Source organism: Pseudomonas sp. (assembly GCF_030683065.1).
Classification (GTDB): Bacteria; Pseudomonadota; Gammaproteobacteria; order Pseudomonadales; family Pseudomonadaceae; genus Aquipseudomonas.
Genome location: NZ_JAUXMX010000060.1, coordinates 1 through 56,970, shown reverse-complemented (window position 1 = coordinate 56,970; position 56,970 = coordinate 1). Strand labels below are relative to the sequence as shown.

Genomic DNA, 56,970 nt, shown 5'->3' with positions numbered 1-56,970 from the left:
TTGAAGGTGAATATGGCGGGGGTTATCCCGGCCATTTTCGCCAGCAGCCTTCTGTTGTTCCCGGCCTCGCTGGGTGCCTGGTTTGGTCAGTCTGAGGGTATGGGCTGGCTGCAGGATATTTCACAGGCTATCGCTCCTGGTCAGCCGTTGAACATTTTGCTGTTTAGTGCGGGGATCGTTTTCTTTTGCTTCTTCTACACAGCATTGATGTTCAATCCGAAAGACGTAGCGGAAAACCTGAAGAAGTCCGGTGCCTTTATTCCGGGTATCCGTCCAGGTGAGCAGTCGGCGCGCTATATCGATGGCGTGTTGACTCGTTTGACCATGTTCGGTGCTCTGTACATGACGGCCGTTTGCCTGTTGCCCCAGTTTCTGGTGGTGGCGGCTAACGTACCGTTCTATCTTGGCGGGACCTCGTTGCTGATCGTCGTAGTGGTTGTGATGGACTTTATGTCGCAAGTACAATCGCACCTCGTTTCGCACCAGTACGAATCCCTGATGAAGAAAGCCAACCTGAAGGGCCACGGCAGCGGCATGATGCGCTGAAGTGCCCATAAGGTTCGAGGAGTTGGTGATGAAAGTTCGTGCATCGGTGAAAAAGCTGTGCCGTAACTGCAAGATTATTCGTCGTGAAGGTGTCGTTCGAGTTATCTGCAGCGCGGAGCCGCGTCACAAACAGCGCCAAGGCTGAGTGTGATTTAAGATACAAGCCCGGCAGCTAGTGCGCTGCCGGGTTGATTATTTGTTTCTACAGCGCTAATATCTCGCGCCTCATTTCTTGGCTTCCGGGGCGTAGGTAGCTGTCAATTGGAGTTCCACTGAATGGCCCGTATTGCAGGCGTAAACATTCCGGATAACAAGCACACTGTTATCTCGTTGACCTACATCTTTGGTGTTGGTCGCACTACCGCGCAGAAAATCTGTGCGGCTGCTGGTGTTAATCCGGCAGTGAAGATCAAGGATCTCTCTGACGAGCAGATCGAGCAGCTGCGTGGCGAAGTCTCCAAGGTGAATACCGAAGGTGACCTGCGTCGTGAAGTGAACATGAAAATCAAGCGCTTGATGGACTTGGGCTGCTACCGCGGCCTGCGTCATCGTCGTGGTCTGCCGGTTCGCGGTCAGCGTACCAAGACCAACGCGCGTACCCGTAAGGGCCCGCGTAAGCCGATCCGCAAGTAATCGCATTCGCGCATCGACAGGAATTTAGTCATGGCAAAACCTGCTGCTCGTACTCGTAAGAAAGTCAAAAAGACAGTGGTTGATGGCATCGCCCACATCCACGCTTCCTTTAACAACACAATCGTGACCATTACTGACCGTCAGGGCAACGCCCTGTCTTGGGCCACTTCTGGTGGTTCAGGCTTCCGCGGCTCGCGTAAAAGCACCCCGTTCGCTGCCCAGGTGGCTGCTGAACGTGCTGGTCAAGCTGCGCTGGAATTCGGTCTGAAGAACCTCGACGTTAACGTCAAGGGTCCAGGTCCGGGTCGTGAGTCCGCTGTTCGTGCATTGAACGGCTGCGGATACAAGATCGCCAGCATTACCGATGTGACACCCATCCCGCACAACGGATGCCGTCCTTCGAAGAAGCGTCGCGTGTAATCAGGAGACAGTGAGAAATGGCTCGTTACATTGGTCCCAAATGCAAACTGTCTCGTCGTGAAGGCACTGATCTTTTCCTGAAAAGTGGCGTACGCGCCCTGGAATCGAAGTGCAACATCGAAGCAGCCCCAGGTATCCACGGTCAGCGCCGTGGCCGTCAGTCCGACTACGGCACCCAGCTGCGTGAAAAGCAAAAAGTTCGTCGTATCTACGGTGTTCTTGAGCGTCAGTTCAGTGGTTATTACAAAGAAGCAGCCGGCAAGAAAGGTGCTACTGGTGAGAACCTGTTGCAACTGCTCGAGTGCCGTCTGGATAACGTGGTTTACCGCATGGGTTACGGTGCTACTCGCGCCGAATCCCGTCAGCTGGTTTCGCACAAAGCGATCAGCGTAAACGGTAAAACTGTAAACGTGCCGTCTTACCAGGTTAAAGCTGGCGACGTCGTTGCAGTTCGCGAGAAGTCGAAGAATCAGCTGCGCATTGTTCAGGCTCTTGAGCTGTGTGCCCAGCGTGGCCGCGTTGAATGGGTAGAAGTAGACATTGAGAAGAAGTCCGGCGTATTTAAAGCCGTGCCTATTCGCAGTGATCTGTCCGCTGACATCAACGAAAGCCTGATTGTCGAGCTCTACTCCAAGTAAGGGCTAGAAAATAGGTGCATCCATGCAGATTTCGGTAAATGAGTTCCTGACCCCCCGCCATATTGATGTGCAGGTGGTCAGTCCGACCCGCGCCAAGATTACGCTCGAGCCTCTCGAGCGTGGCTTTGGCCACACCTTGGGCAACGCGCTGCGCCGCATCCTGTTGTCCTCTATGCCTGGCTGTGCAGTAGTCGAGGCCGAGATTGACGGTGTACTCCATGAGTACAGCGCCATTGAAGGTATTCAGGAAGATGTCATTGAAATCCTGCTTAACCTGAAAGGTCTGGCTATAAAGTTGCACGGTCGCGACGAAGTTACGCTGACTCTGGCGAAGAAGGGCTCGGGTGTAGTTACCGCTGCCGATATTCAGCTGGATCATGATGTCGAAATCGTCAACGGCGACCACGTGATCGCCAACATGGCCTCCACTGGCGTGCTGAACATGAGGCTCACAGTAGCTCGTGGTCGCGGCTATGAGCCGGCTGATGCTCGTCAGAGCGATGAAGATGAAAGCCGCAGCATTGGTCGCTTGCAGCTGGATGCTTCGTTCAGCCCGGTCCGCCGTGTGTCGTACGTGGTAGAGAACGCTCGTGTTGAGCAGCGGACTAACTTGGACAAGTTGGTTATTGACCTGGAGACCAACGGTACTCTGGATCCTGAAGAGGCTATTCGTCGTGCTGCAACCATTCTGCAACAGCAGTTGGCTGCATTCGTCGACCTCAAGGGTGACAGTGAGCCTGTGGTTATCGAGCAGGAAGACGAAATTGATCCAATCTTGCTTCGTCCGGTTGATGACCTGGAATTGACTGTACGTTCGGCGAACTGCCTCAAGGCAGAGAACATCTACTACATCGGCGACCTGATTCAGCGCACCGAAGTAGAACTGTTGAAAACGCCGAACCTGGGCAAGAAATCCCTGACTGAAATCAAGGACGTTCTGGCTTCTCGCGGTCTTTCCCTCGGTATGCGCCTCGACAATTGGCCACCGGCAAGTCTGAAGAAAGACGATAAGGCTACTGCCTGATCGTCATCATCACCGAACTTCAGTTTGGTAAGGAATTGAACCATGCGTCATCGTAAAAGTGGCCGTCACCTCAGCCGCACCAGCGCACACCGTAAGGCTATGTTCCAGAACATGGCGGTGTCGCTGTTCGAGCATGAGCTGATCAAAACTACTCTGCCGAAAGCCAAAGAGCTGCGTCGCGTTGCCGAGCCGCTGATTACTCTGGCTAAAGAAGACAGTGTTGCAAACCGTCGTCTGGCCTTCGACCGTACGCGTTCGAAAGCCATTGTCGGTAAGTTGTTTAACGACCTGGGCAAGCGTTATGCCACCCGTCAGGGCGGTTATCTGCGTATCCTCAAGTGTGGTTTCCGCACTGGCGACAATGCTCCGATGGCCTATGTTGAGCTGGTTGACCGTCAGGTCGCTGGTGCAGCTGTAGACGCCGAGTAAGTTGTAGGTTGTAGAAAAAACCGGGCCTTGGCCCGGTTTTTTTGTTTCTGGGCTGAATGATATTCTGAACGTGTTGTTTGATATTGTGTGCGGAAGCCGGCTCGGGTAAGGTTCAGGGGTCTTTGATCCCGCCGTCCTGCGGCCCCAATAAGAACAATTGCCACCATGTCCGAACCTAGCGCTTTGAGTCTGATCCCTCCCGTTGTCGTATTGATCCTGGCTATCTTCCTGCGACGCCCCATCCTTGCCCTGATTCTGGGCGCTGTATCCGGTTTACTGCTGCTCTCGCCAGGTGAGTCACTAAACAACTTCTCCGAAATTTCTCTCAGGGTGATGCAGGACGAAACCATTGGTTGGTTGATCCTGGTTTGCGGTAGCTTCGGCGCATTGATCGCGCTACTGGTCCGCACTGGTGGTGCCCTGGCTTTCGGTCGTGCGGCATTGAAGCTGGCAAGGGGGCGGCGTTCTTCGCTGCTGATGACCGTTGCCCTAGGGGTGGTTATCTTCGTTGATGACTACCTCAATGCTCTGACTGTGGGCGAAACCATGAAGCGGGTTACCGATCGCTTCAAGATCTCCCGCGAGATGCTCGCCTACGTGGTGGACTCTACTGCGGCACCTATTTGTGTTCTGGTACCGCTGTCGACCTGGGCTGTGTTCTTTGGCGGCCTGCTGGAGAGCAACGATATCGCCGCCACCGGCCAGGGCATCAGCGTGTATATCCAAGCCATTCCCTACATGCTCTACGCCTGGTTCGCGGTGATTCTGGTGGTGCTGGTTGCCGCCGGAGTGGTGCCTGCGATTGGTCCCATGCGCAAGGCCGAGATGCTGGCGAGTCACGGCTCGGTTGGCGCCATGCATGTCGGCGAGGTCAGCCCTGAGCATAACTACTCGATGAAATCCCTGGAGGATGAATTTGAGGGGGCGGACAAGGAGGGCGGCAAGCTCTACAACTTCCTGGTGCCGCTGCTGATGCTGATTGGCTTCACTGTCTATTTTGATATTGATGTATGGATGGGCATGCTGGCCACCCTGGCGATTACCGTGCCTTTCTACATGCTGCAGCGTTTGATGCCCTTGTCCGAAATGCTCGATCAGATGGTGGATGGGGTCAAAACCATGCTGCCGGCAATCGGTATCGTGGTTGCTGCCTTTATCTTCAAGGATGTGTGCGATCAGTTGATGCTGCCGCAATACGTGGTGGAGTCGCTCAAACCGTACATGAGCCCGCAGATGTTACCGGCCATGGTGTTCCTGGCTATGGCCGTGTTGGCCTTCGCTACGGGTTCGTCCTGGGGCATCTTCGCGGTGACTATTCCCATAGTCATGCCTTTGGCTTATGCGCTACAGGCGGATATTCCATTGACCATTGGTGCTTTGCTGTCGGCGTCGGCTTTCGGCAGTCAGGCCTGTTTCTATAGTGATTCCACCGTACTGGCTGCCCAGGGATCGGGTTGCAACCTGATCAGCCATGCCCTGACGCAGTTGCCCTATACCTTGATCGCAGCAGCTCTGGCTTTTGTTGGATTTATCCTGATCGCTTAAGATTCAGGTGCTTGTTCTAGAGGTGCTTGCACGATCGCCAGCAGATGTCTGGTTAGTGACGTGTCGACTCGCGCTGTGGGGCCAGGGAGGTCTGCAAGCACCCTGCGAGCTGTACATGGCATCTGTCTTTACGCTGCGGCCTGCATAGACAGTGGATTTGACCTTCAAAAGCAAACGCCCCGAGCTAGTCGGGGCGTTTGCTTTTGAGGCTTTCCGGCAACGCGAGCTTGCGCGTGGTCTGGAGTGTCGGGATGTGATCTGAGCACGCTAGAGGTGTGTCACTGAACGTGAGCCGCTCAACGTGAGCCGCTCAATCCGAGCGACTCACGTTGAGCGACTCAGCAATCCGAGCGACTCAATCTGAGCGACTCAATAATCCAGATTGCCGCGTAACCGTTGTTCGGCGGCCTTGGCCAGGTCGGGCGGAAGGAAGTCACGATCAGGGTCGTAGTCCGACTTGAGGTATTGCTCCAAGGCTTCCAGATCGGCTGGGCTCAAGGTGCCGGCAGCCTGCTTGAGACGCAGGTTGTTGAGGATGTAGTCGTAGCGGGCAAAGTTATAGGTACGCACCGAGTTGTACAGTTGGCGTTGCGCATCAAGTACGTCGACGATATTGCGGGTGCCGACCTGATAGCCGATTTCCGTGGCTTCCAGGGCGCTTTGGTTGGATATGATCGATTGTTTGCGCGCCTGTACGGTTTCCACGTCGGTATTCACCGCACGGTGCAGGTCACGGGTGTTCTGTACCACCTGGCGGCGCAGGCTTTCGCGCAGTTGTTCGCTCTGGTTGACGCGCTGGTAGGCTTCGCGCACCTGCGAGCTGGTCAGGCCGCCGCTGTACAGAGGGATATTAAGTTGCAGGCCAATCGAACGCTGCTCGACATCGCCGCTGAATGAGTTGCCGCTGCTGGCATTGTTGCTGAAACCAAGGCTGTCGTTGTCACCTTTCTGGTAACTGGCCACTGCGTCCAAGGTCGGGGCATGCCCCGACTTACGCTGGCGCAAGGTTTCTTCGGCAGCGTTCACCGCGTAATTGCTGGCTTGCAAGTTAAGATTCTGCGCGGCGGCAGTATCGACCCAGGCTTTGGCGTCGTTCGGTGTCGGGGGGAGGATCGGCAGGCTGTGCTCGATACCCTCGAGCGCCGGATGCTCACGGTTAGTCAGGGTGATCAGTGCCTGAAATGCATCTTCGACCTGGCGATTGGCGAGGATCCGGTTGGCTCGCGCGGTATCGAAGCCGGCCTGGGCTTCGAGCACATCGGTCTTGTCCGACAGGCCGACATCGAAACGCTCGTTAGCCTGGTCGAGTTGGCGTTTGAAAGCGGCTTCTTCGGCCTTGGTCGAGGCCAGTGTGTCCTGAGCCCTTAGCACCGCGAAATAAGTTTCTGCGCTCTGCAAAATCAGGGTCTGCTCGATGGCAGACAGTTCCAGCGCTGCTTGCTCACTACTGGCTTCGGCAGCCTGCAGCTGGAACCAGCGGTCGGCGCGAAACAACGGCTGACTGAGGTTGGCCTGATACACCGTGCCGCTGCGTGAGACGGTATTGGCGGGTGAGTCGATCTGGGTGCGACTATCGCTCAGATTAGCGCCTGCCGAAAGGTTGGGCAGCAAGCCTGAACGCGCCTGGGGTACGACTTCGCGACGGGCCTGGTAGTCGGCGCGCGCAGCTGCGAGGTCTGCGTTGTTGTCGGCGGCTTCCTGATAGACCGTGACGAGGTCAGTCTTGACGGACGGCGGGAGCTGTTCTGCCCAGGCCAGGCCGGCCGAAGCGGCGGTCACAGCAAGAGTCAGGGAGAGTCTGCGCAACATGGGGGAGGATCCTGAGATTGGCGATTATCGGTAAGGCTAAGCGGCGCTGCCGGGGAGGGTCAAGGCATGCTTTTTGAGCATCGAGTTTAGTTTGCTACAAGCCATGTTGCCTATTCGTAACAATTTGCGCCACAGGACTGCTGTCGTCACTAACCGACGTGCGGGTCATGCTTTTTTGACTCTCTGGTTGGTTTTATCGTGGCGTCTTGATTAGACTGGTCGGGTTCTTGTCGGGGTGCCCCATTTGCGGGGCTGAGATTGGCAGCTGCCGGATCCCGTTGAACCTGATCAGGTTAAGGCCTGCGTAGGGAACAAGATGTCCTCGTCTACTCCCCTGACGAGTCTTCTCGGCACCATTTTCGGTGCACTCCGTACGCGCTCATCCGCTCCAGGTTCGCTCCGACATTTCGTCCCAGGAGAGCACCAGCCGATGAGCACACAACAACAAAACAACAGCCTGAAGAACCTCAGTGAAAGTGCTGAAGTCGACCAGCAGTCGATCCAGCCATTTCCGCGCTCGCAGAAAATCTACGTGCAAGGCTCGCGTCCAGACATCCGCGTACCAATGCGTGAGATCAGTCTCGACATCACCCCGACCGAGTTCGGTGGTGAAATCAATGCGCCGGTGCTGATCTACGACACCTCCGGCCCCTATACCGATCCTGCCGTGACCATCGATGTGCGTCAGGGCTTGGGCGATGTGCGTTCGGCCTGGATCGACGACCGTGGTGACACCGAATTGCTCGACGGCCTGTCGTCGCACTTCGGCCAGGAACGCCTGGTCAATCCCGAGTTGACCAAGATGCGCTTCGCCCATGTGCGCAACCCGCGTCGGGCCAAGGCTGGCAAGAACGTCAGCCAGATGCACTACGCGCGTCAGGGCATCATCACCGCGGAGATGGAATACGTCGCGCTCCGCGAGAATCTCAAGCTGGAGGAGGCTCGTGCTGCCGGCCTGCTCGACCAGCAACACGCTGGCCAGAGCTTCGGCGCCAGTGTGCCCAAGCAGATCACCGCCGAGTTCGTCCGCGATGAAATCGCCCGCGGCCGCGCCATCATCCCTGCCAACATCAACCACACCGAGCTGGAGCCGATGATCATCGGCCGCAACTTTTTGGTGAAGATCAACGGCAACATCGGCAACTCGGCGCTGGGCTCCTCGATCGAGGAAGAAGTGGCCAAGTTGACCTGGGGCATCCGTTGGGGTTCGGACACGGTGATGGACCTGTCCACCGGCAAGCACATTCACGAAACCCGCGAGTGGATCATCCGCAACTCGCCGGTGCCGATCGGTACCGTGCCAATCTACCAGGCGCTGGAGAAGGTCAACGGCGTGGCCGAAGACCTGACCTGGGAGCTGTTCCGCGACACCCTGATCGAGCAGGCTGAGCAGGGCGTCGATTACTTCACCATCCACGCCGGCGTGCTACTGCGTTATGTGCCGCTGACCGCCAAGCGGGTTACCGGTATCGTCAGCCGTGGCGGCTCGATCATGGCCAAGTGGTGCCTGGCCCATCACCAGGAAAACTTCCTCTACACCCACTTCGAAGACATCTGCGAAATCATGAAGGCCTACGACGTCAGCTTCTCGCTGGGTGACGGCCTGCGCCCGGGTTCGATTGCCGACGCCAATGACGCTGCGCAGTTTGGCGAGCTGGAAACCCTCGGCGAGCTGACCAAGATCGCCTGGAAACATGACGTGCAAACCATGATCGAAGGCCCTGGCCATGTGCCGATGCAGCTGATCAAGGAGAACATGGACAAGCAGCTCGAATGCTGCGACGAGGCGCCGTTCTACACCCTCGGCCCGCTGACCACCGACATCGCCCCTGGCTACGACCACATCACCAGCGGTATCGGTGCGGCGATGATTGGCTGGTTCTGCTGCGCCATGCTCTGCTACGTCACGCCCAAGGAACACCTGGGCCTGCCGAACAAGGATGACGTGAAAACCGGGATCATCACCTACAAGATCGCTGCCCACGCCGCTGACTTGGCCAAGGGTCATCCGGGCGCGCAGATCCGCGACAACGCGCTGAGCAAGGCGCGTTTCGAGTTCCGCTGGGAAGACCAGTTCAACCTCGGCCTGGACCCTGACACCGCACGCAGCTACCACGACGAGACCCTGCCCAAGGACTCGGCCAAGGTCGCGCACTTCTGCTCCATGTGCGGGCCGAAGTTTTGCTCGATGAAGATTACCCAGGAAGTACGCGATTACGCCAAGATTCATGGCCTTACCGATGAGCAGAAGGCCATCGAGGCCGGGTTCGCCGAGCAATCCGGGCGCTTCAAGGATGAAGGGTCGGTGATCTACAAGCAGGTCTGACGCGTTACCCGACGCCAGGAGCTTGCTCCTGGCGTTGCCCATTAAGTTCTTTGAGACTTTACTGATTGTGAATATCCCTACTAGCTATTCGCCGCATTTGCCGGTGTCAATCGGGCAGCGTGTGTTTGGCGCGCGTGACATGTTTTCCCTGTGGTTTTCCCTGGGGATCGGCCTGATGGTGCTGCAGCTTGGTGCCTTGCTGGCGCCGGGTTTGGGCATGAGCGGGGCACTGCTGGCGATTGCCTGTGGTACGGCTGTCGGGGTGTTGTTGTTGGGTTCGGTCGCGGTGATTGGCACCGATACCGGACTGTCGTCCATGGCGGCGCTGAGGCTCAGCCTGGGCAGCAAGGGGGTCGTGGTACCGGCCTTGCTCAATCTTTTGCAACTGGTCGGCTGGGGCGCATTCGAGATCATCGTCATGCGCGATGCCGCCAGTGTGTTGGCGGTGCGCGCTTTTGGCGAAGGCAGCATGTGGAACAGTCCAGGCCTGTGGACCCTGTTTTTTGGCGGGCTTGCGACCCTGCTGGCGGTGGCTGGCCCACTGACCTTCGTGCGGCGTATTTTGCGTAAATGGGGGATCTGGCTGCTGCTCGGTGCCTGCCTTTGGTTGACCTGGAACCTGTTCGACAAGGCCGATCTCGCCGCGCTATGGGCGCGCACTGGCGACGGTTCGATGCCGTTTGCCCTGGGCTTTGACATTGCGATTGCCATGCCGCTGTCCTGGCTGCCACTGATAGCCGATTACTCGCGTTTTGGTAAGGCGGCTGGTCGGGTGTTCGGTGGCACCGCAGTGGGATTTTTCGTGGGTAACTTCTGGTTGATGAGCCTGGGCGTGGCTTACACCCTGGCCTTTGCCTCCAACGAAGAAGTCAATGCCCTGTTGTTGGCTTTGGCGGGTGCCGGCTTGGGTATTCCGTTGCTGCTGATCCTGCTCGATGAGTCGGAAAACGCCTTTGCCGACATCCATTCGGCCGCGGTCTCGGTCGGTATTCTGCTGCCGTTCAAGGTCGCGCTGCTGGCGCTGGTCATCGGTGCGCTGTGCACCCTGATCGCCTGGTTTGCGCCGCTAGCCGAGTACCAGAACTTCCTGTTGTTGATCGGCTCGGTGTTCGCTCCACTATTCGGTGTGGTGCTGGTCGATCACTTCATCTTGCGCCGCCGCCGTGCGGAGCTGGCGCCGCGCGTGGCGTTGCGCTGGGATACCCTGCTGGCCTGGGCTTGCGGCGCCATCATCTACCATCTGTTGGCGAATTTCTGGCCCGAGATCGGTGCGACCCTGCCTGCTCTGTTGTTGGCCGGCGTGCTGCAGTTGGTCTTCGGCACCTTCAGTCGTGGGCGGGAACGTATTGCGGTTTGAGGATGCCTTGCAGCTGACTGTAAGGAATCGTTAGTTGCGGATGTCCGCTGGCGTAGGGCGCAATGCTGTAGACGTTGTATTTCAGCAGCACCGCGGCTTTGCCGAACGCAACGTTGTCGGTGCGCTCGAACGGCCAGCTGCTGACGAACTCGGGGTCTTGATCCAGCTGGTTGGCGGTCAGCCAGCCGGCGTGGGCTTGCTCGGCGAGGTTCCAGAATGCGGCTGCCTGGCCGGGTAGCAGCATGTCCTGCAGGCTAAGCGCTTTTTCCAGCGTGCGATCGTAGTTGATGAAGCCGCGACCAGGCATACCGTGTGCCCCGCCGGTGGACAGGTAGCTGGAGAATTCGATGATCACCAGTTGATCATGTTGCTCGCGCACCTTGGCTTGCAGGTAAGTGTGCCAGCCGTGCTTGGCGCTGTGCAGGAAGTCTTTTTCGTAGGACCTCAGCGAGGCAGGCAGCGGTGTGTCCGGCGTGTTGTTGGTCATCTGTAGCAGGCGCCGTTCGATCAACGCACTGAGCTGCGGCTCGTCGGGAAAAATCAGTGTATCGATATTCACCAACGGGCAGGTGTCGCCCGCACAGCCGGGTTGAATACTCTCCCAGGCGACACGTTGTACCGGCAGCGCACTATCGCCTGGGAGCAGGTTCTGACAGGCGCCGAGGAACAGGCTGAGGCTGACTACGACGATTTTTTTACGTGGAGACATTGAGTTCTGTGCCCGGCGGAGAGAGGGTAGGGGTGATTGGGTTGGACTGTCTGTTATCCCAGTGGTTCGCCGGGTCGCCAGTGCAGCAACACGGCATGATCCCAGTCAGCGCCTAATCTGCAAAGAGGCTGCGCAAGGCGGGATGCCGCGGTAGGATGCGCGAAAGCCCAGATTATCGGATTGAGTGAGACGTGTATGACCGACACCCTTAAACCAGGCCCGGATGCAGTGCAGATTCTCGAGCGAGAAGCCTGCTTTCGCGGATTTTATAGCCTCGACCGCTTGCGTCTGCGCCATCTGCAGTTTTCTGGCGAAATGGGTCCAGTGCTCAGTCGTGAGTTGTTTATCCGCCACGATGCGGTGTGCGTGCTGCCCTATGACCCGCAGCGTGATGAAGTGGTATTGATTGAGCAGTTTCGCGTTGGCGCCATGGGCAAATCCGCCAGCCCCTGGCTGCTGGAGCTGGTCGCCGGGCTGATCGATACCGATGAGCAGCCGGAGGAAGTGGCGCTGCGTGAGGCGGTGGAGGAGGCCAACCTGGCTCTCACGTCACTGTGGCCGATTACCGAATATTTTCCTTCGCCCGGTGGTTCGGACGAGCGCGTCTATTTGTACCTCGGTCGTTGCAGCAGTCAGGGTGCCGGGGGCGTGCATGGTTTGGCCGAGGAGGGTGAGGACATCCGGGTACATGTGCTGGCGCTGGAAGATGCCCTGGATGCGGTCAAGGATGGGCGCATCAACAATGCTGCGAGCATTATCGCCCTGCAGTGGCTGGCGTTGAACCGCGCCGAGATTAGGGGGTTATGGTCGTGAACCTGTTGCGTGATCGTTATCGGGTTGACTTGATCGAGCTGCAGGCAGCTTGCGAAGCCAACTATGCACGCTTGATGCGCCTGCTGCCGGATATGCGCGAGGTGTCGTGTGCGCGGCGGGTCGCGCTGAGTCAGGGTGAACGCCTGCTTGGCGTGCTGACTCTCGAAGTGCTGGAAACCTGCCCCTACACCTCCACCGTGCGGGTGCGTCAGGAACACAGCCTGCCCTGGCTGCCGGTACCGCAACTGGAAGTGCGGGTTTACCACGATGCGCGCATGGCCGAGGTGATCGGCGCGCAAAACGCCCGGCGTTTTCGCAGCATCTATCCGTATCCGAACGCAGCCATGTATCAGCCTGATGAGAAATCTCAGCTCAATCTTTTTCTCGGCGAATGGCTGAGTCATTGCCTGGCCTGCGGGCATGAGTTGGAACCGGTATTTTGAGTTCAAGCGCTCAGCCATAAGCGTCACGAAGTATCCTCAGCACGTCATGCCGGCGGCGGACATCTGCTTTTATGTGACACATGTCCACTTCGCGGGTTTACCACCGCCCTGGCTACCCAGCATAATTCATTGATTCTGCTCAAGGAGACGGCCTTGCCGAGCGAGCTCAATTCCGCTGCTGATTCCTCGGTCCTGCTGGTGCAGCTGTCCGACAGTCATTTATTTGCCGAGGCGGCCGGCAAGCTGTTGGGGCTGGATACTCAGGACAGTCTGCAGCAAGTCATCGAGCGGGTGCTGCAAGAGCAGCCGCAGATCGATCTGATGCTCGCCAGCGGCGATCTTTCGCAAGACGGCAGCCTGGCGTCCTACCAGCGTTTTCGGCAGATGACCGAGGTGCTTGCAGCGCCGGCACGCTGGTTCCCTGGCAACCACGACGACGTCCCATCCATGCAGGCTGCCTGTCGAGGCAGCGATTTGCTGGAGCCGGTGATCGACGTCGGTAATTGGCGGGTCATTCTGCTCGACTCTTCGATTCCTGGTGCAGTGCCAGGTTATCTCGATCCGCACCAACTGGCCTTGCTGGAGCGCGCCCTTACCGAAGCGCCAGAGCGGCATCACTTGATCTGCCTGCATCATCACCCCGTGTCTATTGGCTGCCGCTGGATGGAACCCATAGGCTTGCGCAATCCCGATGCGCTATTCGCCGTGCTGGAGTGCTTCAGTCAGGTGCGCGCGGTGCTCTGGGGGCATATCCATCAGGAATTTGATCAAGTACACAACGACGTGCGCCTGCTGGCGTCGCCTTCCACCTGCGTGCAGTTCGCCCCCGGCAGTGAAGAGTTCCAGGTCGACACCACTGCGCCAGGCTACCGCTGGTTGCGCTTGCACGCCGACGGCCGCCTGGAAACCGGGGTGTCGCGGGTGACCGGGATCGAGTTTGAGGTGGATTACACGGTAAAGGGTTATTAGTCGCTACAGGCCTAAAGTGAACAATGCTGCAGCATGCTTACATACTTGCAGCTTGCAGCCGGATGCTTGGCACTAGTAGCCTCCCGCTCTATGACTGCATCTATTCTCTATCTCCACGGCCTCAACAGCTCGCCCGCTTCGCTCAAGGCGAGCCAGTTGTCGCGCGCCATGACACGCCTTGGTCTGGATGCGCGCCTGCGGGTGCCTGCTCTGGATCATCATCCGCGCCAGGCTATCGCCCAGATCGAGGCGCTGATCGCCGAACTCGGCCGGCCTGTGCTGGTCGGCAGCTCCTTGGGCGGCTACTATGCGACCCACTTGGCTGAGCGCCATGGCCTGCAGGCGCTGTTGATCAATCCGGCGGTGCGTCCGCACCTGCGTTTCGATGGCTACCTGGGTGCGCAACACAACTATTACAGCGGTGAAACCTGGGAACTGACTGCCGATCATGTGCAGGCCCTGGCCGAGCTGGACGTGCCTGCGCCGCAAGCCTGCGCGCGTTACCAGGTGTGGTTGCAGACCGCTGACGAAACCCTCGATTACCGTGATGCCCAAGCCTATTACCGCGCTTGCGCGTTGCGTATTCAGGCCGGTGGTGATCATGGTTTTCAGGGGTTTGCCGCGCGCTTGCCAATGCTCTTTGCCTTCGCCGGTATACCCGTCCAGTTGTGGCGCGATACCGACTTTTCCGACCTTTAATAACCACCAGAGACCCCATGGCCAGTTACAACGCAGACGCCATCGAAGTCCTTTCCGGTCTGGATCCGGTGCGCAAGCGCCCGGGCATGTACACCGATACCAGTCGCCCCAACCACCTGGCCCAGGAAGTCATCGACAACAGTGTCGATGAAGCCTTGGCTGGGCACGCCCGCTCGATTCAGGTGATTCTCCACGAGGACAGTTCCCTGGAAGTTACCGACGACGGTCGTGGCATGCCGGTGGATATTCATCCCGAGGAGGGGGTCTCGGGGGTTGAGCTGATCCTCACCAAGCTGCACGCCGGTGGCAAGTTCTCCAATAAAAACTACCAGTTCTCCGGTGGCTTGCACGGCGTCGGGATCTCCGTGGTCAACGCCCTGTCGACTCGCGTCGAGGTGCGGGTCAAGCGCGATGGCAGCGAATACCGCATGACTTTTGCCGACGGCTTCAAAGCCAGCGATCTGGAAGTGATCGGTACGGTCGGCAAGCGCAACACCGGTACCAGCGTGCATTTTTGGGCCGATACCAAGTATTTCGACTCGCCCAAGTATTCGGTCAGCCGCCTCAAGCATGTGCTCAAGGCCAAGGCCGTGCTCTGTCCGGGGTTGCACGTCAGCTTCGAGGACAAGGCCAGTGGCGAGCGGGTCGAGTGGCTCTACGAGCAGGGGTTGCGCTCCTATCTGGTGGATGCGGTCAGCGAGTTCGAGCGCCTGCCGCTTGAGCCGTTCTGCGGCAGCCTGAGTGGCAATAAGGAAGCGGTCGACTGGGCGCTGTTGTGGCTGCCTGAGGGCGGCGATACGGTACAGGAAAGCTACGTAAACCTGATCCCCACAGCTCAGGGCGGCACCCATGTCAACGGTCTTCGTCAGGGCTTGCTGGACGCCATGCGCGAGTTCTGCGAGTTCCGCAGTCTGCTGCCGCGTGGGGTCAAGCTGGCGCCGGACGATATCTGGGAGCGCATCGCCTTCGTACTCTCGACCAAGATGCAGGATGCACAATTCTCCGGCCAGACCAAGGAGCGCCTGTCCTCGCGTGAGGCTGCTGCCTTCGTCTCCGGAGTGGTCAAGGACGCCTTCAGCCTGTGGCTCAACGCCAATCCTGAGCTCGGCCAGCAGCTTGCCGAGCTGGCGATCAGCAACGCCAATCGTCGCCTCAAGGCCGGCAAGAAAGTCGAGCGCAAGCGCATCACTCAGGGCCCGGCATTGCCCGGCAAGCTGGCTGATTGCGCGGGTCAGGATCCAATGCGTTCGGAGCTGTTCTTGGTAGAAGGCGACTCCGCCGGCGGCAGCGCCAAGCAGGCGCGCGACAAGGAGTTTCAGGCGATCCTGCCGTTGCGCGGCAAGATCCTCAATACCTGGGAAGTGGATGTTGGCGAAGTGCTGGCGTCCCAAGAAGTACACAACATCGCCGTGGCCATTGGCATCGACCCCGGCTCCAATGACCTCACTCAGTTACGCTACGGCAAGATCTGCATCCTCGCCGACGCCGATTCCGATGGTCTGCACATCGCCACGTTGCTGTGTGCACTGTTTGTCCAGCATTTTCGTCCGCTGGTGGATGCCGGGCATATTTACGTGGCCATGCCGCCGCTGTACCGCATTGACCTGGGCAAGGAGATTTTCTATGCCCTGGATGACGCCGAGCGCGACGGCATACTTGATCGCTTGGTCGCCGAGAAGCGCCGCGGCAAGCCGCAGGTCACCCGCTTCAAGGGCCTTGGCGAGATGAACCCGCCACAGTTGCGCGAAACCACCATGGATCCCAATACCCGGCGTCTGGTGCAACTGACCCTAGAGGATTATCCCGGCACCCAGGAGCTTATGGACATGTTGTTGGCCAAGAAACGCGCGAGTGACCGCAAGTCCTGGCTGGAGTCCAAGGGCAACCTGGCTGAGGTGCTGCTTTGATGCGGCGCTTGGCGGTTGCCCTGTTGCTGGTCGCCACGCCAGTGCTGGCGGAGCCTCAGGTACTCGAAGAGCTGAAACTGCTCAGCGAGCACCCGGTTGATGGGATCGCCGCGGGCAACCTGTCAGGGCTCGCCTGGTGTGGCGATGCGCTCTGGGCCGTCTCGGATCGTGAGGATGACCGCCTGTATCGTTTGGTTGCCGGTGCCTCCGCTTGGCAGGCCGAAGCCGAACATTTTGTCGCGCCGCCCTCACCCTCGACACCGTTGCCTTGGGGCTTGCGCATGCGTACCTGGGTATCAGGCCTGGTGCGTGGCGGTAATCTGGATTTCGAAGGCTTGTCCTGCGATGCCGTCGGCAACCGCTACCTGGTCAGCGAGGCACGCGCCGCCGTATTGCAGGTACCTCCTACAGGGGCGCCGCAATGGTTGCTGCTGCCAGACTCTATGGTGCGCCAGGCACGTGCCAGCGGCATGCTCTGGCACTTCAACGCGCTGCTCGAAGGCGTAGCGGTCGATCCTGCTGGCGAGCGCCTGTGGTTGGCGGCCGAGCGCCAGCGCCGTGGTTTGCTGGTGTTGCACAAGCGCGGTTCGAACTGGCGCTGCGCCGGTGGTTGTGTGCTGATGAGCGAAGGCGGTACCGAGCCATCGCCGCCGCAACGGGGCAGTGAGCTGCGCGCGCGAGACTTTTCCGGGCTGGCCTTTCACAATGAAAAACTCTTCACTCTAGAGCGTCAGGCCCATCGCATCTGCCGGCGCAAGCTGAGTGATGGTGAGGTCGAGCGCTGCTGGTCGTTCGCCGCTGAAGCCTTGACCGATGACCGGCGTTATCCGTCATCGTCTTATGGCTTGGCTGAAGCGCTGTGGGTCGATGAGCAGGGCGCCTGGGTTGGTAGCGACAATGGCCCGCACATCCGTGCAGACGGCGAGCAGCGGCCGGTAGTCTGGCGTTTCGCTGCTCCCAAGGGCGGCTGGGGACGCACCCGGTGAGTACGCAGGCGCCGGGTCGCCGGGTCGGACGGGTAATGCTGGTGATGACCTGGGCTGCCGCGCTGCTGCTGGCTACGCACTTCTTTGGCAAATGGGAGGCGCGGCGCGACAACCCGAATCAGGCGCCACAGTCGGTGCAGGGTGAGGACTACATCGAGGTGCGCTTGCTCAGCAGTCGCGGCGGGCATTACCTGTTGGATGGCCAGATCAACGGCAGCACCGTGACCTTGCTGCTCGATACAGGTGCTACCGCAGTCGCCGTACCTGCAGCCCTGGCCGAACGCCTCGGCCTGCAGCGCGGTGCGCCGGTGCAGGTCCGTACTGCCAATGGCACCGCGGTCGGCTACCGTACCCAGCTGGCCAGCCTACGCCTTGGCGAGATAGTGCTGCGTGACGTTGCCGCGCTGATCACGCCGGGCATGGAAGGCGCTGAGGTGCTGCTCGGCATGAGCGCCCTGAAACAACTCGAATTTACTCAGCGCGACGGCACCCTGGTGCTGCGCCAGACGACTTCGCTTCACTAATTTTTTACCATGAGGCACGCATGAGCGAACCCCTCGATTTGAGCCTGGATGGTGTTGAGCGCCGTTCCCTTGCCGACTTCACCGAGCAGGCTTATCTCAACTATTCGATGTACGTGATCATGGATCGCGCGCTGCCGCATATCGGTGACGGTCTCAAACCAGTGCAGCGGCGGATCATTTACGCCATGAGCGAACTGGGCCTGGACGCTGACTCCAAGCACAAGAAGTCGGCGCGTACCGTCGGCGACGTGCTGGGCAAGTTCCACCCGCACGGCGACTCGGCCTGTTACGAAGCCATGGTGTTGATGGCGCAACCGTTCAGCTACCGCTACACCCTGGTCGATGGCCAGGGCAACTGGGGTGCGCCTGACGATCCCAAATCGTTCGCCGCCATGCGCTATACCGAGGCGCGCCTGTCGCGTTACGCCGAGGTGCTGCTGAGCGAGTTGGGGCAGGGGACTGTGGACTGGGTGCCGAACTTCGACGGCACCCTCGACGAACCAGCGACCTTGCCCGCGCGCTTGCCCAATATTCTGTTGAATGGCACCACCGGCATCGCCGTGGGCATGGCCACCGACGTGCCGCCGCATAACCTGCGCGAAGTGGCGTCGGCCTGTATCCGTCTGCTCGATCAGCCTGACGCGACGGTCGAACAGTTGTGTGAACACGTGCTCGGCCCGGATTACCCGACCGAGGCGGAAATCATCACGCCACGCGCCGATTTGCTGAAGATCTACGAAACCGGCAAGGGCTCGGTGCGCATGCGCGCCGTGTACCGCATCGAGGATGGTGACATTGTGGTCACCGCGCTGCCGCATCAGGTTTCAGGGGCCAAGGTACTGGAGCAGATCGCTGCGCAGATGCAGGCGAAGAAGCTGCCGATGGTCGCCGACCTACGTGACGAGTCCGACCACGAACACCCGTGCCGCATCGTCATCATTCCGCGTTCCAACCGAGTCGATGCCGACGAACTGATGACCCATCTGTTCGCCACCACCGAGCTGGAATCCAGCTACCGGGTCAATACCAACGTCATCGGCCTGGACGGTAAACCCTCGGTCAAGAACCTGCGCCAGTTGTTGCGCGAATGGCTGGAATATCGGGTGGGCACCGTGCGCCGGCGTCTGCAGTTCCGCCTGGATAAGGTCGAGCATCGCCTGCACCTGTTGGAAGGTCGTTTGATCGCGTTCCTCAACCTGGATGAAGTGATTCATATCATCCGTACCGAGGAGCAGCCCAAGCCGGTGCTGATGGCGCGTTTCGGCCTCACGGATATTCAGGCTGAATACATTCTGGAAACCCGTCTGCGCCAACTGGCGCGGCTGGAAGAGATGCAGATTCGCGGCGAGCAGGACGCCCTGGCCAAGGAACGCGCCAAGTTGCTGACCCTGCTCGGCAGCGAAGCCAAGCTGAAGAAGCTGGTGCGCCAGGAAATCCTCGACGATGCCGAGAAATACGGCGACGACCGTCGCTCGCCGATCGTCTCCCGCGCTGAGGCCAAGGCGCTCTCGGAAACCGAGTTGCTGCCTACCGAACCGGTCACCGTGGTGATCTCTGAGAAAGGCTGGGTGCGTTGCGGCAAGGGGCATGACATCGACGCTACCGGTCTGTCATACAAGGCCGGCGACGGCTTCAAGACTGCCGCGCCGGGGCGTTCGAATCAGTACGCGGTATTTATCGACTCGACCGGGCGCAGCTACTCGCTGGCGGCGCACTCGTTACCATCGGCGCGTGGCCAGGGTGAGCCGCTGACCGGACGTCTGACCCCGCCGCCAGGGGCGACATTTGAGTGCGTGCTGTTGCCGGACGACAGTGCACTTTTTGTGATTGCCTCGGATGCCGGCTACGGCTTCGTGGTCAAGGGCGAGGATCTGCAAACCAAAAACAAGGCCGGCAAGGCGTTGCTCAGCTTGCCGCCAGGCGCCAAGGTGCTGGCGCCCAAGCCGTTGTCCAGTCGTGAGCAGGACTGGTTGGCTGCCGTGACCACCGAAGGGCGGTTGCTGCTGTTCCCGGTTCGCGACCTGCCGCAACTGGGCAAGGGCAAGGGCAACAAAATCATCGGCATTCCCGGTGAGCGGGTCGCTAGTCGTGAGGAATACCTCACCGATCTGGTGGTGCTACCCAGCGGCGCGACCTTGGTGTTGCAGGCGGGCAAGCGTACCTTGTCGCTCAAGGCGGATGACCTGGAGCACTACAAGGGTGAGCGGGGGCGGCGTGGCAACAAGCTGCCGCGTGGTTTTCAACGGGTCGATGCGCTGCTGGTGGAGTAGCAGGGCTAACGGATGGAGATCGGGATGGATAAGGGCGAGCAGGACGCAGGGTTGCAATGGTCACTAGAGGATGGCCGGCCGGCGCGTCTGTGCGTGGGCGGCGCCTGGTTGCTACACGTGGCCAAGCCCGATCTTGAAGCCGTCTGGTACAGCCAGCGGCAACTGCCCGCGCAGGTTCAGGTGGATGTCGCCGTAGCGGCCTGGGACAGTAGCCTGCTAGCACTGCTGCGCCGCTTGCAGCGCCTGGCCGTGGCGCAGGACGTGGAGCTGCGCTGGCAAGGTTTGCCGGATGGTGTCGAGCGGCTGTTACAGATGGCTGCCAAGCCGTCTACCCAGGCCCAGCAGAAGCCTCCACCTGTTTATGGTCCAGTGGGTCGCCTGGGGCTGCTGGTGCTCGGGGTGCTGGCCAGTATCAGCCAGGCTTGTCGTTTCGTCGGGGAAGTGGTGCTGGCCCTAGGGCGCCAGCTGCGGGGGCGCGGGCGCATGCGCCGCAGTGATTTCTGGCTGGCCCTGCAGCAGTGCGGGCCGGGCGCGCTGCCGATCGTGGCATTGATTGCCATTCTGGTCGGCCTGATTCTGGCGTTCGTCGGCGCCGCCCAGCTGGAAGCCTTCGGCGCCCAACTGTACATCGCCAACATGGTGGCTATCGGCATGACCCGCGAGATGGGCGCGCTGATGACCGCAGTCATCATGGCTGGACGCACCGGCGCGGCCTACGCGGCGGAGTTGGGCAGCATGCAGGCCAACGAGGAAATCGATGCGCTGAAGACCTTCGGTTTTCCACCGCTGGAGTTTCTTGTTCTGCCGCGACTGCTGGCGTTGTTGGTAAGCATGCCAATTCTCTGTGTGTTCGCCGATGCCCTCGGTATTCTCGGCGGCTTCATCATCGGCTCCGGTCTGTTCGATATTTCCGCGCAGCTCTACCTCAAGCAGAGCCTGGAGATGCTCAGCCTCAGCGATTTTCTGGTGGGGATCGGCAAGAGCCTGGTGTTTGCCGTGCTGATCGGCCTGATCGGTTGTCACTACGGTCTGGCTTGCGGACGCAACGCCCAGGCAGTTGGTCAGGCAACCACTCGCGCGGTAGTCAGTATCATCGTGGCGCTGGTGGTCAGTGATGCCCTGATCACCCTGATTTGCACCCGGCTGGGGGTCTGATATGAGCGATGCGCTATTGGTCGCCGAAGATCTCAGTGCCGGGTACGGCAGCCTGGTGATCCAGCATGACCTGAATTTCTCCATCCGCCCGGGCGAGGTGTTTGTCATCATGGGTGGCAGCGGCTGTGGCAAAAGCACCCTGTTGCGCCATCTGATCGGTCTGCAGGCGCCACTGGCCGGGCGTGTGCTGTTCAAGGGGGAGGACTTCTGGGCGGGCGACGAGGACCGTCGTGCCGCCTTGCAGCAGCAGTTCGGCGTGCTCTATCAGAATGGCGCCCTGTGGGGGTCGATGACCCTGCGCGAGAATATCTGCCTGCCGCTGGCCGCCTATCGCCAGCACTTGCAGCCGGCCGAGCTGGTCGAACTGGCGGCGTTGAAGCTGGCGCTGGTTGGGCTGGCGGGTTGCGATGAGCTGTATCCGGCGCAACTGTCCGGTGGTATGCGCAAGCGCGCCGCTTTGGCCCGTGCGTTGGCACTTGATCCGCAGGTATTGTTCTTTGACGAGCCTTCGGCCGGCCTCGATCCGATCAGCTCGCAGTCCCTCGACGAGTTGATCCTGCAGTTGCGTGATAGCCTGGGCTCAAGCATCGTGCTGGTTACCCATGAGCTACCGAGTATTCAGGCAGTGGCCGACACCTGCCTGTTCCTCGACAATCAGACCCATACCCAGATTGCCCTGGGCACCCTGCAGGAATTGCTGGCCGATGGGCCTGAGCAGGTGCAGCGCTTTTTGCGGCGGGGCGAAACAGCTCACCCAATGGAGGCGTCATGAGCGAAGCGCGCAAACCCTTTATGATCGGCGCGTTCCTGCTCGGCGGCCTGGCTCTGTTGGCCGCCGCCCTGTTGCTGCTGTCGCGTGATAGCTGGTTCAGCCAGCCCAGCGAGTATGTGGTGTATTTCACCGGAGCGTTGGATGGCCTGGATGTCGGTGCCGATGTCACCTATCGCGGGGTCAAGGTGGGCATGGTGCGCGAGATTCGCCTGTCCTACGACCGCGAATTAATGGATGTGGTGATGCCGGTTGTCCTGCGCATCAATACACCAGATCAGCAGCAAGAAGGCTCCCGTGGCTTCGACCAGTTTATCGGTCAACTGGTCGAGCGTGGTTTACGTGCTCAGTTGCAGACGCCCAGCCTGTTGACGGGCAAGGCGATAGTCGCGCTGGATATGTTTCCAGAGCAGGCCGGCTATGTGCGCACGGCGCATGAACTGGAGTTGCCGACGATCCCTAGTGTGCCATCGCGTATCGACGAGGTTGCCGATGTGCTGCGTGAGTTAGCTGGCAGCCTGCGCGAATTGCCGTTGCAGGATATGGTCGCCTCGGCCACGCAAACCCTGCAATCGCTGGAGAAACTTACCAGTTCCCCGGAGCTGCAGCAGGGCCTGGTAAGCATGAGTCAGCTGATGGTCAAACTCGATCGCCTGAGTGGACGCCTTGAGCAGCAACTGCCGCCGATCATGGACAATGTTCAGCAAAGCAGTGTTGATCTGCGCGATGCCGTTGGCGAAATACGCCGCACGGCACAGAGTGCGGCGCAGGCATTAGAGCAGGTCAACCAGTTGGCGGTTGAAGGTCGTCGCAGCCTCGGTCCGGAATCCGAGGTACAGTACGAAATGTTGCGCGCCCTGCAGGAACTCAGTCAGGCTGGGAAGGCACTGCAGCGCACGATGGAAGGGCTCGACCAGCAGCCTCAGTCGCTCATATTTGGTAAATCAAGGTAATGTTTTCATGAAATCGTTGCATTTCTCGCCGCCGCTTTTGTTGTTGCTCGCGGTTTTGACCTTGCAAGGCTGCGCAGTGCTGCAGCCACCGGCACAGTTTTATCAGCTTGAGCAGGGCGCTCCCGAGCTGCCGCAGAATGATAAAGGCCCGGCGCTGCTGTTAGGCCCGTTGAAACTGGCGGATTACCTGTTGCGCGAGAACCTGGTGCAGCGCGAACGTGACGACAGTCTCTCGTTCAGTCAGCAGGCCCGCTGGGCGGGCAGCCTGCAAGATGATGTCGGCCAGCTGTTGCTGCGCCAACTGGCCGGTCAACTCGATACCAGTCGCGTCGCGCTGTACCCGGATCGCGTTGGTTTCGCCAGTGAAGTACAGGTCGTACTGAATATCAGTCGGTTGGATTCAGGGGTGCAGCAGCCTGCAGTACTTGAAGCGCAATGGCGCTTGCTCGACTCTGCCGGCGTATCTCGCGGCAGTCGAGTTGTGCGTCTGCAGGCCGAGCACGGCGGTACGGTGGTCGAGCAAGTGCGTGCGCAAAGTCAGCTGCTGCAGCAACTGGCGGGCGAGTTGGCTGATGCAATCAAGGCCATGCCAGCCGCCGAGGTGACGCCTGCGCGCAAGCCGGTTGCCAGTGCGCCGGTCAAGCGTCCAGAGAGCAAGCCGCCAGTGCTGCGGATCGAGCCTGCCACGCAAATGGAAGTGTTTCGCTTCTAAGACTGCGTGCCTGGCACCGTGTGCGGCATGCCTGCGCTGATCTGCCGGGCGACTCGGTGCCGTCGTTGTTCGCGGTTATGCGAGGCGATTGCCACAGCGGCTGTCCCTGAGGCGCAAGGCAACCAAGTCCTGGAAACATGCCTGCGCCTCGCCGCGCTGAACCACCACCTGACCATTGCCTGCAGCGGCTAACGGCTACGTGACCTTTTTCACGGCGTCTGATGCGGGTGGTGTTCGTGCATTTGCGCCAGCTGGCGCTCCAATAGCGACGGGTAGGGTTCCAGCAGGCGTTCTACGCAGCAGGCGCCTTCCGGGCTGGCGATGGTGCGGATGCGTGCGCGCTGACGTACCAATGCATCATCGCCTACGCGCCGTTCGAGGAGCAGTAGGTTGCGGCTGTGCTGGGACAGAGCCAATGCATCCTGAGCGGTCTCACTGAGCAACAAGTCGCCTTGGCTCAAGCCCAGCAGAGCTTCGCCCTGGGTTAGACCCAGCTGCAGCTGGAGCGTGATACCGCTGTCAGCCACCTCGATTTGCAGGGCGTGGCCAAGCGCGCGCATCAGCTCGCCGCAGCAGATGGCATGGGTCAGGTAATCCTCGCCGCTGTCTTGGCGATGGAACAGCATTAGGCTGCTGCCGTCGTTGAGCGTGTGCAGTTCGCCTTGATAAAGCGCTGAGGCTTGGTTCAGGCAATCGCGATAGCGCTTTAGCAGATCCATCAGGCGCGCTCGTGGCAGGCGCCGCAGTTGTTCCTGTGCGCCAAGCTGAATGGCCAGTACGGCACTGTGCTGAGCGGTCAGCGGAGCAATCGCTGCGGGCTCATCATCCTGGTTACGCAGGTCGGCGAATGGGTCGTCATCGTGCGCCTGGCCGCGCGGGCTGTCGTTGTCGGCCTGATCGTCAAAGCGCTCATCGTGCAGGTCGCGTACCTCGAAGGTCGGCTCGTCATCGTCGAAGTCGTGCTCGTCGGCCTCTTCGTCGTAGCTATCGTCGAGTTCTGGTTCAGGCTCTGGCTCCGGTTTTGCCGGCACCAGGCGCATTTGCAGTTGGCGCGCCAGGTCGCCGATTTCATCCTGGCGCCCAGCGCCAGGCGCGGGGTCGTCCGGGTCGCGTAACCAGACGCGCAGTTGCAGCAACGGGGTGGAGATATGCCGGCCCAGACGCATGCTCAGAGATAAGGCCAGCGCCAGCAGAATCAGGCTGAGGATGCCCATGCTCTGCAGGCTGATGGTCATTGGTTGCTGAAACTGGCGCATATCCAGGCTGATGCGCAATTGGCCGGCGATTACCTCCTGGAAGGTAATCGGGGTCGAGTACAGGCCTTCGGTCTCGCCCAGCATGGTCTTGCCTGGGCGCGAACCCGCTTCGGCCAGCACGCGGTTATCCACGCTGTAAATCGCCGCATGAGCCACCAGCGGGTTCTTCACCAGGTTATTCAGTAACACGCTAAGGCTGAGGATGTCGTTGGACACCAGCAGTTCGGTGGCCGAGGAGGCAGTCTGGGTGATCAGGCTGGTGCCCAGGGCTTCAGCCTGTTGCTCCATCGCATGCTTGAACTGCATACCAATTACCCACGCATAGATCACCAGCGCCAGGGCCACGAGTAGCAGGCTGTGGCTGGCGATGCGCAAGGCCAGGGGGACGCGGCGTTGACGCAGGGCCTGGAACAGCAGCAGGAAGAAATTATCGGGTTTTACGGGGGCGGGCCGGTTCACAGAGCTCCGCTCTTATCGACTGTATGTGGCGCGCAGTATAGCGACCGCTCCGCATAGGGCAAAGCACCGCGCGTGTCCGTATGGCAGTGAAAATGGGTAGAATGTGCGGCTTTTCAACAAGCGTGCTCTGTCAGCAGCCTGTTGACCCTTAACCAAGCCCCGGAGGGTGCGCCTTGCGCGAAATCGTCCTGATCAATATTACTGGCGAAGACCGTCCCGGTCTGACTGCCGCAATTACCGGTGTGCTGGCCCAAGGCGGGGTTAATATCCTCGATATCGGCCAGGCGGTGATCCACGACACCCTGTCGTTTGGCATCCTGGTGGACATTCCGCCAACCGAGCAGGGCTCCTCGGTACTCAAGGATCTGCTGTTTGCCGCCTACAAGCTCGACCAGCAGGTGCGCTTCACGCCGGTGTCCGAGGAGGACTATCAGCAGTGGGTCGGCGGTCAGGGCAAGGCGCGGCATATTGTGACCTTGCTGACCCGCAAGGTTACCGCCGAGCAATTGCAGCGGGTCAGTGCCATTACCGCCAAGTACGATTTGAATATCGACCATATCGATCGCTTATCCGGGCGCATGCCGCTGGATATGCCGGCCGAACAGGGCAAGGGCTGCATCGAGTTTTCCGTGCGTGGCGAACCTGCCGATCCGGCGGCCTTGCGTGCCGAGTTTCTCAGCGTGGCGCAGGAGCTCAATGTCGATATTGCCTTCCAGCGCGACTCGTTGTTCCGCCGTAACCGCCGCCTGGCGGTGTTCGACATGGATTCGACGCTGATCGAGGCTGAGGTGATCGACGAATTGGCCAAGGCTGCCGGGGTCGGCGAGCAGGTCTCGGCGATTACCGAGCGGGCCATGCGCGGCGAACTGGACTTTGCCGCCAGCTTCCGTGAACGTCTGGCCCTGCTCAAAGGCTTGCCGGAGGACGTGCTGGCCGATATAGGTGCTTCCTTACGCCTGACCGAGGGCGCCGAGACGCTGTTCAGCGAGTTGCGTCGGCTCGGCTACAAGACTGCAATTCTGTCCGGTGGTTTCAGCTATTTCGCCAAGCAGCTCCAGGTCAAACTGGGCATCGACTATGTCTTCGCCAATGAACTGCAGATCGTCGATGGCCTGGTTACCGGTGTGGCGGTCGAGCCGATTGTTGATGCTCAGCGCAAGGCCGACCTGTTGCGTCAGCTGGCGCAACAGGAAGGGCTGCGCCTGGAGCAGACCATCGCGGTCGGCGATGGCGCCAACGATCTGCCGATGCTGGCCATTGCCGGTCTGGGCGTGGCGTTTCGGGCCAAGCCGCTGGTCAAGCAATCAGCCAAGCAGGCCATCTCGACTCTGGGCCTGGATGGCATTCTGTACCTGCTTGGCTTCCGTGATCGCGATGGCCTGGAATAGCATCTACGGTTTGATCGCCACCTTGAGTACCCCGTCGCGCTGGTTGGCGAATAGGTCGTAGGCCGCGCCTATGTCGTTGAGTGCGTAGCTGTGGGTGACCAGAGGCGCCAGGTCGATACGCTGCGACTCGACAATGTTCATCAGTCGGCGCATGCGTTCCTTGCCGCCTGGACACAATGAGGAGACGATCCGCTTGTCGCCCAAGCCTGCGTTGAAGGCGTCTAGCGGGATGCGCAGGTCGCTGGAGTAAACGCCCAGGCTGGATAGAGTGCCGCCGGGTTTGAGAACCCGCAGGGCGCTCTCGAAGGTGGACTGCAGGCCCAGCGCCTCGATTGAGGCGTCCACACCGCGGCCGCCGGTCAGGCGCATGATTTCTTCCACCACATCCACCTGTTCGAAGTTGAGGGTGACGTCGGCGCCCAGTTGGCGGGCAATTTTCAGGCGTGCATCGACGCGATCTACCGCAATGATGGTGCTGGCGCCGCGCAACTTGGCGCCCGCAGTGGCGCAAAGACCGATCGGACCTTGGGCAAACACCACCACGATATCGCCGATCTTGATGTTTGCTGCTTCGGCACCGGCGAAGCCAGTGGACATGATGTCCGGGCACATCAGCACCTGTTCATCGCTGAGGCCGTCCGGCACTGGCGCCAGGTTGGCTTGGGCGTCGGGCACCATCACGTACTCGGCCTGGGTGCCATCGATGGTGTTGCCGAAGCGCCAGCCGCCGAGGGCTTTGTAGCCATGGCAGGCGCAACCGCCTCCCTGCGCTGCGTGCCCATCCTGGCTGGCATAGGAGCTGAAGTCCGGACAGATTGCCCCGGCAATCACTCGCTGGCCTTCGCGATAACCCTGCACGTTGCGTCCGAGCTTCTCGATGATGCCCACCGGCTCGTGGCCAATGGTCAGGCCTGCGGCTACCGGGTATTCACCCTTGAGAATATGCACGTCGGTGCCACAAATCGTGGTGGTGGTGATGCGCAGCAACGCATCGTTTGGGCCGATTTCGGGGATGGGCTTGTCTTGCAGCTCGATACGGCCGGGCTCGACAAATACGGCGGCTTTCATCATGGTCATGGTGCTTCTCCTCGGCAGCTAAGGGCGCTAGAACACTCTAGCGCACGGGCTGGCCGGGAGCGTGACATGGGTCAAATGAGTGCTGGGCAGGTGTCGGGGCGACAGCCGGTTGCCTGGCGGGCTGGCTTACTCGTCGCCGTCCGCGAAGTCATAGTCCATTGATTGACTCGGGCCTTGCAGGTAGTAACCCTGGATGTAATTGACCCCGGCCTGCCAGAGGGTTGACAGTACGCTGGCGCTTTCGATGAAGGGCACGATGGTCATCTTGGCCTGGGCGTGCAGGCTGGCCAGCAGGACTTTCAATGCTTCCTGGCTTTCCGGGGTCGACAGGTCCTGGGAGAAGGAACCGTCGACTTTGACGAAATCGATATGCATGTGCTTGAGGGTGTTGAAGGGATTGATGGCGCAGCCAAATTGACTCAGCGCCACCTTGCAGTGCAGTTCGTTCAATCCCTGGGTCAGTGCCTTGGCCTGCTTGAGGTAGGCAATGGCATCCGGCTCGCTGAACTGGAAAGCCAGTGCGTCCGACGGCAGTCGCGCTGCCTTCAAGGCCACGCTAAGCCACTGCAGCAGGGTTTGATCCTGCAAGCTGGAGCTTGAAAGGTGTACAAACAAGTGGGTGTTGTGGCCCTTGTTACGGTGGTTGGCGAGCAATTTGATCGAATTAAGGATGACCCATCGGTCGATCTTTTCGCCTAGGCCCGCTTCTTTGGCTGCGTTAAGAAATTCGTGCGGCGGAACCTCTTCGCCCTGCGGGCTGAGCAGGCGCAGCAAGACTTCATAGTATTCGTGGCTATCGCCGCGCAGGCTGATGATTGGCTGGAACAACAGGCGGAAACTATTGCGCTCCAGTGCTTGCTGAACCATGGCGACGATATTGCCGCGGTTGGCTGCAGCTGCCAGTTCATCGCCAGGGTTGAACAGTTTGAGGGCATTGCCCTGGTCCAGTTCGTCGGCGCAGCGTTGGGCGCGGTCGACCACTTCCTGGGCCTTCGAGGTTTTTTCATTTAGCCCCGCGACGCCAATCGACAGGGTGCTTTGTGCGGTACGCCCGTTGATATCGAAGAGGTTGCCCTCGACCTTTTTCAATAGGCTCGTCAGGCTTGCTTCTACTTGCTCCGGGGTTTTGCCGGGCAGTAGGACGGTGAACACGTCATCACCAAAGCGCGCCAGCTGTGCGTCTTGCGTAAAGTGCTCGCGCAGCAGGCTGGCCAGGTCGGTGAGCAGTAAGTCGATACCCGCCAGGCCAACGTCTGCCAGCAGGCTGGCATAGCGGTCGATGCGGATATAGGCCAGGCTGGCCGGCTGGCCGGCAATTACTGCGCGCTCGGCTGCGGCATCCATCAGGCCGAGGAAATAACTGCGGTTGTACAGTCCTGTGACCAGGTCCTGGCTGCTGATCTCGCGCAGCTTTTCTTCGAGTTCGGCGTTGCCGCTTTCGGCGTGTATCACTACCTGGATGCAGGGTTCGCCATCGTAGGTGGCAGGCGAAAAGCTCATGCGCACCGGAACGGTTTGGCCGCTTGCCTGGACGCCAGAGCAGGCCAGTTCGGCGTTACCCTCGGCGTTCTGGTAATTTTTCAGAAAGTCTTTGAAGCTGCCTTGGTCGGCGCTGGCGATCAAGTCGATCATGGGCATGCCTTCCAGCTCTTCGCCATCCTTGTAAGCGAAGAGCTCAAGGTAGGCGCGGTTGGCATAGATGTGCATGCCGTCATGTACATAGGTAATGGCATCAACCGAGCTGTCGAGCAGCAGCTGGCAGCGTTTCTCGGCTTCACGCAGCGCCACTTCGGCGGCGCGGCGCGCGCGGCGTTCTTCGAGGTTGGCCAGTTCGCGCTTGGCCACCAGCACTAGGCGCTCGTCTTCGCCTTGCGGCAGCGCATCCTGGGCGCCGAGAGCCAGGGCTTCGGTGATGCTGTCGGAATCATTGTCGGCGAGCAATTGAATGACGGGGATATCTTTGGCCTGGCGGCGGATAGCGTTGATCGCCTCGCCTGGATCGAGGTGCTCGCTGCTTGGCGCGCAGATCAACAGATCCCAGCTTTGCTGCAAGGTTTCGCTCAGGTCATCGCTGGAAGTCAGGCGGTGCACACGCGTGGCGCGGCCAGCGTTTCGGAACAGGCTGACGAGACGCTCGGCCTCATTCTGCGAGTCTTCGAGAATCAGCAGTCGAATGGTTTTTTTTTCGATGGCCATGGCGGGAGTCAAATCTGCGCGAACGGATATGCCACAACAGGCAGTCCGAATAATGAAAGCCTTTGCGGCATACCCGTTCTCCTCACCCGGCGCTAAAGGCTGCTTTGTGCCTTGGTGCGACGTGGGTGAGGATCGCGTTGCTGCAGGACTTTCGCGTTAATGGGCGCGAAAATGCGACAAAAATCGATCTGTCGGCAATCTACAGCGACTTCCATAACGAGTCAAAGTCTTCCGCCCCACCCGTGCGTTGGCTGTCATGGGCCGTGACGGGTTTATCAGTATCACGGGGGGTTTCTTCGACGCTGCGGTACTCGAACTGATTGAAACTGCCGGTGCTGGTTTTACGCTGGCTGAGTACGGCGCGACGTTCTGTGCCGTTGATGTTGATCATCACCTTATTGCCTTCCTGGAAGGGCAGGCGTGGCGTGATCAGGGTCGCGGGGCGGGAAATTGCGCTGATTTCCGGGAGCAACAGGGCGCGCAGGTATTGGCTGTTATGTTCGGCCTTGCGCAGCAGCTGCAGGCCACAGGCCTGTGCGTGCGGGGCGATCAGTTCGATGCCCATCTGTGTGCCGCCACCGCGCACCTGGCGGATCCAGCGCACTACCGCGACGCTCCAGCCCTGTTGGGGAGAGTCCTGTACGCCGAGCAGTTCGCCAGCTTGCAGTTGGCTCGGCACGTCCTTGGGCCAGGACAGGCAATAGCCTCCCGGGCTGTGGTTGACGATAGGCAGGTCGTAGGTCGGGTAGCCCTCAGCTTCACTGGCGGCTGTCGGCATGTCCTGATTGGCGGGATTGTTGTACTCGATCTCTTCCATGGGCAGCTTGCTGTCCCAGTTTGCGCTCTTCTGTGCATCGAAGGCTTTCGACCATACATCCGCAGTGTTGAGGTCGGTGTTGGCGTTGAATACGGCCGTCGTGGTTTCGCTCGGCTGCTGCAGAATCTCGCTGAATGGGCGCTTATCAGCCAGGAAAAAGTGCAGTGCACTCATGCCGATACACAACGTGAGAGTGCCTTGGCCTTGGGAGCGATTAAAGGTCCGTTCGGAGATATCGCCCCACGCGGCACTCAGGTGCTGCAGCATGTCCATGCTGAACCCTTCCGGTACCAGCAGGCGCGACTGGCTGGCATCCTCTGCTGGCAGCAGCAGGTATTCCTGGATTGCATCAACCAGCGCGTGGGGGTCGATGCCTAGCGCGTTGAGCAGTTCTTTTTCTGGAAAAAGCGAGGTGTAGCGCGGCGGACCGTCGACTTGCGGAGCTGCCGCAAACAGGCTTGAGGGCGCATCGCCGGCTTGCAAGCTGACCAGTGCGCTCCATGGCTCAAGGACTTCGGCAAGGCGCGCGATAGCATTCTGGCGCATCTGGTTGCAGCGCGCGCAACCAAGCAATAACGCAACCACATAGTTTTGCTCGGTACTCAGGCCCTGCGTGTGGCTGGCCAAAGGGTCGCGGATCGCGAGTTTGTGCAGCTTCCGTTCACGGGCTATCTGGTAGATCTGGTGCAGTTCCAGCCACAGGCCTTCAGGAACGGGGCAATACAATTGGCTGGCGCGAATCAATGGCCCGCACAGGCTATGGATGGCGCGCTGCAGCGCGATGCTGAGGAGTGGGCCGCGTTCGCCATTATTTTGCGCAGCCAGGTTGGCAATGATCAGTTTGTAGCCGACGGCTAGATGGTTCTGCAGGGCTTGGCAGAGGTTGGCAACTTTGCGCGGGCGCTCATCGAGAACAATCGCCTGGTTGAGAAAGTGCCGCTCCAGGTGTTTGCAGACGAAATAAACCTCAGGGCGCAGTAGTTCTAGCAGCTGCAGGCGGTTGTCAGGAGCTGTGCGCAACTGGTTGAGTTCGATCAGCGCCTGGTAGAGCTGGCGGGCGGTTTCCCCGAGATTGGCTTTCGGCAGGTTGGCGATCCAGCGCTTGAGGTCGCGCGGGCTGGCATCACAGAAGGACAGGTCCGGCTTCTGCGGTGTAGGGACGCGGAGCAGTAAGTGGGGACTCTGTTTATCCATGTTAGCTAGGATGCTCCATTGCCCGGAGCTCAGCCGAGACATTCACTTGAAAATTAATCTTGCGAACTCTAGCAGTATCCGGCGTGGGCCGCATGCCTTGCATCTGTCTGCTGCTTGAGGCGCGTGCCGCCAGAATTAGTGCTATCCGCGTGGCTGCGGCATTGATCAGATGCGCAGCCGTTCGGAACGTTCCGTGCGTGCAGTGATATTGGGCATGCAAGTTACCCTATCACTCGCGGCGCTTTGTCCAGGTTCAGGCGCCGCTCAGCTTAGTCGGCCTGGCTGTTGCCGATAGCCTGACCCATCTGCACGCTGCTGTTGGCGCCTAGCGTTTCTGCCCAGCGCACCTGGTCCGGGCCAAATAACACAATGGCTGTCGAACCCAGTTTGAAACGGCCCAGTTCAGCGCCTTTGTCCAGGCTGATGGGGGCGCGTGCGGCCTCGTCGTAGCGGACGGTTTTCAGCTGGCGCTTGGGCGGCGTGACCAGGCCGGCCCAGACCGTTTCAATCGAGGCGACGATCATGGCGCCGACCAGTACCACGGACATTGGCCCGCGCTCGGTGTCGAACAGGCATACGACGCGCTCGTTGCGGGCGAACAGTTCCGGGACGTTTTCCGCGGTGGTCTGGTTGACCGAGAACAGCCGGCCAGGCACGTAGACCATTTCTCGCAGGGTGCCGGCTAGCGGCATGTGTACGCGATGGTAGTCTTTGGGCGACAGGTAAATGGTTGCGAATTCGCCGCCCATGAACAGGCTGGCCCGTTCACTGTCACCGCCGAGCAATTCCAGCACGCTGAAGCTGTGGCCCTTGGCCTGGAATACCCGGCCGTGCTCAATTTTCCCGAGTTGGCTGACCGCCCCGTCCGCGGGGCTGAGGATTGCGCCCGGCGTGGTATCAAGTGGTCGTGCGCCCTCTTTAAGCGCACGGGTAAAGAACGCGTTGAAATGCTCGAAGGCTGTCGGCTCTTCGATCTGCGCTTCGCTCATGTCGACCTGATACTGCTTGGCGAACCAGGTGATCAGGCGGTTCTTGAACCAGGCTGCGCGGCATTCGGCTGCGCAGCCGATCAGGCGTGAGAGCAGGTGGTGCGGGAGCAGGTATTGGCTGGCAATGAACAGGCGTTGTTTCATGTGGATCCCTTGAGTATTCGATGGCATGCGGGTAACAGCTATGCGCTGGCTTAGCGTTCGACTGGGGTGTCGGGATGGTTGCCCCACTCGCCCCAGGAGCCGGCGTAGGCTTTAACCCGCGGGTAACCGAGCGCCTTGGCCACCAGGTAGGTGAAGCCGGAGCGGTGGTGGGTTTGGCAGTGGGTGATGATTTCCTTGTCCGGGTTGATGCCCATACTGGCGAGTACTGCGGGCATGTCCTGGCGAATACGCAAGGCGCGGGCTGGATCCATGCCGGCTGTCCACTCGAAGTTGACTGCGCCAGGGATGTGTCCGGCTTTTGCGGCCAACGCCTTGTCGCCGCTGTATTCGGCTGGCGAGCGGGCATCCCAGATCGCCAAATCCTTGGCTCCCAGGCGGCTTTGTAGGTATTCGCGGCTGGCTGTCGGGCTGTCGTCGAGTGTCAGCGTGACTGTGCCAGCGCGCGCGGCGGCCTGCTCGGTGCTCAGCGGGCGATCTTCCGCCAGCCAGGCGTGCAGGCCGCCGTCGAGGTAGTGGTATTGGCTGTGGCCAATCACATCCAGCAGCCAGAGGAAGCGTCCGGCCCAGCCGCCGCCTTCATCGTCGTAGATCACATAGACGGCGTTAGGGTTGTGCCCCAGTTCGGCGAACAGTTGTTCCAGTTGCGCGAGTTCTGGCAGCAAGCCAGGTGCTGGGGGTTGGCCCAGTTGGGTGCGCTTCGGGTCGACGAAGCGCGCACCGGGGATGTGGCCGCAGGCATAGCGTGCCGAGCTGGTCAGGTCGACCAGGATAAGGTCGGGAGCATCCAGGCGCTCCGCCAGCTCCGCCGGCTCGATAACCAATGGCAACGCAGCGAAAACAGTCATGCCGGGCCTCTTCGGGTTCATGAGTTTAGGGAGCAAAGTGTAACGGAAAGCTTAGCGTTCACGTTTGGCAAAACTGCCCAGGGCGCGCTCAATACATTGCGCGGTTTTACCAAAAGCTTGCACGCTGGTGTCGTTGAGCGGCGCTCCAGACTGGTCGGCGACGATGACCATGACGACACGGTCGTTGCTGGCCAGTGAGCGGATCAGCAGGTGCTCGCTGGGAAATAGTGCTTTCAGCGAGCCAGGCAACAGGGCCGAGAACTTCGCGATATTGGCCGGCGCCAGGCGCAACTGTGCCGGTGCCTTGAGCAGGTGTCGCAGGGCTTGACTGTGCTGTGGCTCAATGATCAGCGCATTGGCTGATGGGTCCAGGCCGGCCTGTTGCTGTGCTCGTAAGCGGCGGTGGCTGCGGTCGGCGATGAGCAGCAGCACTCGCGACATGCCGCAGGCCTGCAGCGCTTGAGTGATAGTGCCAGTGAGTTGGTCGAGGTTGTGGAATGCGCTCGGCTGCGCGAGCAATTGTGCGCAGTGTTGGCGCCATCCATTGTCCGCTGCCACGGTTGCCTTGGGCGGTGCAGTGGGCGCGGTGTAGTGCAGGCGTCTAGCGGCCCAAGGCCAGAGCAGGGCTTGGGCGGGGTGCCAGAGTTCTGCGCTGGCATGTTGGCGCGCACTTTGCGCGGCGTGCTGGTGAATCTGCTGCTGCACATTGTCCAGCGGCAGTTGCAGGTAGAGCCCGGTTAGATGCTGCCAGCGCAGGCTGTGTGGGCTGTTCCAGGCATGATGGGCGGACAGTGCCAGGCCGTTGGCCAGCAGGATGCTGTTGGCCGGTTGAGTCAGCCAGCGCCGCAGAGGGGTGTCAGCATCGAGCATTTGCTGCTGATGGAGCGGGTGTTGATTGTCGCGGGCGATGTGCAGCGCCTTGACCAGTTGGCGGCGATCAGCAATCAGCAAGCGGTAGCCCTGGATCACCCAGTCAGGCAGGCGCCAGCGTTCGGCCAATGCCAGGCACAGTGGCAGCAAAGGAACGCCGAGGAGATCCTGTTCGACTTTGCAGGCAGGCTCGGCACGGGCCAGTACGCGTTGCTCCCATTGCTCGAATAGTTCGGGATGGGCGGCGAGCAACGACCAGATGGGCGCGAGAAATAACAGGCTGCCCCAGTGGATCTCTTGCCAGAGCCGCGCCAGACGGCCGCTGAACAAGCCGCTGGCCTGCTGTGAGGCGTGCTGGCTGATCAACTGGATCTGCCGCAGTGCCAAGGGGATCTCATTGAGGGGGTGAGCGGGTTGGCGCTTGACCAGCTCCAGGGTGCGCTGCAATCCCAGGCGGCTGAGCGCGCTTTCCAGGCTTTCCGACGGCGTGCTTAAACTACCTGCCCGTCGATTGGCCTCCCTTAGCACGCACAGCGCCAGTGCAGGGCTTGCCTGCATCAGCTCGGCTATATCGCGTAGCGAGCGGCGGCTATCTGACAGGGCGCGACAGACATTCAGGTGGTTTTCGACGGGCACCGGCAACAATTGCTTGTCCAGCCGGTCGATCCAGGATTCGAGGGTGCGCGGTAGGGGCTTGGAAGTGGGCATCGGTGCCTAGCCATGCTGGCTTTTAGACTTAACTGGCTATAGTCTCGCGCATAAGTTCCGATAAATAGAAGGGTTGTTTTACGTAACCCTCACGAGAGGCTCTTGCAAGATTCCTTTTTATGGCAAAAATTATTGGCATCATCGTTGTAATTGCCAGCGTACTTGGCGGCTTCATGCTGTCAGGCGGCCAGTTCATGGCGCTTGTACACCCCTTTGAGGTGTTGATTATCGGTGGCGCGGCTTTGGGGGGCTTCCTGCAGGCCAATCCCGGCAGCGCTTTTATGTCGGTGTTCAAAAAATCCCTGAGCATGTTCAGCTCGCGCTTTACCCATACCTACTACCTTAGCGTGCTCCAGCTGATATATGAGATTCTTAATAAGAGTCGTCGTGAAGGCATGATGGCAATCGAGGCTGATGTTGAAGACCCCAGTGCCAGTCCGATTTTCAGCAAGTACCCCGGTATCCTCAAAGACCAGCGCATGACCGCTTATATCTGCGACTACCTGCGCATCATGTCCTCCGGCAACATGGCGCCGCACGAGCTGGAAGGTCTGTTCGATATGGAGCTGGCGAGCCTTAAAGAAGATATCGATCACCCTGCCCATGCCGTGGCGAAGGTTGCCGATGGCTTGCCCGCTATGGGCATTGTGGCGGCGGTATTGGGTATTGTAATCACCATGTCCATTCTGGCTGAAGCCGATAATGCCGAAATCGGCCAGAAAGTCGGCACCGCCTTGGTCGGCACCTTTCTAGGTATTCTCGCCTCCTATGGCTTTTTTGGTCCGCTGGCTTCTGCGCTGGAGCACGACGCCAAAGAAGAACTCAATGTGTATGAGGCAATCAAGGCTGCGCTAGTGGCTTCAGCGTCAGGTATGCCGCCATCGCTTGCAGTGGAGTTCGGGCGCAAGGTGCTTTACCCGGCGCATCGGCCAAGCTTTACCGAGCTTGAGCAGGCCATGCGTGGGAGCTGACAGCTGAACCATGGAAAATAATCAGCCGATTATCGTCAAACGAATCAAGAAAGTGGCTGGCGGGCACCATGGCGGCGCCTGGAAGATTGCTTTTGCCGACTTCGCTACGGCGATGATGGCCTTCTTTCTGGTGATGTGGCTGATGACCACGGCCACGCCTGAGCAGAAGAAGCTGATATCGGGTTATTTCCAGGATCCTATCGGTTTTTCCGAAAGCGCCAGTCCCTTTGTCATTGACCTTGGCGGCTCGCCAACGCCTGCGCCGGATCGCACGTTAAATCAGCAGGTCGATGATCAGACCGAGGGCGAGGAGGTCGAGATCGAGCCTGGGCAGGTTGCTCCTTCGCTAGTCGAAGGCATGACTGAGGAGCTGGAGCGCGAACGTCTCGAGTTGTTGTTGCAGGAACTGCAGAACAAGGTTGAGGAGAATCCACAGCTACAGCGTTTCAAGGATCAGATCCTCTTCGAAATTACTCAGGACGGCTTGCGTATCCAGATTATCGATGCCGAGAACCGGCCGATGTTCGACAGCGGCAGTGCGCGCTTGCAACCGTATTTCGAGGACATACTGCTGGCCATGGCCGACACCATCAGGGCGGTGCCGAACAAGATCAGCATCAGCGGCCACACCGATGCCAAACCGTTTGCCGGTGTCGGTGAGTTCGGTAATTGGGAACTCTCGGCAAATCGGGCCAATGCTGCTCGGCGTGCCTTGATAGCGGGCGGTTACGACGAGGATCAGGTGGCTCGAGTGGTTGGCTACGCCTCGTCGGCGTTGTTTGATCGCGACGACCCGCTTAATCCGGTTAATCGGCGTATCGATATCGTCGTGTTAACCAAAAAGGCTCAGCGGGATATCGAAGGCGAGCAGGAAGGTGCCGTCGAAATAGCGCCTGAGGTGCCGGGCAGCAGCGCCGAACCGCCGTCGCCTGCCGCGGATCCGGTGGAGTCGCTTGAGCGCTTGAATCTTTTCGAGGATGGGGTGTTGCAGCTCGACCAGCCGAGCGAATGAGCTGTCAGTGTCCAAGCAGGCCGCGAGTGATCGCGGCCTGTTCGTTTCAGTAATCCGCTTCGGGCAAGCTGGCGAGGATATGCCGGTAGCTGGCCATCCGTTGTGGCTGGACGCGTCCGTCTTCCAGTGCCTTGAGCAGCGCGCAGCCGGGCTCACGATCATGCTTGCAGTCGCGAAAGCGGCACTGGCCGATCAGCTCGTTGAACTCGATAAAGCCCGCTTCGACATCCGCACGGCTGACGTGCACCAGACCGAACTCTCGGATACCGGGTGAGTCGACCAGTTCGCCGCCGCCGGGGAAGTGGAACAGGCGTGCGGTGGTCGTGGTGTGGGTGCCTTTGCCGGTCAGCTCCGACAGCGGCCCGACACGGGTGTCCACGCCAGGCAGCAGGCTGTTGACCAGCGACGACTTGCCGACCCCGGACTGGCCGACGAAAACGCTGACATGGCCGTCGAGTTGTTGTTTGAGCTGTTCCATGCCGTCGCCCTGATGGGCTGAAACTTCCAGTACGGGGTAGCCCAGTTGGCGATAAACCCCGAGCAGGACATTCAGCGCAACAGCGTTCTGCTCATCGATCAGATCGGCCTTGTTCAGCAGCAGCAGAGGGCGAATACCCGCATGTTCGGCGGCGACCAGATAGCGGTCGATCAGGTTGGCGTGAGGCTCGGGTAGCGGGGCGAAGACGATGACAATCAAGTCGACGTTGGCTGCCACTGGCTTCAACTGGCCGCGGGTATCCGGGCGGCACAGTTCAGTTTTGCGCGGCAGTTGCGCAACGATGACGCCGATGCCCTGATTGCCGGCGCGCCAGACTACTCGGTCGCCGGTGACCATGGCGGGCAAGTTGGCGCGCAGGTGGCAGCGGAACACCTGGCCGGCCAGTTCGCCGTCCTGGGCTTCGACCTCGACCTGTACGCCGAAGTGGGCGATCACCAGGCCGATCTGCTCGGGGCCGAGGTCACCGCCTTCCAGGATTTGTACGGCCTGCGTCTCGCGCTTGGCCGCGCGGGCAGCTCGCTCGCCTTGAATTTTGTCGATGCGCCAGCTTTGCCGGCGGTTGAGTTGGCGTTTGGCCATGAAAGTTCCGAGGTTGACTTGCGGTAAAATCCGCCAGCCAGTTTAGCACGCGGGGCATGCAGACTCGCGCTGCCGCGTTACTGATGCTCATGGGTAGTGCCGAAGGCTAGACTGTAGGGCGGCGACAGGTTAATTAGAGGCGATAAATGGGCGCGTGCGTGCAAATAATTGCTCAAACGGCGGGGCGCTATCCGGCGCTCCTGGCCTTGCTGGCGCAGCTTTGTGCCGCGCTGCTAGTGGGCGGGTCGATGGCCTTGGCGGTGCAGCTATTCAGTTGGCGCCCCAGCGGCTTGGCCGCCGGTTTGCTTCTGGGCTTGCTGGCGGCGAGTTTTGGCCGCTGGTTTGGTTTGCCGTCTTGGTGGTGGTGGCTGAACCTGGGGTTTGTCCCGGCGCTGCTCTTATTCAGTGGTGCGGCGCTGCCGTCATGGGTTTTTTTGGTCGGCTTCCTGCTGCTATTGCTGTGTAATTGGAACAGCTTCGGCGAGCGGGTGCCGCTCTATCTGAGCGGGGCGCGCAGCCGTCAGGCGCTGGCCGAGTTGCTTGCCCAGCAGCAGGCTGATTTTCGCTTCGTCGACTTAGGGTGTGGTCCCGCAGGGGCATTGCTCTGGCTGGCGCGGAGATTTCCCCAGGCGCAGTTCGTCGGAGTAGAAACGGCCCCCTTGCCGTTCGCCGTCGCCTGGCTACGCGCACTGTCGCAGCGCAACTGTCGGATTCGCTACGAAAGCCTCTGGCGCACCGATCTGGCGCAATTCGATGTGGTGTATTGCTTTCTCTCTCCCGCGCCGATGGCTGAGTTGTGGGTCAAGGCCTCGACGCAAATGGCTGTTGGTTCGCTGCTGGTCAGCAATAGTTTCGAGGTGCCTGGGGTGCCGGCCGGTCAGCAGGTCGAATTGCATGACTGGCGCCGCTCGCGCCTGCTGATATGGCGGATGCCGGGCGCTAGTTGAGCGTGAGCGGCCGTGCGGAGGGTAAGTCCGTCGCTTCGTCTGCGACTTTATTCGCTAAACTGCTGGCATCAGCCGAGGAGTGCAGCATGCAAAACCCACAGAATCTGATTTGGATCGACCTGGAAATGACCGGGCTTGAGCCAGATACAGACGTGATCATCGAAATGGCCACGATCATTACCGATAGCGACCTCAATATTCTGGCCGAAGGCCCGGTGATTGCGGTGCATCAGAGTGACGAGGCGCTGGCTGGCATGGATGAATGGAACACCCGCACCCATGGCGAAAGTGGCCTGGTCAAGCGGGTGCGTGAGAGTACGATCAGTCAGGCCGAGGCCGAGGCGCAGACCATTGCCTTTCTCGAGCAGTGGGTGCCCAAGGGTAAGTCGCCGATCTGTGGTAACAGCATCGGTCAGGATCGGCGTTTTCTCTATCGCTACATGCCGGCGCTGGAAGCCTATTTCCACTACCGCTACCTGGATGTCTCGACCCTGAAGATCCTTGCCGAACGCTGGGCGCCGCTGCTCAAGGAGGGCTTTGTGAAGAAGGGTAGCCACCAGGCACTGGACGATATTCGCGAGTCGATTGCCGAACTCCAGTACTACCGCGAGCACTTCATCAAGGCTTAGGCGTAGGCCACAGAATGAGTGCCATGGGCTACTGGACTATTCCGCTATTCTCCTGTGGTGCTGCGCCAGTGCCCACTCTACATGCTCGCGCACCAGTGCCGAGGGATGGTCGCTGCGCGCGTGCAGCGCTTCGAGCACCGGGATGCTCGAGGGGGCATTACCCAAGCCCACTGCCAGGTTGCGCAGCCAACGCTCGTAGCCGGCGCGGCGCAACGGTGAACCTTCGGTGCGACTCAAGAACTCTTCTTCGCTCCAACGGAACAGTGCCGCCAGCTCGGCGTTATCCAGCTGATGGCGCGGTTGAAAATCGGCCTGCTCGGTGGGCCGGGCGAAACGGTTCCACGGGCAGACCAACTGGCAGTCGTCGCAGCCGAATACGCGGTTGCCAATCGGTGCGCGCAGCTCCTCGGGGATCGAGCCTTTCAGTTCGATGGTCAGGTAGGAAATGCAGCGTCGGGCATCCAGCACGTAAGGGCCGACAAACGCCCCGGTAGGGCAGATGTCCATGCACGCGGTGCAGCGCCCGCAATGTTCTGTGGCGTGCGGTGCGTCGACCGGCAGCGGCAGGTCGACGAACAGCTCGCCCAAGAAGAAGTAGCTACCGGCGCTACGGTTGAGTACCAGGGTGTTCTTGCCGATCCAGCCGAGGCCAGCCTGTTCGGCAATGGCTTTTTCCAGAATCGGCGCACTGTCGACGAAGGCGCGGTAGCCGAACGGACCGATCTGCTGCTGGATGCGCTCGGCCAGCTGTTGCAGGCGTTTGCGGATCAGCTTGTGGTAGTCGCGGCCCAGGGCATAGCGCGATACATAGGCTTTCTCCGGTTCGCCCAGGCGCTGGGCCATTTGTGTGTCGCCGGGCAGGTAGTCCATGCGCAACGAGACTACCCGCAAGGTGCCGGGCACCAGTTGCTCGGGGTGCGAGCGCTTGCTGCCGTGGGCGGCCATGTATTCCATTTCGCCCTGGTAGCCGGCGTCCAGCCAGCGTTGCAGGTGTGCCTCGTGTTCGCTCAGCTCCAGCCCGGCAATGCCGACCTGTTGAAAGCCCAGCTCGCGGCCCCATTCCTTGATCGACTGGGCGAGGGCATTGAGGTCGAGTGCGGCAGTTGTCATATGGGGCGAGTAACCAGGGCGGAGGTGGGTATAATTCTGCCAGACATCGGAGCCTACGCATGCCGCAATCGCCAGACAATTTCCCCCTCGCTTTATACAGCGCCGCTCAGGTCCGCGAGCTGGATGCCCGCCTGATCGCCGCGGGTACCCCTGGTTTCGAGCTGATGAGCCGCGCCGCGCATGCCATCTGGCGGGCGCTGCGCCGCCGTTGGCCGGATGCCGGGACGCTGACGGTGCTGGCCGGGCGCGGCAATAATGCTGGTGACGGCTACCTGGTGGCGGCCCTGGCGTTGCGGGCCGGCTGGCAGGTGCAGTTGCTGGCGGTAGGTGATCCGGCGCTGCTGCAGGGTGATGCGGCGCTGGCGCGGGATGAGGCACTGGCTGCTGGGGTGCCTGTTCGACCTTGGCGTGAATGCGCCGAGCTGAGTGGCGTGGTGCTTGATGCGTTGCTCGGCACCGGCCTCAGTGGCGCGGTGCGCGAACCCTATGCCCAGGCGATTCGCGTGCTCAATGCCAGCGGTCTGCCGGTATTGGCGGTGGATATTCCCTCGGGCCTGTGCGCTGACAGCGGTCAGGTGCTGGGCGTGGCGGTGCGCGCGCAGGTGACGGTGACCCTGATCGGCCTGAAGCTGGGGTTGTTTACCGGGGTGGCTGCGGATTGGGTAGGGGAGTTGCTATTCGAGGATCTGCAGGCCGAGCCGTCACTGGTGGCTGCGCAGGCGTGCGTGGCGCGGCGGCTTGCCGGCGCGTATGTGCCGCGTTTGGCCGCGCGGCCACGTACCGTGCATAAAGGGCAGTTGGGCCATGTGCTGGTAGTCGGTGGTGATCGCGGTTTCGCCGGTGCTGCTTTGCTGGCGGCGCAAAGTGCTCTGCGCGCCGGCGCCGGCCTGGTTTCTCTGGCAACCCGTAGCGAGCACCTGGCGGCGGCGCAAGCGCGTCTGCCCGAGGTGATGAGCGTCGCCGTAGCCTCGTCCAATCAGCTGCTGGCGCTGGGCGCGGCGGCCAGCGTTTGGGTGGTCGGGCCAGGGCTGGGGCAGGGCGCCTGGGGGCGAAGCCTGCTGTCGGTGGCGGCGATTGCTGATACTGCGCAGGTCTGGGATGCCGACGCCTTGAACCTGCTGGCCGTGGCTGCGGTCAAGATGCCGGCGGGTGGCGTGATTACGCCGCATCCAGGTGAGGCTGCGCGCTTGTTGGGCATCACGAGCGCCGAGGTGCAGGCCGATCGCCCGGCAGCGGCGCGGGCCTTGGCGTTGCGCTACCAGGCAGTGTGCGTGCTCAAGGGCGCGGGCACTCTGGTTGCTGATGCTGCCGGACAGTTGTTGCTCTGCGAGCGTGGTCACCCGGCTATGGCTGGCGCTGGTTTAGGCGACGTGTTGGCTGGATTGATTGGTGCGTTACTGGCGCAGGGTTTGCCTGCGATGGCGGCGGCCAGTCTGGCAGTATGGCTGCATGCAAGTGCTGGTGAGCGCCTTGCTGAGCAGGGCTGTGGGTTGGCAGCGAGTGATCTGTGCGCAGCCATTCGTCAATTGTTGCAGGAGCAGTCAGTGTGTTCGAGTTAGAGCTGTATGCCGCCGATGAAGCGGCGATGCTGATGCTGGGTGCGCGTATCGCCGAGGTGAGCGGTGGGCGTGGGGTGATCTATCTGCATGGGGATCTGGGTGCGGGGAAAACCACGTTGTCGCGCGGGATAATTCGCGGCCTGAGCCATGTCGGGGCGGTGAAAAGTCCGACCTTTACGCTGGTCGAGCCTTACGAAATTGATGCCGTTCGCGTGTTCCATTTCGATCTGTATCGCCTGGTCGATCCGGAGGAATTGGAGTACTTGGGGGTGCGCGACTACTTCGATGACGATGCCTTGTGTCTGGTCGAGTGGCCAGAGCGCGGAACAGGCGTTTTGCCAAAGGCTGACATGGACATTACCATTACCGCACAAGCGACTGGGCGTTCCCTGCATTTGCAGGCGCAAGGCGAGCGCGGCAAAACCTGGTGTGCTGCTTTGGCCGTCGGGGCATGATCAAAATAAAATGGGGTTGGGTATGCGCATAGGCGCGCGTTTCATCGCGGTTGGAGTGGTACTGGCGGTGCTGGCTGTCGAGGTTTTTGCCGCTTCGGATGTGCGCAGCGTAAGGCTGTGGCGGGCGCCGGACAACACCCGGTTGGTCTTCGATCTGTCTGGTCCCGTGCAGCATAGTGTCTTTACCCTTACTGCGCCGAATCGCATCGTCATAGATCTCCGCGGCGCCAAGTTGGCGACCCAGTTCGGCAATCTGGCATTGAGCAATACGCCGATTACCGGCATGCGCTCGGCGCAACGCACGGCTGACGATTTGCGGGTAGTGATTGATTTGTCATCGCAGGTTACGCCCAAGAGCTTCATGCTGGCGCCCAATCAGCAATACGGCCACCGCCTGGTTGTTGATTTGTTCGACCATGAGGGCGGCGCTGCCCCGAGCTTGCCAATAACCCAGGTGGCCAGTGCGCCGCCGGTCCCGGTCACGCCAACTCGGACGCCGCCCAAGTTGACGCCCGTGCCCAGTGGCAAGCGCGATATCGTCATCGCCATTGACGCCGGCCACGGTGGCGAAGACCCGGGTGCGCTTTCGCCCGTCAAGGGCCAGTATGAAAAGCATGTGACCCTGTCTATTTCGAAGGAGTTGCAGCGCCAGATCAATGCGGAGAAGGGCTTTCGTGCTGAATTGGTGCGCACCGGCGATTACTTCATCCCGCTGCGCAGGCGCGCCGACATTGCGCGCAAGAAAGGCGCCGATCTGTTCGTCTCGATTCATGCAGATGCAGCGCCGCGTGCATCGGCCTTTGGCGCCTCGGTGTATGCCCTGTCGGATCGCGGCGCTACGTCGGAGACTGCGCGTTGGTTGGCCGACGCAGAGAACCAGTCGGATCTGATTGGCGGTGCTGGCAATGTCAGCCTTGATGATAAGGACAAGATGCTTGCTGGGGTGCTGCTCGACCTTTCGATGACCGCTTCGCTGTCGTCCAGTCTGAATGTCGGCAACAAGGTGCTGAGCAATATGGGTCGCATTACCCCACTGCATAAGCGTCGGGTCGAGCAGGCTGGCTTCATGGTGCTCAAATCGCCGGATATGCCGTCGATCCTGGTTGAGACCGGGTTTATTTCCAACCCCAATGAAGCGCGCAAACTGGCCAGTGCCAGCCACCAGCAGGCGCTGGCACGCTCTATCGTGACCGGCGTTCGGCAGTTCTTTCAGGAGAACCCGCCGCCCGGCAGCTATGTCGCCTGGCAGCGCGATAACGGCAAAATTGTCCAGGGGCCGCGCGAGCATGTAGTCAGCTCCGGCGAGAGCCTGGCCCTGATCGCACTGCGTTATCAGGTCAGTCTTGGCGCCCTGCGCAGTGCCAATGCGCTTCGTTCCGACGTGATCAAGGTCGGCCAGGTGCTGCAAGTTCCCACCACGGCTCTGGCGGCTCAGCCATGAATAGTGATGTGCGTATCCAGCTCTTGAGTCCGCGCCTGGCCAACCAGATCGCTGCAGGCGAGGTGGTTGAGCGGCCGGCTTCGGTGATCAAGGAGTTGCTTGAGAACAGCCTGGATTCCGGTGCTCGACGTATTGAAGTGGATGTCGAGCAAGGCGGGGTCAAGCTGCTGCGGGTGCGTGACGACGGCAGTGGCATCGCCGCTGACGATTTGCCGCTGGCATTGGCCCGACACGCCACCAGTAAGATCCGTGAGCTTGAAGACCTTGAGCAGGTGATGAGCCTGGGCTTTCGTGGTGAGGCTCTGGCCTCGATCAGCTCGGTTGCGCGACTGACCCTGACCTCGCGTACGGCCGATGCCGAGCAGGCCTGGCAGGTGGAAACCGAAGGGCGCGACATGCAGCCGCGCGTGCAGCCCGCCGCGCACCCGGTCGGGACTTCGGTGGAAGTGCGCGACCTGTTCTTTAATACGCCGGCGCGGCGCAAGTTCCTCAAGGCAGAGAAAACCGAATTCGATCACCTGCAGGAGGTCATCAAGCGCCTGGCACTGGCGCGCTTCGATGTGGCTTTCCACTTGCGCCATAACGGCAAGACCGTGCTTGGGCTACATGAAGCCAATGACGACGTCAGTCGTGCGCGGCGGGTGGCCTCGGTCTGCGGTGCGGCTTTTCTCGAGCAGGCGCTGCCCGTCGAGATCGAGCGCAATGGCCTGCGCCTGTGGGGCTGGGTCGGCTTGCCGACGTTCTCGCGCAGTTCGGCGGACCTGCAGTATTTCTACGTCAACGGGCGCACGGTGCGCGACAAGCTGGTTGCTCATGCGGTTCGGCAAGCCTACCGTGACGTACTATTCAATGGCCGTCATCCGACGTTTGTGCTGTTTCTTGAAATCGACCCCTCGGTCGTCGATGTCAACGTGCACCCAACCAAGCACGAAGTGCGCTTTCGCGATGGGCGCATGGTTCATGATTTTCTCTACGGCACCTTGCACCGTGCGTTGGGCGATGTGCGTCCCGAAGATCAGTTGGCCGCGCCGGCAGCGGTAACCGGCATGCTGGCGCCGACTGGGCAGGCGGCGGGTGAGTTCGGCCCGCAGGGCGAAATTGGCCTGGCTGCCAGCTTGCTTGAGCCTGCGCCGAGCGAGTCGGTCTGGCGCTCGCCAGGCGCCGGTTACCAAGGGCAGCGGTCGCAGTCCGGGGTGCCCGCTGCCGAAGCGCAGGGCGCCTACCGCGAGTATTTTGCGCCACTGAATGTGGTGCCAGCGAGTCTGCCCGAGGCCCAGGGCGACGTGCCGCCGCTCGGTTACGCCATCGCCCAGCTCAAGGGCGTGTATATCCTTGCCGAAAATGTGAAAGGCCTGGTGCTGGTTGATATGCACGCGGCGCATGAACGGATCACCTATGAACGACTGAAGGTCGCCATGGCCAGCGAAGGCTTGCGCGGCCAGCCATTGCTGGTGCCTGAATCGCTGGCGGTGAGTCAGCGCGAGGCGGATTGCGCCGAAGAGCATGGCGCCTGGTTTCAGCGGCTGGGCTTTGAATTGCAGCGTCTGGGGCCGGAAAGCCTGGCTATTCGGCAGATTCCCGCGCTGCTCAAGCAGGCCGAAGCCAATCGTTTGGTGGCGGATGTGCTGACCGATTTACTCGAGTACGGCACCAGTGACCGGATTCAGGCGCATCTCAACGAGCTGCTGGGCACCATGGCCTGCCACGGTTCGGTACGGGCCAATCGACGTTTGAGCCTGCCGGAAATGAACGCTCTGCTGCGCGATATGGAGCACACCGAGCGCAGCGGTCAATGCAACCATGGCCGGCCGACCTGGACCCAGATGGGCATGGACGATCTGGACAAGTTGTTCTTGCGTGGCCGCTGACCGAGTCGCGGGCGGTCGACGTTTGCGCTGCACTGAGAACGTGTGAGCCGGCCTCCTTCAACTGTTCGCTACTGGCGTTGCGCAATGCCGCGAGCGCCTGAAGGCAGTCTCGCGGGCTCGCGCGATATTTTCACAACCCTTGAGACGTATTGACGATGTCCGAACGCCTGCCGCCGGCAATTTTCCTGATGGGGCCTACCGCCGCCGGCAAGACCGATCTGGCCCTCGAGCTGGCGCGGGTGTTGCCGTGCGAGTTGATTAGTGTCGATTCGGCCTTGATCTATCGCGGTATGGACATAGGCACCGCGAAGCCCGATAAAGCCACGCTCGCTGAGTTCCCGCATCGGCTGATCGACATTCGCGACCCAGCCGAAAGCTACTCGGCCGCCGAGTTTCGTGCCGACGCGCTGGCGGCGATGGCCGAGATAAGTTCGCGTGGGCGCATACCGTTGCTGGTCGGTGGGACCATGCTCTATTTCAAAGCGCTGCTCGAGGGGTTGGCCGATATGCCGGGTGCTGATCCGCACGTGCGCGCCGAGCTGGAAGCGCGTGCTCTGGTCGAAGGCTGGGATGCACTGCACCGCGAGTTGCAGTCAGTCGATCCCGAGTCCGCGGCGCGCATCCATCCCAATGACCCGCAGCGCCTGGTTCGGGCGCTGGAGGTCTATCGCGTCAGCGGTCTGAGCATGACCGGGCATCGCCAGCGCCAGGCGGCGCAAAATCGTGTCATGGGTGAGTCTGGGGCTGGGCAACTCCCCTATACTGTTGCGCACATCGCCATTGCCCCGGCGCAGCGCCAGATGCTGCATGGGCGAATTGCACAACGATTTCAGTTGATGCTGGAACAGGGCTTTGTCGACGAGGTCGAACGTCTGCGGCAGAGAAGTGACCTGCATCCGGGATTACCGTCTATACGAGCGGTGGGGTATCGCCAGGTGTGGGATTATCTGGAAGGTAACTTGAGTGAGGCGCAGATGCGTGAGCGTGGCATTATCGCTACGCGTCAGCTGGCCAAAAGGCAGTTTACCTGGTTGCGCAGCTGGGCTGATTTACACTGGTTGGACAGTCTGGCTTGTGACAATCTGCCGCGCGCCTTGAAATACCTGGCGCCGGCCTCCATATTGACCTGAGATTACGTTATTGACCGTCTATCCTTGGGGTGTGCCGGCTCGAAACTGTTTTTTTGTTTACTAAAACTATTAATTATTGAATTTTCAAAGGAGTGTGACACATGTCAAAAGGGCATTCGCTACAAGACCCTTACCTCAATACCCTGCGTAAGGAACGCGTCCCGGTTTCCATTTATCTGGTTAACGGCATCAAGCTGCAAGGCCAGATCGAGTCTTTCGACCAGTTCGTGATTTTGCTGAAAAATACTGTCAGCCAGATGGTCTACAAGCACGCCATTTCCACTGTGGTGCCAAGCCGTCCGGTGCGTTTGCCGAGCGTTTCCGAGGCTGAGCTGGCCGAAGCCGAGCCGGGCAACGCCTGATCTAGGAGGTTGTATTGTTCTTCGAGCGTCATGAGGGGGGTGAGCGGGCTGTCCTGGTTCATCTGGATGGTCAGGATTCCGCGTCGCGCGAAGATCCGCAAGAGTTTCAGGAGCTGGCCATTTCGGCTGGCGCCGATACGGTTGCCTTTCTTAGCGTGCCGAGTAGCCGGCTGACCGCAAAGTATTTGATTGGCAGTGGCAAGGTCGAGGAGCTGCGCGACCAGGTTAAAACCCTCGGGGCGGATCTGGTGATCTTCAATCACGTCCTTACTCCCAGTCAGGAGCGCAACCTTGAGCGGGTTTTCGAGTGTCGAGTGCTGGACCGTACGGGCCTGATTCTCGATATTTTCGCTCAGCGCGCGCGTACTCACGAAGGCAAGTTGCAGGTTGAGTTGGCACAACTGGATCACCTGAGTACTCGTCTGGTTCGTGGTTGGACTCACCTGGAGCGGCAGAAGGGCGGTATCGGTCTGCGTGGTCCGGGTGAGACTCAGCTGGAAACTGACCGTCGCTTGTTGCGCGTACGCATTCGTCAGATCAAGCAGAAGCTTGAGAAGGTGCGCAGCCAGCGCGAGCAAGCCAGGCGTGGGCGCAAGCGCGCGGATATCCCTTCAGTGTCTTTGGTAGGTTATACCAACGCCGGTAAATCGACCCTGTTCAACGCCTTGACCGAGTCGGACGTTTACGCTGCCGATCAGTTGTTCGCCACCCTTGATCCAACCTTGCGCCGCTTGGAGTTGGACGATCTTGGGCCAATTGTATTGGCCGATACGGTGGGCTTTATCCGCCATCTGCCACACAAATTGGTCGAAGCTTTCCGGGCGACGCTCGAAGAGTCGAGTAATTCTGACTTGCTGCTGCATGTGATTGATGCGCACGAGCCTGAGCGTGATCAGCAGATTGAGCAGGTCATGGCGGTGCTTGGCGAGATCGGTGCGCACGAGTTGCCGATGCTCGAGGTATACAACAAGCTGGATTTGCTCGAAGGTGTTGAACCGCAAATTCAGCGCGATGCCGACGGCAAGCCGCAGCGGGTGTGGTTGTCTGCCCGTGACGGGCGAGGCCTGCCCTTGTTGAAGCAGGCTATTGCCGAATTGTTGGCTGATGATCTGTTTATCGCTACATTGCAGTTACCGCAGCACCTGGCGCGACTGCGTGCGCAATTCTTTGCTTTTGGTGCGGTGCAAAGCGAGGAACATGTCGAGGATGGCAGCAGTTTGTTGGCAGTACGCTTGCCGCGCATTGAGCTGAATCGACTGGTTACGCGGGCAGGTTTGAAGCCGTTGGAATTTATCGAGCAACACACTTTGCAATAAAGCCTGCCACAGTGGCTTTGCCGCTGATGGCTAGCATTCGGTAGCATGGGTCGGCGCGCCGTGGGCGCGTCTTTGCTTTATTAGATGGAGAGCGCTATGGCTTGGAATGAGCCGGGTGGCAACTCGAACAATCAGGATCCTTGGGGCGGCCGCAAAGGCGGTGATCGCAAGGGGCCGCCGGATCTCGACGAGGCCTTCCGCAAGCTGCAGGAAAGCCTCAACGGGCTGTTCGGTGGCGGTAAGAAACGTGGCAGCAGTGACGGTGCTGGTAAAGGCGGTGGCTTTGGTCTGTTGCTAATTGGCTTGGCCGTGCTCTCTGCTGTTTGGTTGTACAGCGCGATCTACGTGGTCGATGAGCAAGAGCAGGCTGTGGTACTGCGATTAGGCAAATACTACGAAACCGTAGGGCCGGGTCTGAATATTTACTTCCCGCCGATCGATCGTAAGTTCCAGGCGAACGTCACCCGCGAGCGTGCTTACAGCAAGCAGGGGCAGATGCTCACCGAGGACGAGAACATCATCGAAGTGCCGCTGACCGTGCAGTACAAGATCAGCAATCTGCAGGACTTCGTGCTCAACGTGGATCAGCCGGAAGTCAGCTTGCAGCACGCTACTGACAGCGCCGTGCGCCATGTCGTCGGCTCGACCGAGATGGACCAGGTGCTGACCGAAGGTCGCGAGCTGATGGCCAGTGAGGTCAAGGACCGCTTGCAGCGCTTCCTCGATACGTATCGCACCGGCATCAGTGTTACTCAGGTCAACTTGCAGAGTGCGGCAGCGCCGCGTGAAGTACAGGAAGCCTTTGATGACGTGATCCGTGCCCGTGAAGACGAGCAGCGCGAGAAGAATCAGGCTGAAACTTATGCTAACGGCGTGGTTCCAGAGGCGCGTGGTCAGGCCCAGCGTCTGATTGAGGATGCCAGTGGTTATCGCGAAGAAGTGGTTTCTCGCGCAACGGGTGAGGCGGATCGCTTCACTGCATTGGTAACCGAGTACCGCAAAGCGCCGGAAGTTACGCGTGAGCGTTTGTATCTGGACACCATGCAAGAGCTGATGAGCAATACCAGTAAGGTATTGGTGACTGGCGACAAGGGACAGAACAATCTGCTTTACCTGCCGCTGGACAAGATGATCGATGGTCGCAGCAGTGTGGGGTCGAGCTCCGTGTCGGGTGCGGGCGCCGCTGATGCGGGTTCGCGTATGAGTAATGACCCGCGCCAGGCTGAACTGCGTACAAGGGAGACCCGCTGATGAGCAATAAGTCGCTGATCGCCCTGATTGTTGGCGTAGTACTGGCGCTGGTTGCCTGGAACAGCTTCTATATAGTGGCGCAAACTGAGCGGGCGGTACTGCTGCAGTTCGGTCGTATAGTCCAGCCGGATGTGCAGCCGGGTCTGCATGTGAAGGTTCCCTACGTCAATCAGGTGCGCAAGTTTGATGCGCGTCTCCTGACGTTGGATTCCTCCAGTTCGCGTTTCCTTACCCTGGAAAAGAAAGCGTTGATGGTTGATGCCTTTGCCAAGTGGCGAGTGCTTGATGCTGAGCGCTACTACACGGCGACTTCGGGTATCAAGCAAATCGCCGATGAGCGTCTGTCGCGCCGTCTGGAGGCATCGCTGCGTGACCAGTTCGGTAAGCGCACGTTGCACGAGTCGGTATCCGGTGAGCGTGATGCGCTGATGGCGGATGTAACGGCTTCGCTGAATCGCGCTGCGCAACGTGAGTTGGGTATCGAGGTAGTGGATGTGCGCGTCAAGGCCATCGACCTGCCAAAAGAAGTTAACCGTAGCGTGTTCGACCGCATGAGTTCCGAGCGTGAGCGCGAGGCCCGTGAGCATCGTGCAAAAGGTAAGGAGCTGGCTGAAGGTATTCGCGCCGATGCAGATCGTCAGCGTCGAGTGTTGCTGGCTGATGCCTATCGCCAGGCTGAAGAGCTGCGCGGTAATGGTGATGCCCAGGCGGCAGCTATATACTCAAAGGCCTATAGCGAGGATCAAGAGTTCTACTCGTTCTATCGCAGCCTGAGAGCTTATCGCGAGAGCTTCGCGGACAAGCGTGATGTGCTGGTGCTCGATCCGAGCAGTGATTTCTTCCGTTACCTGGAAAAGTCCAAGCCTTAAACAGATCCCCGGCGGACGCTAGCCGTCCGTCGGGGTGACCGTTTAGAAAAACGTGGTATGATTCGGCAGCCGGGAAAATCCCGGCTTTTTTGCGTCTGTGGGTATCATGTGGCAGGAATTGGGCATTGCGTTTTGTCTATTGCTGGTCCTGGAAGGCATCCTGCCCTTCCTCTATCCACGCTTTTGGCGTGGGGCAGTCGCACAGCTTGCAAGGCTGTCGGATCTACGACTGCGACTGATGGGGCTGACCAGCATGTTGCTGGGTACAGCTCTCCTTTATCTGCTTCACTGAAGGCTTGTGCCGCCCGGTTCAAGAGGGGAATGGCGAAATGGCAACGGTAGACCGCTGGCTACTACCAGATGGCATCGAAGAAGTACTGCCGCCGGAAGCGGCGCGCATTGAAGTCGCGCGCCGTCAGGTGCTGGATCTGTTCCAGCGCTGGGGGTATGAATTTGTGGTGACGCCGCATATCGAATATCTGGAGTCGCTGCTTACTGGCGCCGGTAAGGATTTGGATTTGCGCACCTTCAAAGTGACCGACCCGCTGTCGGGACGGCAGATGGGTTTTCGCGCTGATATCACGCCGCAGGTGGCGCGTATTGACGCGCACACCTTGCGCCGCGAAGGGCCGAGCCGTCTTTGCTATGCCGGCAGCGTGGTGCATGCTCAACCGAGAGCGTTGACCACCTCGCGCAGCCCGATCCAATTGGGCGCCGAGTTGTATGGTGATGCCAGTCCGGCCAGTGATGTAGAGGTGATCAGCCTGCTGGTGGACACTCTGGAGTTGGCGCAGGTGCCCGATATCCACATCGATCTCGGTCATGTTGGTATTTACCGTGGCCTGGCGCGTGCTGCCGGCTTGTCGGGCGAGGTTGAGCAGCAATTGTTCGATGCGCTGCAGCGCAAGGCCATGGACGAGATTGTGCTGCTGACTGAGGCCTTGCCGGCTGCGCTGCGCAAAATGTTGCGTGCCTTGGCCGAGCTCTGTGGCGGCCGTGACGTGCTGGATTTGGCGCAGGCTTGTCTGGTCGAGGCGCCGGATGATGTGCACGCCGCGCTGGATGACTTGCTGGCTATTGCCGACGCGTTGAGTCTGCGTTACCCAGAGTTGCCCTTGTATTTCGATCTCGGTGAGCTGCGTGGCTATCGCTATCACACAGGCGTGGTATTTGCGGCCTTCGTGCCCGGTGTCGGCCAATCGATAGCCCAGGGTGGTCGATATGATGATATCGGCGCCGATTTCGGTCGGGCGCGTCCGGCGACGGGTTTTTCCACCGATCTGAAAACCCTGGTCAGTCTCGGACAGATGCCGCTCGGTGAGTTGCCTGCGGGCATCTGGGCGCCTGATCATCATGACGTGTACCTGTGGCGAGCGGTGCAGCGCCTGCGCGGTGAGGGCGAGCGTGTGGTGCAGGCCTTGCCTGGGCAGGCTTTGGCCGATGCTCGCGAGGTAGGCTGTGATCGTCAATTATTGCTGTGTGATGGTCGCTGGCAAGTAACGCCGCTGGCGGGTTGAGCAGGCAGGCAGGTTGGTCGGGCTGTATTGCGTTAATCGATCGCCTGACTGGCCAGACTTGGCTGCTGATCCTGGCAGGCCGTCCAAACTGGCCGTCCCACTATAGTTTCCGTCGGCTGCGGTCGACATCAAGTTTGCGTGAAGAGGACAAGTGTTATGGGTAAGAATGTCGTAGTCCTGGGCACCCAGTGGGGCGATGAGGGCAAGGGTAAGATCGTCGACCTGCTCACCGAACAGGCTGCAGCCGTCGTGCGCTATCAGGGTGGTCACAACGCTGGCCATACCCTGGTGATCGATGGCGAAAAAACCGTTCTGCACTTGATCCCTTCGGGCATCCTGCGCGAGAACGTCCAGTGCTTGATCGGTAACGGCGTAGTAGTAGCCCCCGACGCACTGATGCGTGAAATCATCAAGCTGGAAGGCAAGGGTGTGCCGGTGCGCGAGCGTCTGCGGATCAGTCCGTCCTGCCCGCTGATCCTTCCTTATCACGTGGCCCTGGATCAGGCTCGTGAGAAGGCTCGTGGCGATCTGAAGATCGGTACTACCGGTCGCGGTATCGGCCCGGCATACGAAGACAAGGTGGCGCGTCGCGGTCTGCGTATCGGCGACCTGTTCCATCGCGAACGTTTCGCCGCCAAGCTCGCTGAGTTGCTCGACTACCACAACTTCGTGCTGGTCAATTACTTCAAAGAGCCGGCCATCGACTTCCAGAAAACGCTGGATGAGTGCATGGAATACGCCGAGCTACTCAAGCCGATGATGGCCGACGTCACCGCAGTGCTGCACGAGATGCGCCGCGAGTCCAAGGACATCATGTTTGAGGGTGCCCAGGGTTCGCTGCTGGATATCGACCACGGTACTTATCCCTACGTCACCAGCTCCAATACCACCGCCGGCGGTATCGCCACGGGGTCGGGTTTTGGTCCGATGTACCTGGATTACATCCTGGGTATCACCAAGGCCTACACCACGCGTGTTGGTTCGGGGCCGTTTCCGACCGAACTGTTCGATGAGACCGGGGCTTTCCTCGCCAAGCGTGGCCATGAGTTCGGCTCCACCACCGGTCGTGCTCGTCGTTGCGGCTGGTTCGATGCAGTGATCCTGCGGCGCGCCATTGAAATCAATAGCATTTCCGGTCTGTGCCTGACCAAGCTCGATGTGCTGGATGGTCTCGAGACCATTCGCATCTGCGTCGGCTACAAGGATCAGTACGGCGAAGTGCTGGTCGACGCGCCGACCGATGCCGACAGCTATCTGGGTCTTCAGCCGGTATATGAAGACATGCCGGGCTGGAGTGAGTCGACCCTGGGCGCCAAGACCTTGGAAGAGTTGCCGGCCAGTGCGCGGGCCTACATCAAGCGTGTGGAAGAGCTGGTCGGTGCGCCGATCGATATCGTCTCTACTGGTCCAGACCGTAACGAGACCATCGTTCTGCGTCATCCGTTCGCCTAAGTGTCGTAGCTGTGTGTCAAAGGGTCGCCATGTGCGGCCCTTTGTCGTTTTAGGGCGGCGGCTTCAGCTTTGGCGCTTGTGGCCGATTACTGTTTATAAGCTGTTTTGATTCGAGAGGAGTGAGGCCTTGTCCGCCATGTTCGCGTTACTGCATAGCCGTTTGTTGCGTCCGGTATTCATTGCCTTGGGTGTCGCCATACTGGTGCAGGTATGCCTTGCCGTATGGTTGACCCACGCCACTGTGGGTGAGCTGGTTGCCGATCTGGCAACGCGCATGGAAGGCGATAGCCAGCGTTTGAGTGGTGAGCTGGGCGCCGCTGAGCGTGAAGTGGTGGAAAACCTGGCTGCGCTGTCGGTCAATACCCGCGAGGGTCTTGGTAAGGCGCTTTCCGGCCGGCTCCAGGCCGAGCAAGTGCAGTTGCGCGGCGTGCTCGAAGAGAATCTCAGGCAGTCAGGCGGCGCCATGGCGCAGTTGCTGGCCGGCGTCGCGCCCAAGGCCATCTGGGATGACGATGTCCCCGCACTGACGGCGTTTACGCGCATCGCTCAGCGCGATCCGGCGGTGCTGTTCGCCGTCTATTACGATGCGCAGGGCAAGCGCCTGACGCGCAATTTCAATCGCAGTGATGCACGAGTGCGCGCCTTGGTTGCGGCGGGCCAGGGTGATACACCGCTGGATAAGTTGGTCGAGGCCGCCTCGCGTGATCCGCAGGTGTACATGGTCGAAGTGGCCATTAATCCCATGGGGGCGCAGATCGGCAAGGTCCAGTTGGGTCTGTCCAGGGCTGCTGTTGAGGAGGAGCTGCAGGCGTTGGATCAGCGATTTTCCTCATTGGTAGACAATGCTGGTGAGCTGGTCGATGCCAGTCTGGCGGGTGCTGCAGGTGAAAGCACACAGGCGCTGCAGCGGCGCCTGGCAGAGGCAGAGCAGGCGGCCGAGGGTATGGCGCAGGGTAGTTTGAGTTCAGTTCGGGCGGCTGCCGAGAGCTTGCGTTGGCGGATTGCCGTGGGGCTCTCGGCGGTGGGTTTGTTGGCGCTTTTGGCTGTAGCGCTGGTTCTCGGTTGGCGTGTATTGAGTCGCTTGCAGTTGCTGATCGCAGCCTTGCAGGACTTGGCCGAGGGCGAGGGCGACCTGACTCGGCGGGTCGAGCTGGATAGTCGTGACGAGGTAGGTGACATGGCGGCCGCAGTCAATCGGTTTGTCGCCAGGTTGCAGCCCATTGTGCGCGAGGCGGGTGAGGTGGCGGTGCTCACCGGACGGGAGATTGGCAGTCTGGCGCTGCGCAGTGCCGCTGCTGAGGCTGCTACCGGGCGCCAGCGTGACGAGGTGGCAGCTAGCTTGCAGGCTCTGGCGCAGATGGCGGGTGAGGCTCAGGCAGAGAGTCAGGCCATGCAGGAAGCATTGCGCCGGGTTGCGGCGATTCGCCAGTCCACCCAGGATAACGCTGAGATTGCGGCGCGGGTCGGTGGGGCGATGGAGGTTCTGGTGTTGCGGGTCGGGGAGGGCGCGGCAGTGATCGAGCGACTTGCCAGGCAGAGCGAGCAGATCGAGGTTGTGCTCACGGTGATCCACGGTATCGCCGAGCAGACCAATCTGTTGGCCTTGAATGCCGCTATTGAGGCGGCCCGGGCTGGGGAGAGCGGTCGTGGTTTTGCCGTGGTGGCGGACGAGGTGCGTGCGCTGGCGAGTAAGACTCAGCAGTCAACCGGGGATATTCAGGCGCACATCGGTGCTTTGCAGAAGGGTGCGCGTGAAGCGGTAGGCGCTATCGGGCAGGCAAGTCAGCAGGCCGATCAGGGGTTGGCTGCTTTGCTGGAGAGCGCCAAAGTGCAGCAGTCCGTGCAAGGGGCGGTGGAGGAGGTGCATGGCGCCATCAATGCAGCGACTCAGGCAGCAGCGCATCAGGCTGAAGGCGCTGATGCGGTGCGAGGGCGGGTCGAGGTGATTCATGCGGAAGCTCAGCGTGCTGCCGAGGCGGTGGCTGCTACGGCTGACAGTGGGCGGGTGCTGGATGGTCTGGCCAAGCAACTGAAAGCCAGTCTGGGGCAGTTCCGCGTTTAGATATCGAGCGATACCTGTGCGTTTGGGTGTTGCAGGCGGGCTTGCTAAGCTCAGTGACGCCAGTTCTTGAGGGGCTGCTGGGCTTTAGCTGTGTGTTTTTGCCTCGTGAATGGCGGCGTGTAGCTGAGCAGGGTGAGTTGTTGCTTACGTTGCTAAATCGCAGGCAATAAAAAACCGAGCGCTTGGCTCGGTTTTTTGAATTGGTGCCCAGGAGAAGACTCGAACTTCCACGACCGTAAGGTCACCAGCACCTGAAGCTGGCGTGTCTACCAATTTCACCACCTGGGCATTTGTTGCTAACGTAACTTTTTACTATCAACTACAACTCGGTTAACATCGTT

The 56,970-nt window shown here is 60.2% G+C and carries 51 protein-coding genes, 1 tRNA gene, 1 pseudogene and 1 riboswitch (1 of these 54 only partly in view); of the genes and pseudogenes, 41 read left to right on the top strand and 12 right to left on the bottom strand.

Translation table 11 applies throughout. From position 1 onward, the window contains the following. The 8 genes from secY to Q8K09_RS18385 form a co-directional block, all read left to right on the top strand. On the top strand, window positions 1-546 hold the final stretch of the coding sequence (gene secY, locus Q8K09_RS18420) for a preprotein translocase subunit SecY (protein WP_305256443.1). It extends 783 nt beyond the left edge of the window; 546 of the gene's 1,329 nt are visible here — the last part of the coding sequence; its start codon lies off the left edge, out of view; the stop codon is at window positions 544-546. Between the two features lie 28 nt (window positions 547-574). After that, window positions 575-691, top strand: a complete 117-nt coding sequence (gene rpmJ, locus Q8K09_RS18415) for a 50S ribosomal protein L36 (protein WP_002555468.1) — start codon at window positions 575-577, stop codon at window positions 689-691. 131 nt (window positions 692-822) lie between these two features. Further along, a complete protein-coding gene (gene rpsM / locus Q8K09_RS18410) occupies window positions 823-1,179 on the top strand; it encodes a 30S ribosomal protein S13 (protein ID WP_305256442.1) in 357 nt (118 codons plus the stop codon). A gap of 30 nt (window positions 1,180-1,209) precedes the next feature. Beyond that, the gene (rpsK, locus tag Q8K09_RS18405; RefSeq protein WP_079204538.1) at window positions 1,210-1,599 is read left to right on the top strand and encodes a 30S ribosomal protein S11; all 390 of its coding nucleotides are present in this window, start codon (window positions 1,210-1,212) and stop codon (window positions 1,597-1,599) included. A gap of 17 nt (window positions 1,600-1,616) precedes the next feature. Continuing rightward, window positions 1,617-2,237 (top strand): 30S ribosomal protein S4, encoded by a 621-nt coding sequence (rpsD, locus tag Q8K09_RS18400; RefSeq protein WP_305256441.1) that lies wholly within the window; start codon window positions 1,617-1,619, stop codon window positions 2,235-2,237. A 22-nt stretch (window positions 2,238-2,259) separates the two neighbouring features. After that, entirely contained in the window at window positions 2,260-3,261 is a 1,002-nt protein-coding gene (rpoA, locus tag Q8K09_RS18395; RefSeq protein WP_305256440.1) for a DNA-directed RNA polymerase subunit alpha, read from the top strand. 42 nt (window positions 3,262-3,303) lie between these two features. Then, a complete protein-coding gene (gene rplQ / locus Q8K09_RS18390) occupies window positions 3,304-3,690 on the top strand; it encodes a 50S ribosomal protein L17 (protein ID WP_305256439.1) in 387 nt (128 codons plus the stop codon). A gap of 165 nt (window positions 3,691-3,855) precedes the next feature. Then, window positions 3,856-5,235, top strand: a complete 1,380-nt coding sequence (locus Q8K09_RS18385; protein WP_305256437.1) for a Na+/H+ antiporter NhaC family protein — start codon at window positions 3,856-3,858, stop codon at window positions 5,233-5,235. Window positions 5,236-5,604: 369 nt separating this feature from the next. On the opposite strand, the gene Q8K09_RS18380 is transcribed toward Q8K09_RS18385, so the two are convergent. Beyond that, the gene (locus Q8K09_RS18380) at window positions 5,605-7,044 is read right to left on the bottom strand and encodes a TolC family outer membrane protein (protein WP_305256436.1); all 1,440 of its coding nucleotides are present in this window, start codon (window positions 7,042-7,044) and stop codon (window positions 5,605-5,607) included. 221 nt (window positions 7,045-7,265) lie between these two features. Further along, a riboswitch (TPP riboswitch) is annotated at window positions 7,266-7,372 on the top strand. A gap of 102 nt (window positions 7,373-7,474) precedes the next feature. Between Q8K09_RS18380 and thiC the strand changes: the two genes are divergently transcribed. Together thiC and cytX are read left to right on the top strand one after the other, a co-directional pair. Beyond that, a complete protein-coding gene (gene thiC, locus Q8K09_RS18375; RefSeq protein ID WP_305256435.1) occupies window positions 7,475-9,370 on the top strand; it encodes a phosphomethylpyrimidine synthase ThiC in 1,896 nt (631 codons plus the stop codon). A gap of 67 nt (window positions 9,371-9,437) precedes the next feature. Next, on the top strand, window positions 9,438-10,727 hold the full coding sequence (gene cytX / locus Q8K09_RS18370; protein ID WP_305256434.1) for a putative hydroxymethylpyrimidine transporter CytX: 1,290 nt from the start codon (window positions 9,438-9,440) through the stop codon (window positions 10,725-10,727). Here the strand turns inward: cytX and Q8K09_RS18365 are convergent. Further along, on the bottom strand, window positions 10,696-11,436 hold the full coding sequence (locus Q8K09_RS18365; RefSeq protein ID WP_305256433.1) for an RsiV family protein: 741 nt from the start codon (window positions 11,434-11,436) through the stop codon (window positions 10,696-10,698). The genes cytX and Q8K09_RS18365 overlap by 32 nt on opposite strands. Before the next feature lie 195 nt (window positions 11,437-11,631). Here Q8K09_RS18365 and Q8K09_RS18360 point away from each other — a divergent pair, with 195 nt between their 5' ends. The 12 genes from Q8K09_RS18360 to Q8K09_RS18305 all read left to right on the top strand — a co-directional run bounded on the left by Q8K09_RS18360 (window position 11,632) and on the right by Q8K09_RS18305 (window position 23,636). Continuing rightward, a complete protein-coding gene (locus tag Q8K09_RS18360; RefSeq protein ID WP_305256432.1) occupies window positions 11,632-12,249 on the top strand; it encodes an NUDIX domain-containing protein in 618 nt (205 codons plus the stop codon). Beyond that, the gene (locus Q8K09_RS18355) at window positions 12,240-12,692 is read left to right on the top strand and encodes a DUF1249 domain-containing protein (RefSeq protein ID WP_305256431.1); all 453 of its coding nucleotides are present in this window, start codon (window positions 12,240-12,242) and stop codon (window positions 12,690-12,692) included. The genes Q8K09_RS18360 and Q8K09_RS18355 overlap by 10 nt, the downstream gene beginning before the upstream one ends. Before the next feature lie 153 nt (window positions 12,693-12,845). Then, complete coding sequence (gene cpdA, locus Q8K09_RS18350; RefSeq protein WP_305256430.1) at window positions 12,846-13,661, top strand: 3',5'-cyclic-AMP phosphodiesterase; 816 nt, start codon at window positions 12,846-12,848, stop codon at window positions 13,659-13,661. 90 nt (window positions 13,662-13,751) lie between these two features. Next, window positions 13,752-14,360, top strand: a complete 609-nt coding sequence (locus Q8K09_RS18345) for a YqiA/YcfP family alpha/beta fold hydrolase (RefSeq protein ID WP_305256428.1) — start codon at window positions 13,752-13,754, stop codon at window positions 14,358-14,360. A gap of 17 nt (window positions 14,361-14,377) precedes the next feature. Beyond that, on the top strand, window positions 14,378-16,267 hold the full coding sequence (parE, locus tag Q8K09_RS18340; RefSeq protein WP_305256427.1) for a DNA topoisomerase IV subunit B: 1,890 nt from the start codon (window positions 14,378-14,380) through the stop codon (window positions 16,265-16,267). Then, window positions 16,267-17,253: an esterase-like activity of phytase family protein gene (locus tag Q8K09_RS18335; protein WP_305256426.1), complete on the top strand. Its 987-nt coding sequence runs from the start codon at window positions 16,267-16,269 to the stop codon at window positions 17,251-17,253. The genes parE and Q8K09_RS18335 overlap by 1 nt, the downstream gene beginning before the upstream one ends. Continuing rightward, window positions 17,250-17,777, top strand: coding sequence for a TIGR02281 family clan AA aspartic protease (locus tag Q8K09_RS18330; protein WP_305256424.1), 528 nt, complete (start codon window positions 17,250-17,252; stop codon window positions 17,775-17,777). Before Q8K09_RS18335 ends, Q8K09_RS18330 begins: the two co-directional genes overlap by 4 nt. 20 nt (window positions 17,778-17,797) lie before the next feature. After that, complete coding sequence (parC, locus tag Q8K09_RS18325) at window positions 17,798-20,047, top strand: DNA topoisomerase IV subunit A (protein WP_305256422.1); 2,250 nt, start codon at window positions 17,798-17,800, stop codon at window positions 20,045-20,047. Window positions 20,048-20,071: 24 nt separating this feature from the next. After that, window positions 20,072-21,202 carry an ABC transporter permease gene (locus tag Q8K09_RS18320; protein WP_305256421.1) on the top strand — a complete coding sequence of 377 codons (1,131 nt, stop codon included), beginning with the start codon at window positions 20,072-20,074 and terminating at the stop codon, window positions 21,200-21,202. Window position 21,203: 1 nt separating this feature from the next. Next, entirely contained in the window at window positions 21,204-21,974 is a 771-nt protein-coding gene (locus tag Q8K09_RS18315) for an ABC transporter ATP-binding protein (protein ID WP_305256420.1), read from the top strand. Then, entirely contained in the window at window positions 21,971-22,924 is a 954-nt protein-coding gene (locus tag Q8K09_RS18310) for an MlaD family protein (protein WP_305256419.1), read from the top strand. The genes Q8K09_RS18315 and Q8K09_RS18310 overlap by 4 nt, the downstream gene beginning before the upstream one ends. Before the next feature lie 7 nt (window positions 22,925-22,931). After that, entirely contained in the window at window positions 22,932-23,636 is a 705-nt protein-coding gene (locus tag Q8K09_RS18305; RefSeq protein ID WP_305256418.1) for a membrane integrity-associated transporter subunit PqiC, read from the top strand. A 209-nt stretch (window positions 23,637-23,845) separates the two neighbouring features. Here the strand turns inward: Q8K09_RS18305 and Q8K09_RS18300 are convergent, their stop codons facing one another. Continuing rightward, window positions 23,846-25,351 (bottom strand): AhpA/YtjB family protein, encoded by a 1,506-nt coding sequence (locus Q8K09_RS18300; RefSeq protein WP_305256416.1) that lies wholly within the window; start codon window positions 25,349-25,351, stop codon window positions 23,846-23,848. 173 nt (window positions 25,352-25,524) lie between these two features. Between Q8K09_RS18300 and serB the strand changes: the two genes are divergently transcribed. Then, window positions 25,525-26,739: a phosphoserine phosphatase SerB gene (gene serB / locus Q8K09_RS18295; protein WP_305256415.1), complete on the top strand. Its 1,215-nt coding sequence runs from the start codon at window positions 25,525-25,527 to the stop codon at window positions 26,737-26,739. 3 nt (window positions 26,740-26,742) lie between these two features. On the opposite strand, the gene Q8K09_RS18290 is transcribed toward serB, so the two are convergent. The 6 genes from Q8K09_RS18290 to Q8K09_RS18265 all read right to left on the bottom strand — a co-directional run bounded on the left by Q8K09_RS18290 (window position 26,743) and on the right by Q8K09_RS18265 (window position 35,600). Continuing rightward, entirely contained in the window at window positions 26,743-27,816 is a 1,074-nt protein-coding gene (locus Q8K09_RS18290; RefSeq protein ID WP_305256414.1) for an NAD(P)-dependent alcohol dehydrogenase, read from the bottom strand. Between the two features lie 126 nt (window positions 27,817-27,942). After that, on the bottom strand, window positions 27,943-30,012 hold the full coding sequence (locus Q8K09_RS18285) for an EAL domain-containing protein (RefSeq protein ID WP_305256413.1): 2,070 nt from the start codon (window positions 30,010-30,012) through the stop codon (window positions 27,943-27,945). A gap of 199 nt (window positions 30,013-30,211) precedes the next feature. Then, entirely contained in the window at window positions 30,212-32,023 is a 1,812-nt protein-coding gene (locus tag Q8K09_RS18280; RefSeq protein ID WP_305256412.1) for a molecular chaperone, read from the bottom strand. A gap of 269 nt (window positions 32,024-32,292) precedes the next feature. Further along, window positions 32,293-33,156 (bottom strand): archaetidylserine decarboxylase, encoded by an 864-nt coding sequence (gene asd / locus Q8K09_RS18275; RefSeq protein ID WP_370869568.1) that lies wholly within the window; start codon window positions 33,154-33,156, stop codon window positions 32,293-32,295. Window positions 33,157-33,206: 50 nt separating this feature from the next. Then, entirely contained in the window at window positions 33,207-34,022 is an 816-nt protein-coding gene (locus Q8K09_RS18270; RefSeq protein ID WP_305256411.1) for a rhodanese-like domain-containing protein, read from the bottom strand. Between the two features lie 51 nt (window positions 34,023-34,073). Further along, window positions 34,074-35,600, bottom strand: coding sequence for an HDOD domain-containing protein (locus Q8K09_RS18265; protein WP_305256410.1), 1,527 nt, complete (start codon window positions 35,598-35,600; stop codon window positions 34,074-34,076). Between the two features lie 119 nt (window positions 35,601-35,719). Between Q8K09_RS18265 and motA the strand changes: the two genes are divergently transcribed. Further along, complete coding sequence (motA, locus tag Q8K09_RS18260; protein WP_305256409.1) at window positions 35,720-36,571, top strand: flagellar motor stator protein MotA; 852 nt, start codon at window positions 35,720-35,722, stop codon at window positions 36,569-36,571. A 10-nt stretch (window positions 36,572-36,581) separates the two neighbouring features. Next, entirely contained in the window at window positions 36,582-37,583 is a 1,002-nt protein-coding gene (motB, locus tag Q8K09_RS18255; RefSeq protein WP_305256408.1) for a flagellar motor protein MotB, read from the top strand. A gap of 46 nt (window positions 37,584-37,629) precedes the next feature. Here motB and rsgA read toward each other — a convergent pair whose 3' ends face one another. Next, window positions 37,630-38,661, bottom strand: coding sequence for a small ribosomal subunit biogenesis GTPase RsgA (gene rsgA / locus Q8K09_RS18250; protein WP_305256407.1), 1,032 nt, complete (start codon window positions 38,659-38,661; stop codon window positions 37,630-37,632). 146 nt (window positions 38,662-38,807) lie between these two features. Here rsgA and Q8K09_RS18245 point away from each other — a divergent pair, with 146 nt between their 5' ends. Both Q8K09_RS18245 and orn read left to right on the top strand, forming a co-directional pair. Then, window positions 38,808-39,608: a class I SAM-dependent methyltransferase gene (locus Q8K09_RS18245; RefSeq protein WP_305256406.1), complete on the top strand. Its 801-nt coding sequence runs from the start codon at window positions 38,808-38,810 to the stop codon at window positions 39,606-39,608. A gap of 86 nt (window positions 39,609-39,694) precedes the next feature. Beyond that, window positions 39,695-40,237, top strand: coding sequence for an oligoribonuclease (gene orn / locus Q8K09_RS18240; RefSeq protein WP_305256405.1), 543 nt, complete (start codon window positions 39,695-39,697; stop codon window positions 40,235-40,237). Window positions 40,238-40,273: 36 nt separating this feature from the next. Here orn and queG read toward each other — a convergent pair whose 3' ends face one another. Further along, entirely contained in the window at window positions 40,274-41,347 is a 1,074-nt protein-coding gene (gene queG / locus Q8K09_RS18235; protein ID WP_305256404.1) for a tRNA epoxyqueuosine(34) reductase QueG, read from the bottom strand. Window positions 41,348-41,406: 59 nt separating this feature from the next. On the opposite strand from queG, the gene Q8K09_RS18230 reads away from it, so the two are divergent. The 14 genes and pseudogenes from Q8K09_RS18230 to Q8K09_RS21360 all read left to right on the top strand — a co-directional run bounded on the left by Q8K09_RS18230 (window position 41,407) and on the right by Q8K09_RS21360 (window position 56,629). Next, a complete protein-coding gene (locus Q8K09_RS18230; RefSeq protein ID WP_305256403.1) occupies window positions 41,407-42,906 on the top strand; it encodes an NAD(P)H-hydrate dehydratase in 1,500 nt (499 codons plus the stop codon). Beyond that, entirely contained in the window at window positions 42,894-43,361 is a 468-nt protein-coding gene (gene tsaE / locus Q8K09_RS18225) for a tRNA (adenosine(37)-N6)-threonylcarbamoyltransferase complex ATPase subunit type 1 TsaE (RefSeq protein WP_305256402.1), read from the top strand. Before Q8K09_RS18230 ends, tsaE begins: the two co-directional genes overlap by 13 nt. A gap of 22 nt (window positions 43,362-43,383) precedes the next feature. Next, the gene (locus tag Q8K09_RS18220) at window positions 43,384-44,802 is read left to right on the top strand and encodes an N-acetylmuramoyl-L-alanine amidase (RefSeq protein WP_305256401.1); all 1,419 of its coding nucleotides are present in this window, start codon (window positions 43,384-43,386) and stop codon (window positions 44,800-44,802) included. After that, on the top strand, window positions 44,799-46,670 hold the full coding sequence (mutL, locus tag Q8K09_RS18215; protein ID WP_305256399.1) for a DNA mismatch repair endonuclease MutL: 1,872 nt from the start codon (window positions 44,799-44,801) through the stop codon (window positions 46,668-46,670). Before Q8K09_RS18220 ends, mutL begins: the two co-directional genes overlap by 4 nt. Window positions 46,671-46,825: 155 nt before the next feature. Then, window positions 46,826-47,800 carry a tRNA (adenosine(37)-N6)-dimethylallyltransferase MiaA gene (gene miaA / locus Q8K09_RS18210; RefSeq protein ID WP_305256398.1) on the top strand — a complete coding sequence of 325 codons (975 nt, stop codon included), beginning with the start codon at window positions 46,826-46,828 and terminating at the stop codon, window positions 47,798-47,800. Between the two features lie 101 nt (window positions 47,801-47,901). Next, on the top strand, window positions 47,902-48,162 hold the full coding sequence (gene hfq, locus Q8K09_RS18205; protein WP_305256397.1) for an RNA chaperone Hfq: 261 nt from the start codon (window positions 47,902-47,904) through the stop codon (window positions 48,160-48,162). Window positions 48,163-48,176: 14 nt separating this feature from the next. Beyond that, complete coding sequence (gene hflX / locus Q8K09_RS18200; protein WP_305256396.1) at window positions 48,177-49,478, top strand: ribosome rescue GTPase HflX; 1,302 nt, start codon at window positions 48,177-48,179, stop codon at window positions 49,476-49,478. Between the two features lie 96 nt (window positions 49,479-49,574). After that, window positions 49,575-50,729, top strand: a complete 1,155-nt coding sequence (gene hflK, locus Q8K09_RS18195; RefSeq protein ID WP_305256395.1) for an FtsH protease activity modulator HflK — start codon at window positions 49,575-49,577, stop codon at window positions 50,727-50,729. Continuing rightward, window positions 50,729-51,598, top strand: coding sequence for a protease modulator HflC (gene hflC, locus Q8K09_RS18190; protein WP_305256394.1), 870 nt, complete (start codon window positions 50,729-50,731; stop codon window positions 51,596-51,598). Before hflK ends, hflC begins: the two co-directional genes overlap by 1 nt. A gap of 106 nt (window positions 51,599-51,704) precedes the next feature. Continuing rightward, on the top strand, window positions 51,705-51,890 hold the full coding sequence (locus Q8K09_RS18185) for a DUF2065 family protein (RefSeq protein WP_305256393.1): 186 nt from the start codon (window positions 51,705-51,707) through the stop codon (window positions 51,888-51,890). A gap of 37 nt (window positions 51,891-51,927) precedes the next feature. Beyond that, window positions 51,928-53,115 (top strand): ATP phosphoribosyltransferase regulatory subunit, encoded by a 1,188-nt coding sequence (locus Q8K09_RS18180; RefSeq protein ID WP_305256392.1) that lies wholly within the window; start codon window positions 51,928-51,930, stop codon window positions 53,113-53,115. Window positions 53,116-53,271: 156 nt separating this feature from the next. Then, window positions 53,272-54,567 (top strand): adenylosuccinate synthase, encoded by a 1,296-nt coding sequence (locus Q8K09_RS18175; protein WP_305256391.1) that lies wholly within the window; start codon window positions 53,272-53,274, stop codon window positions 54,565-54,567. A gap of 136 nt (window positions 54,568-54,703) precedes the next feature. Beyond that, window positions 54,704-55,771, top strand: a pseudogene (locus tag Q8K09_RS21365) (HAMP domain-containing protein); the annotation flags it as partial. Then, window positions 55,745-56,629, top strand: coding sequence for a methyl-accepting chemotaxis protein (locus Q8K09_RS21360; protein ID WP_370869572.1), 885 nt, complete (start codon window positions 55,745-55,747; stop codon window positions 56,627-56,629). The pseudogene Q8K09_RS21365 and the gene Q8K09_RS21360, both read left to right, overlap by 27 nt. A gap of 201 nt (window positions 56,630-56,830) precedes the next feature. Here Q8K09_RS21360 and Q8K09_RS18165 read toward each other — a convergent pair. Further along, a tRNA-Leu gene (locus tag Q8K09_RS18165) sits at window positions 56,831-56,917 on the bottom strand. Window positions 56,918-56,970: the final 53 nt, after the last annotated feature.

Bases quoted from the DNA above. Each gene is read 5' to 3' on its own strand.
- rpmJ (WP_002555468.1), top strand. From the start codon at position 575: ATGAAAGTTCGTGCATCGGTGAAAAAGCTGTGCCGTAACTGCAAGATT.
- rpsM (WP_305256442.1), top strand. From the start codon at position 823: ATGGCCCGTATTGCAGGCGTAAACATTCCGGATAACAAGCACACTGTT.
- rpsK (WP_079204538.1), top strand. From the start codon at position 1,210: ATGGCAAAACCTGCTGCTCGTACTCGTAAGAAAGTCAAAAAGACAGTG.
- rpsD (WP_305256441.1), top strand. From the start codon at position 1,617: ATGGCTCGTTACATTGGTCCCAAATGCAAACTGTCTCGTCGTGAAGGC.
- rpoA (WP_305256440.1), top strand. From the start codon at position 2,260: ATGCAGATTTCGGTAAATGAGTTCCTGACCCCCCGCCATATTGATGTG.
- rplQ (WP_305256439.1), top strand. From the start codon at position 3,304: ATGCGTCATCGTAAAAGTGGCCGTCACCTCAGCCGCACCAGCGCACAC.
- Q8K09_RS18385 (WP_305256437.1), top strand. From the start codon at position 3,856: ATGTCCGAACCTAGCGCTTTGAGTCTGATCCCTCCCGTTGTCGTATTG.
- Q8K09_RS18380 (WP_305256436.1), bottom strand. From the start codon at position 7,044: ATGTTGCGCAGACTCTCCCTGACTCTTGCTGTGACCGCCGCTTCGGCC.
- thiC (WP_305256435.1), top strand. From the start codon at position 7,475: ATGAGCACACAACAACAAAACAACAGCCTGAAGAACCTCAGTGAAAGT.
- Q8K09_RS18365 (WP_305256433.1), bottom strand. From the start codon at position 11,436: ATGTCTCCACGTAAAAAAATCGTCGTAGTCAGCCTCAGCCTGTTCCTC.
- Q8K09_RS18360 (WP_305256432.1), top strand. From the start codon at position 11,632: ATGACCGACACCCTTAAACCAGGCCCGGATGCAGTGCAGATTCTCGAG.
- Q8K09_RS18355 (WP_305256431.1), top strand. From the start codon at position 12,240: ATGGTCGTGAACCTGTTGCGTGATCGTTATCGGGTTGACTTGATCGAG.
- Q8K09_RS18345 (WP_305256428.1), top strand. From the start codon at position 13,752: ATGACTGCATCTATTCTCTATCTCCACGGCCTCAACAGCTCGCCCGCT.
- parE (WP_305256427.1), top strand. From the start codon at position 14,378: ATGGCCAGTTACAACGCAGACGCCATCGAAGTCCTTTCCGGTCTGGAT.
- Q8K09_RS18335 (WP_305256426.1), top strand. From the start codon at position 16,267: ATGCGGCGCTTGGCGGTTGCCCTGTTGCTGGTCGCCACGCCAGTGCTG.
- parC (WP_305256422.1), top strand. From the start codon at position 17,798: ATGAGCGAACCCCTCGATTTGAGCCTGGATGGTGTTGAGCGCCGTTCC.
- Q8K09_RS18320 (WP_305256421.1), top strand. From the start codon at position 20,072: ATGGATAAGGGCGAGCAGGACGCAGGGTTGCAATGGTCACTAGAGGAT.
- Q8K09_RS18315 (WP_305256420.1), top strand. From the start codon at position 21,204: ATGAGCGATGCGCTATTGGTCGCCGAAGATCTCAGTGCCGGGTACGGC.
- Q8K09_RS18310 (WP_305256419.1), top strand. From the start codon at position 21,971: ATGAGCGAAGCGCGCAAACCCTTTATGATCGGCGCGTTCCTGCTCGGC.
- Q8K09_RS18305 (WP_305256418.1), top strand. From the start codon at position 22,932: ATGAAATCGTTGCATTTCTCGCCGCCGCTTTTGTTGTTGCTCGCGGTT.
- Q8K09_RS18290 (WP_305256414.1), bottom strand. From the start codon at position 27,816: ATGACCATGATGAAAGCCGCCGTATTTGTCGAGCCCGGCCGTATCGAG.
- Q8K09_RS18285 (WP_305256413.1), bottom strand. From the start codon at position 30,012: ATGGCCATCGAAAAAAAAACCATTCGACTGCTGATTCTCGAAGACTCG.
- Q8K09_RS18280 (WP_305256412.1), bottom strand. From the start codon at position 32,023: ATGGATAAACAGAGTCCCCACTTACTGCTCCGCGTCCCTACACCGCAG.
- asd (WP_370869568.1), bottom strand. From the start codon at position 33,156: ATGAAACAACGCCTGTTCATTGCCAGCCAATACCTGCTCCCGCACCAC.
- Q8K09_RS18270 (WP_305256411.1), bottom strand. From the start codon at position 34,022: ATGACTGTTTTCGCTGCGTTGCCATTGGTTATCGAGCCGGCGGAGCTG.
- Q8K09_RS18265 (WP_305256410.1), bottom strand. From the start codon at position 35,600: ATGCCCACTTCCAAGCCCCTACCGCGCACCCTCGAATCCTGGATCGAC.
- motA (WP_305256409.1), top strand. From the start codon at position 35,720: ATGGCAAAAATTATTGGCATCATCGTTGTAATTGCCAGCGTACTTGGC.
- motB (WP_305256408.1), top strand. From the start codon at position 36,582: ATGGAAAATAATCAGCCGATTATCGTCAAACGAATCAAGAAAGTGGCT.
- rsgA (WP_305256407.1), bottom strand. From the start codon at position 38,661: ATGGCCAAACGCCAACTCAACCGCCGGCAAAGCTGGCGCATCGACAAA.
- Q8K09_RS18245 (WP_305256406.1), top strand. From the start codon at position 38,808: ATGGGCGCGTGCGTGCAAATAATTGCTCAAACGGCGGGGCGCTATCCG.
- orn (WP_305256405.1), top strand. From the start codon at position 39,695: ATGCAAAACCCACAGAATCTGATTTGGATCGACCTGGAAATGACCGGG.
- queG (WP_305256404.1), bottom strand. From the start codon at position 41,347: ATGACAACTGCCGCACTCGACCTCAATGCCCTCGCCCAGTCGATCAAG.
- Q8K09_RS18230 (WP_305256403.1), top strand. From the start codon at position 41,407: ATGCCGCAATCGCCAGACAATTTCCCCCTCGCTTTATACAGCGCCGCT.
- Q8K09_RS18220 (WP_305256401.1), top strand. From the start codon at position 43,384: ATGCGCATAGGCGCGCGTTTCATCGCGGTTGGAGTGGTACTGGCGGTG.
- mutL (WP_305256399.1), top strand. From the start codon at position 44,799: ATGAATAGTGATGTGCGTATCCAGCTCTTGAGTCCGCGCCTGGCCAAC.
- miaA (WP_305256398.1), top strand. From the start codon at position 46,826: ATGTCCGAACGCCTGCCGCCGGCAATTTTCCTGATGGGGCCTACCGCC.
- hfq (WP_305256397.1), top strand. From the start codon at position 47,902: ATGTCAAAAGGGCATTCGCTACAAGACCCTTACCTCAATACCCTGCGT.
- hflK (WP_305256395.1), top strand. From the start codon at position 49,575: ATGGCTTGGAATGAGCCGGGTGGCAACTCGAACAATCAGGATCCTTGG.
- hflC (WP_305256394.1), top strand. From the start codon at position 50,729: ATGAGCAATAAGTCGCTGATCGCCCTGATTGTTGGCGTAGTACTGGCG.
- Q8K09_RS18185 (WP_305256393.1), top strand. From the start codon at position 51,705: ATGTGGCAGGAATTGGGCATTGCGTTTTGTCTATTGCTGGTCCTGGAA.
- Q8K09_RS18180 (WP_305256392.1), top strand. From the start codon at position 51,928: ATGGCAACGGTAGACCGCTGGCTACTACCAGATGGCATCGAAGAAGTA.
- Q8K09_RS18175 (WP_305256391.1), top strand. From the start codon at position 53,272: ATGGGTAAGAATGTCGTAGTCCTGGGCACCCAGTGGGGCGATGAGGGC.
- Q8K09_RS21360 (WP_370869572.1), top strand. From the start codon at position 55,745: ATGGCGGCCGCAGTCAATCGGTTTGTCGCCAGGTTGCAGCCCATTGTG.